The sequence below is a fragment of the Ensifer sp. YR511 genome (assembly GCF_900103045.1).
Taxonomy (GTDB): Bacteria; Pseudomonadota; Alphaproteobacteria; order Rhizobiales; family Rhizobiaceae; genus Ensifer; species Ensifer adhaerens.
Window position 1 is genome coordinate 1 of the sequence record NZ_FNGR01000010.1, and the last position, 57,671, is coordinate 57,671.

Genomic DNA, 57,671 nt, shown 5'->3' on the forward strand with positions numbered 1-57,671 from the left:
CCGGTCTGTTGGGCGCCGGCGGTGCGGGCCGACGGGAAGAGAGCGGGCAGCGCCAGCGACGAGGCGGCACCGAGGAACGAGCGTCTTGTCGGCATCGTCAGGCCCTTTCGTCGGTGCCGGCAGCATCCTTCGCCGTGCCGGTTGCGATCTGCCCGCCGGGCAGATGGCCGAACACGTGCGGCATGCACTGCCGATTGAACCAGGAGAGGTTGACCGGCTCACCCGACAGGGCGCGCTTGACCAGGGGGACGGATTGCTCCCCGATGAGAATGCCAAGCAGACCGATCAGCGCGATGACCGGCGGCGCCGGCGAGCGGACGTTGAGCAGCGCATAGATGACGCCGACGACCAGCCCGGCTCCAAGCGAGAGAAGGTACATCTTCATCGCCAACTCCTTTACGGGATAAAGGTGGCGCTCCGGCCGCAGCGAGGCGGCCAGAGCGTTAATCTAGAGCGCGGAAGCGTTCTGTCAGTGGCCTTCGGACGCGCCGAACATCGACTTGGCGTAGATGATGCCGAGGCCATACGAACCGCCGAACTTCTTGGCGATACCGGTGGTCATGTCGTAGGTCTCGGTGCGCGCCCAGTCGCGCTGCAGCTCGAGCATGTATTGCAGCGAGGTCATCGGCCGGACGCCGGCCTGCACCATGCGGTCCATCGCCCGCTCATGCGCCTCATCCGAAACGTCGCCGCAGGCGTCGGCGATGACATAGACCTCGAATCCCTGATCGAGCGCCGAGAGGGTCGGGCCGACGATGCAGACCGAGGTCCACAGCCCGCACATGACAAGGCGCTTCTTGCCGATGCGGTTGACCTCTTCGATCACCGCGGCGTCTTCCCAGGTGTTCATCGAGGTGCGGTCCAGCAGTTTCTGGCCGGGGAAGGCATCGGTGATCTCGGAGAACATCGGGCCGGAGAACGTCTTTTCGGCAACGGTCGTGAGGATGGTCGAAACGCCGAAACCTGCCGCCGCATTGGCGACAAGTGCTGCGTTGTTGCGCAGGAGCACCGCGTCGATCGACTTGGTCGCAAAGGACATCTGCGACTGGAAGTCGATCATGATCAGGGTGTGGTCTTTGGGCGAGACGAGGAGTTTACCGGGGGTCGCTGTCGCAGACATGGTCGTGACCTCTTACTGTTGAAACTGAACTCCGATTGGAGAGGCCCAACTATGCCGCCGACCGGCGACCCGTTCTTGTCGCCAAAGGTGGATTTTTGAAAGTTTCGCTCGCCTTCAGCCGGCAGGGCGCGTGTACTTTCAGAGGGTTACGACTGTCGGCTGCGCCGCCACTGGCGCGGCGTGGCACCTGCGGCCTGCGCAAAGGCCCGGGTAAAATGGCTCTGATCCGAAAAGCCGCAGACGACGGCAATTTCACTTAGGGACGTGGGCGAGAACTGCAACAGATCCTTGGCCTTTTCGATCCTCTGCTGCAGCAGCCAGCGGTAGGGCGTGCTGCCCATGGTCTCGCGAAAGGCACGCAAAAAAGCCGCCTGCGACAGATTGCAGGTCGCAGCCATGTCCTCGACGGTGAGCTCGCCATCCAGACGGGCTTGCACCAGATCGCGGATCTTTGCCTGGCAGCGCTGCGAAAGCCTGCGTCCTCCGGCAAGGCTCTCGCCACGGCCGTTACCGTACTGCCGGACCATATGCACGCCGATTGCCACCGAGAGCTGGTCGACAAACAGCGCGCTTCGATCCGTGTATCCGTCCACCGACGCAAACAAAGCGCCGAGCATGCCGCCGAGAACAGGGTCGGGCGAGCCGGAAACGGGCCGCAGCTCGCTCACGCCAGAAGCATTTGCCGCGTCTGCGATGCGTTCGAGCGCACCGTGGCCGATTTCAAGCAAGGTGAAATCGAAGGATCCTTTGAGATCGGCTTTATAATCGTCGGCAAAGTTCCTGACGTAGATCGAGTTTTGGCCGAATTCCTGGGTCGCAGAGTGGTGCGCTCCGAAAACCCGGCGGCGATGACCGCCCACAAGCGATAGGCCGATCAGATAGCCTCGCCCGTTGCCAGGTGTCGTGACCTGGCCCGGCGGTCCCGCTGTCGACCGCTTGCGGTGGAAGACCATGTCGCGGCCTTCGATCGTCCTGTCGTCATCCAGCTGGTCGAGCGAGCATCCGAGACTGTCGCGCGGTCGCGCTCCGGCCGAGGCAGCGGAAACATTCGTCATCGTCTTCGCTCCTATGTGTCGAGACTGCCCGCCAAACCCACCTGCCGTGACGACGAAAACGAAAGACGTAAGTCGCCGTGCGCAGGGTAAACGTGCGCGCAACTCATTCTCGGTTTCACCAAATCATTTGCAGGAGCGGCCCTATGATTGCCCCGGTCGCCGCATCATTCTTGCACGTTTTTCACCTGTTTTGAAAATTTTGCACGAGGGCGCGCCCTCTTTCCACCCTATTGCGGAGGTCGATCCACAGCGACGACGACCGACCGGTTCTTTTTCCGGAAGCGTGCCGGCGTTTCCCCCGTCAGGCTGGTGAATACCCGGGTCATGTGGCTCTGGTCGGCAAAGCCGCAGTGGATAGCAATTTCAGCAAGGGGTGTGTCCTGAAGCAGACACTCCTTAACCCGCGCGATCCGATATTCGGACAGCCACCTGGACGGTGTGCGCCCGAAGCTTTCCTTGAAAGCCTTGTTAAAATAGCTGCGCGAGAGCGCGCACTGGGCCGCAAGATCGCCGATCGAGAACGGCGTGTTGAAATGGGCGACCAGAAACTCCGTCGCCAGCCTCTCCTGCCATGGCGCTAGCGTCCCCTTCTTGTCGACGGGGAAATGCAGACCGCCATAGGCCTGGCTGAGATGGGCCAATGCGGCAAGGTTGATCTGTTCGACGAAGAGCAGATTGGCCCGGTCCGGCTCATCGAGCGAGGGCAGCAGGGCCTGGGCAAGGCCGAACATGACCGGATCCACGCGTCCCTGCACGGGAGACAGCGACACATACTCGCCGCGCCCGGCCCTTTCGGTAAAGCTCCGCATAGAGGCAAAGGGAATGTGGAAGCGGACATTGTCGAAGGGCGACAGATGGTGGCACTGCCATTGGTCGCGAAGATCGGTGATCGCGAGCGAGGCCTTGGGATGCCCTCCCTCATACACGAGTTCGCCACGCCGCCACAGGCGATGCGCCTCGAAGTCATGCATCTGGACGATGACGTTGAAGGCATCGGCGACCGGAATCAGCGGCCCGACTTCCAGATCGAAGCGATCCGAGAAGGTTCTCGTGACGGTGATGTCACCGACGCTGATCCGCTTGGCGATCGGGCGCGGTGTGCGTTCGTCTGCGCTCAGTCCTTCTTGCAAGGCCATCGGTCAGGGTCTCCCGATTTCCAGCTCAGCCGCCCGCTTCAGCGGCCGGGCGGATGCTACAACGGTTGGCTGTCGCAATATAGAGGCAAATCCAGCGATGCATCGCCGAGCGTCAAAGGTCAGCATGGTACCCTCACTGCAGCCAGCGCGCGCGCCAGACGGCGGGTGTCACGCCCGTCACCTCACGAAAGGCCTCGACGAACTGGGCCTCGTCGGCATAGCCGCAACTGGCGGCGGTTTTGCTCAGCGACCATCCCTCTTCGATCAGATTGCGCTTGGCGCGACCGATCCGGTACCGCATCAACCACTCTTGCGGCGTCTGGCCGGTCACGGATGCAAAAGCCGCGGCAAAACCCTCTTCCGAAAGATTTGCGGCCGCTGCTGCTGCCGCAAACGAAAAGTCCTTGGCCCAATGGTCGATCATGAAGTCCTTGGCCGCCTTCTCCTGCCACACAGACAGATCGGGGCCGCCGGATGCGACGGCGCGATCCGGGTAGGAATGCAGAAGATGCGCGCAGATGGCGACGGCGATGTGCTGCAGCACCGCACCCGGTTCACCCTCGCTCTCGTCAAGAAGCGGCGACAGCGCCAAGGCGAGATTGTGCATGACGTCGTCGACCTCGCCGCGACGGCATCTAAGACTGGTGGCGGCGGGAGCATGCGAAAACTCGCAGACTTCATGAAACAAGGCCCGTGGCAGATGGAAAGCGAGTGAATCGAGATCGCTGACGAGCCGGATACTGGCGCCCTCAGCGAGATCGACGAGACAGATCGACCCCTGCCGGTAGCGGCGAATTTCACTTTCGCTTTCGCCCGGCACCAGGTCGCAGTGCATGACATCCTTGAAGTAGAACATCAGGAAATAGGCGTCGTCGGCCGGCAGCGATACGATGCGGCTCAGTTCTCCGTTCAGCCGGCACCGCAGGCGCGTCACCGAAAACCGGGCGTCCCGCACGGGCCGCACCATGAGAAACGGCGCCTTCGGCTCGCCAAAATACGCTCCAATACCGCTTGGCTCTGTCATCATCCGTCCAGCCCCGCCCCCTGGCGATGGAGTTCACTCCTCGCGTGCAATCCGATTCGATGCGCGAAAGATCCGACGCAAGGGGGCATCTCGCTATTGCCGCTCATATCCGAGAAAACATGGGGGGTGCTGCCAGTAATTTCTTGTATCCTTTGCTCACATTTAGCCGCAAACGGCTCTGTATTGACTTCATGCCGCATGATCCCGCCGCTTCAAAGCGGCCGCGTCTCGGTGACGTAGCTCTCGAAGAAATCGGAGAACTTGGCAACCCTGAGCGGCAGCCGTTGACGGGCTGTGCGATATCCGGGCATTCGCGGCCTCCGTGGAAGACCTGGCGAACACCATCGGCGACAGGCGGCGTGTGTACCCGGGCCAAGCCGTCTATGGCATCGGCTACGCCACAGGCGCGACGCTGCTCGCCGCACTCCTGGTCAAATATCCTGGTCTGTTCGAGCGAGCGGTCCTGCTGCATCCCCTTGTGTCGTGGGTGCCACCCGGCAACGCCGGACTTCAGGGCAAACCGATCCTGGCCACCGGCGGCCAAGACGATCCTACCGGTCCATTGGCGCTCGCCGAACAACTGGTCGGTTATCTTGCGGGGCAGAAAGCTGATGTCCGGGCCCTCTACAATCGGGGCGCACACGAGATCGGGCAGGATGAATTGATAGCGCTTCGGGATTTCCTTCAGGCGGCCATCGACTGAAGCAATGCGGGCCGCATCTGATGACGCGGCCCGCGATAGATTTTACTGCGCCTTGGCTTCGATATCGACTTGCTCGAGCAGAAGCGCCGGGTTTTCGGCAGCTCCCATCAGTTCGAGCGCGCCGACACCGGCTTCATCCTTGGCCTTGACCTTCAGCGTGAAGGTGCCGGGCTTACTGATGAACTGGGTAAACGCCGTCGCCGCGTCCTGCAGTTTCGGCTGCGTGGCGGCAAAATGCTGCACACCGGCGCTCGTCATCAACACGAGCAGGCCGCGAACGCTGTCCTCGGTCATGTGGTTATCTTCGGCATAGAGCTTGATGCCCTTGGCCATGATGCCCTTGTCCTCGAGCTTGAGCGTGACTTCCCTCGCCGTAAGACCGAACATCGCGATCTGCGCGGCATTGAGGTCGCCAGAGAAGAAGTCCTCCGAAGCGCCGCCCATGACGCCGGAGAAGGAGAGGCTGCCCATGTCCTTGCCATCCAGCGAAATCTGCTTGATGACGAAGTTCTCGTTGGGCTCATCCCACGACAGTTCGACGTTGGACGAGAAGACCAGCTTGTCGAGGCCGATCTTGCGCAGCGTCTTGAAGCCCTCTTCCTGCGTGTCCGCAGGGATCGGAACGCTGAGGTCGCGGTAGCTGACGCGGACATCCGTCGGAATGCCGTTGCGCGGCTTCGTCAGCGCGATTTCATAGGTATCGAGCGTGAAACGAACGCGTTCCGGAACGGACGGCACGGCCGACTGCTCTACGGGCGCCTCGGCCATCGGGTCTTCCGGCACTTCACCGGCGATCTCCGCGCCGCTGGCGGCTTCGCCGTCGGTCGCTTCATCCGCCGACTGCTCTGCAGGCGCCTCGGCCATCGGCTCTTCTGCTGCATCGCCGGGGACCGCCGCGTCGCTGGCGGCTTCGCCGTTTGTCGTTTCGTCCGGCACCTGCTCGGCTTCCGGCGCCTGTTCGGCACTGATCGACGGATCGACCTCGGTTTCGGTCGCGCTCTCGTCCTCGACGGTTTCACTGTCCGTCACGGCTGCCGGGTCGCCGCCGGGCATGTCCACGTCGAGCCCGGCGATCCGGATCGTGCCGAATTCCGGCATCAGCGTGGTGTAGGGGAAGGTCTCGAATTCCTCCTCCTTCAGGCCCGCAAGCTTCGTCAGTGCCTCCATGGTCGGAGCCCATGAGAAACCGTTGATGCTGGCTTCGGCAAACTTGAAGTAGTCGGTCCCCTCGCCCGCCGTGACACCGTTCATCGTGCCATCGAAACTGCGACCGTTGAGCTGGAACGCCATCTTGTCGACGGCGAGCTTCACGAGCTTGCCCTCGGCGTTTTCCTGCTCCGGCACTTCCATCTTCAGGCCGAGCAGTTCCATGTCGCCCTTTGCCAGCATGTCGACCAGCGAAAGAATGCGTTTGAAGAATGCCTGGCGCTCCGCCGGTGGCAGGGCTTGCGGATCGCTGACCCCCTGGAGTTGCTCGAGCGTTTCGAGAAGCGGCTCGGTCGGCATGCGGACGCTGAGGCCGCTGCTGCGCACTTCGTCGTAGCCGAAACGCGACTTGCTGTCGGAGAAGGCAAGGTTCTTTACGGAGATCGGGCCGTAGAGCAGCTTCGGTTCCTTGTCCTCAGGACCGGCTTTTTGCGTGTAGATGCGGGCCATGTAGGCCACATCGAAGCTCTCTCCGGTGACGGCGCCCATGGTGCCGTCCATTTTTTCCCGCTTCGTTGCCCCTTCGCCGTCAGGAATATCCATGGCAAAGGCGAACGTGGCGCCGCTCGCCGAATAGCGCGCAACGCGGCCGCTGGCGATATCCTCGAGCCGGACATCCTTGTAGACCGTCTTCTGCTCGGAGCTTGCAACGTTCTGGACGATGGCCACTTCCGGCGCGGAGACCTGCTTTGCCGCGAAACGCTCGATGCGCTTCAAAAGGTCAGCCTTTTCCCCGCTTGCCGTCAGGCCGGCTGCGAAAAAGTCGGGATCTTCCAGCGTTGCCGCAGGCACGGAAAGCTTGGCGGCCTTCAGGTCGAGCTCCAGGCCCTTCACGTCGAGCTTGCCGCTCAGCGAAAAGATCTTCGGACGTCCGTCGATTGCCGCGATGCGCGCGCTGACGCCATCGGCGAAAGGCAGCGTGACGTCGCGCAGATGAATGCGGCCGAAGAAGTCCGCCTCAACCAAGCCGGCCTTCCCGCCGCGCTCGGCGATGAAGGTCCCGACCGCCTTTTCGAGCATGAACTTGCCGCCGACGACACCCGCGGCTGCGATCGCGATGACCGCGACAGCAGCCCAAAGTGCTTTGCGACGGCCCTTGCCGGCACCAATTTCTGTCTCAGCCACGATTTCTGTCCTTTCGTCACACGAAAAATGGAAAGCTCTTGAGTCGTTGCGGTGTGACTAACCATTGGCGCTACCTTCCGCAAGTTTGGCGGGAGTGCAGTGCAACAATTTTCTTGTATCGGCTGCAATCGGCAAACGCTCCAACGTCATCAAAAATGCATGGAGGGCTGCAAGCATGTGCCCATGGGACCCATGTCCATTAGCGATAGGATTCGCTTATCGCCACCATCAGGAAATCCAACTTAAATTAATGGAACCACTTTGATAGAGTCTACGGCACAATGAGGGAGACGCAGCCAGTGGCGACACCGCTTCGCGGAACGACAACCACCGACGGCACCAGACATGCCGGGCCGCGGGCTCGGCTGGGCGCCTGTCAGCGCCTGGCGCTTTTCCTCTGACCCATCCAAAATTCACGTCATCTTGAAGGGAGATAAAAATGGACGCGAAAGCCGACAAAACGGGCAAATGTCCCGTCATGCACGGAGCCCAGACGAGCGCACAGTCGCCCGGCACCTCGAACCGCGACTGGTGGCCGAACCAGCTCAACCTGAAGATCCTGCACCAGAACTCTTCGCTGTCCGATCCGATGGGCGAAGCCTTCGACTACGCCGAGGAATTCAAGAAACTCGACCTGCCGGCGGTGAAGAGGGACCTCTTCGCGCTGATGACCGATTCGCAGGATTGGTGGCCGGCCGACTTCGGTCACTATGGCCCGCTCTTCATCCGCATGGCCTGGCACAGCGCCGGCACCTACCGTACCGGTGACGGCCGCGGCGGCGCGGGCGCCGGACAGCAGCGCTTTGCGCCACTAAACAGCTGGCCGGACAATGCCAATCTCGACAAGGCACGCCGGCTGCTGTGGCCGATCAAGCAGAAATACGGCAACAGCATCTCCTGGGCCGACCTGATGATCCTCGCCGGCAACTGTGCGCTCGAGTCTATGGGCTTCAAGACCTTCGGCTTTGCCGGTGGCCGCCCCGACGTCTGGGAACCGGAGGAAGACATCTACTGGGGCACGGAAAAGACCTGGCTCGACGACAAGCGCTACTCGGGCGACCGCGACCTCGAAAACCCGCTCGCCGCCGTTCAGATGGGCCTGATCTACGTCAATCCGGAAGGCCCGAACGGCACTCCGGACCCGCTCGCCGCCGCGCGTGACATCCGCGAAACCTTCGCGCGCATGGCGATGAACGACGAGGAAACCGTGGCGCTGATCGCCGGCGGCCACACCTTCGGCAAGACCCATGGCGCCGGCGATGCGGCCAATGTCGGCCGCGAGCCGGAAGCTGCCGGTATCGAGGAACAGGGCCTCGGCTGGGCAAGCACCTACGCCAGCGGCCGTGGTGGCGACACCATCACGAGTGGCCTCGAAGTCACCTGGACGACGACGCCGACCAAATGGAGCAACAACTTCTTCTGGAACCTCTTCGGCTACGAATGGGAACTGACGAAGAGCCCGGCCGGCGCACACCAGTGGACGCCGAAGCATGGCATGGGTGCCAACACCGTGCCGGACGCGCACGACAAATCCAAGCGCCATGCGCCGTCGATGCTGACGACCGACCTCGCCCTGCGCGTCGACCCGGCCTACGAGAAGGTCGCACGGCATTTCTACGAGAACCCGGATGCCTTCGCCGACGCCTTCGCCCGCGCCTGGTACAAGCTGACGCACCGCGACATGGGTCCACGCGCCCGCTATCTCGGCCCGGAAGTGCCGGCCGAAGAGTTGATCTGGCAGGATCCGATCCCGGTCGTCGATCATCCGCTCGTCGACGCCAAGGATATCGCCGATCTCAAGGCCAGGATCCTCGCATCGGGCCTTTCGGTCTCCGAACTAGTTTCGACCGCCTGGGCGTCGGCCTCGACCTTCCGCGGCTCGGACAAGCGCGGCGGCGCCAATGGCGCGCGCATCCGCCTTTCCCCGCAGAAGGACTGGCAGGTCAACCAGCCGGCGCAGCTGGCGAAGGTTCTCGAGGTCCTCGAAGGCATCCAGCGTAGTTTCAACGACGCCCAGTCCGGCGGCAAGAAGGTGTCGCTCGCCGACCTGATCGTGCTCGGCGGCGCCGCAGCGGTCGAGAAGGCAGCCAAAGCCGCCGGCCACGACATCGAGGTCGCCTTTGCGCCTGGCCGCATGGATGCGACGCAAGAGCAGACCGATGTCGAGTCCTTCGCGGTTCTCGAACCGATCGCCGACGGCTTCCGCAACTACCAGCGGGCCCAGTACGCGGTTTCGCCGGAAGAGCTGCTGATCGACAGGGCGCAGTTGCTGACGCTGACCGCGCCGGAGATGACCGTGCTCGTCGGGGGCTTGCGCGTTCTCGGCGCGAACCACGGGCAGACCGCCCACGGCGTCTTCACCGATCGTCCGGAAACGCTCAGCAACGACTTCTTCGTCAACCTGCTCGACATGGGCACGGCCTGGACGGCGACATCCGACGCGAAGGATGTCTTCGAAGGGCGTGACCGCAGAACCGGCGACGTCAAGCGGACGGCCACCCGCATCGATCTCGTCTTCGGTTCGAACTCGCAGCTGCGGGCCATCGCCGAAGTCTACGGCCAGGCGGATGCAAAGGCGAAGTTCGTACGCGATTTCGTCGCGGCCTGGAACAAGGTGATGAACGCCGACCGTTTCGACCTCGTCTGACGGCTGGATCCGGCAACAGTACTAAGCATGGTCCCGGCATCGCGCCGGGACCTGTCTGCCCAGCGGCTTCGCGAAACTGTCACCGGAGGTTGCAGACCGGTCTCGTCAATTGTGACGATGTGGCACACGTAAAACGTTCGCCTCCACGCATCTCCCTCAACCGAAATCCGACAAAATCAGCCTGTCGCCTCCCTCTGCCGTGAACGGACGATGGTCTGGCAAATCATTGCTTTTGTGACAAGTTCTCTCTGAACCCGCCTTTCGCGGGTATTTGCATCATCTTTGCAAGCCTCCACTTAAATCAACCCATGATTGCGTGACTTGGCGCGGAGAACATGTTCTGATTTCAATGCACTGCCAAGGACTGATCTTATCTCCAGCTGTTTCGTTCAGGGGGAACGTTGCATGCGTCGTTCGAGAATTCCTGCCCTTTCACTATCATCAGCACTGCTTGTCGCGATCGGGTTTTCCGCGCAAACGGCATTGGCGCAGCAGGCGCCAGCCGTGGTCGTGGCGCCGGCCACCATCATGGACCTGCGCGAGAGCGTGGATCTGACGGGCAAGGTTACGGCGATCCAGAAAGTCGATATTCGCGCCCGCGTTTCGGGTTTCCTCGAGGCGGTCAACTTCACCGAAGGGCAGAAGGTGACGGCGGGCACGGAGCTCTACCGGGTGGAAGACGGCGCCTACCGCGCCGCCGTGCAGGAGATCGAAGGGCAGATCGAGGCAGCCGAAGCCGCCAAGGAATTCGCGATCCTCGAGCGCGACCGCGCCGAGCAGCTCCTCACCAGCAAGACGATCAGCCAAGCCAAGGTCGACGAAGCGCACGCGCAAGTCAGGAAAGCCGAAGGCGACCTGATCCGGCTCAAGGGCAGCAAGGACAACGCCGACCTCAACCTCTCCTATACGAAGATCACGGCGCCTTTCGACGGCATCGTCGGCCTGACGGCGGCCGATGTCGGCGCCCTCGTCGGCCCGGACAGCGGCCCGCTCGTGACGCTGACCCGGCTCGACCCGATCTATGTCCAGTTTCCGGTGGCGACCGCACTTTACCTCACCTATCGCGAACGGGTGCTGAAGGGCGAGATCAGCGGCGGCGCCAATGTCGGGCTCGGCCTTCCGAACGGCACCGAGTACAAGCAAAAAGGCACGATCAACTTTATCGCCAGCAACGTCTCGCAAGGGACGGACACCGTGACCGTGCGCGCCGAGTTCCCCAATCCGGACAGCATCCTGCTCGACGGTGCGCTGGTGCGGGTGATGCTCGAACAATCCGACAAGCAGAACGTGCTTGCCGTGCCGCAGCAGGCGGTCCAGCGTGACCAGCAGGGCGCCTTCGTTCTGGTGGTCGACGCCAGCTCCAAGGTCGAGCTTCGCCGCATCGACGTGTCACGCAACGCCCGCGGCCAGGCGGTCATCAGCAAGGGCCTCAAGGAAGGCGAGAACGTCATCACAGAGGGCGCCGGCAAGGTGCGGCCCGGCATCACCGTCGATGCAGCCACGGCAGCAGGTGGCTAAGCGATGATTTCAGAGATCTTTATCGATCGCCCGCGCTTCGCCACGGTCATTTCCATCGTGCTGACGCTGGCGGGTCTGCTTGCGCTCACCCGTCTGCCGATCGCCCAGTTCCCCGATATCGTGCCGCCGCAGGTGAGCGTCACCGCCAGTTATCCCGGCGCCGGCGCCGACGTGGTCGAAACCACCGTCGCCCAGCCGATCGAAAGCAAAGTCGTCGGCGTCGACGACATGCTCTACATGAAGTCGACGAGCGGCGCCGACGGCTCTTATACGCTGACCGTCACCTTCGCCGTCGGCACCGACCCCGACATCGCCACCGTCAACGTGCAGAACCGCGTGTCGCTCGCCGAGGCCGGCCTGCCCTCCGAGGTCAAGCAGAGCGGCGTCAGCGTGCGCAAGAAGTCCTCCGCGCTGATGCAGGTCGTCACGATCTTTGCAGCGGACGAGAAGCAGAACTTCGACAGCCTGTTCCTGTCCAACTACGCCACGATCAACGTGCTCGACACGGTCAAGCGCGTGCCCGGCGTCGGCGATGCCCAGCTCTTCGGCGCCCAGGACTACTCGATGCGCGTCGTGCTCGACATCGACCGCATGACCAGCCTCGACCTAACGCCGACCGATGTGATCAATGCGCTGAAGGCCCAGAACGTCCAGGCCGCGATCGGCCGCATCGGCGCCCAGCCGATGACCGACGACCCGCTGTTCCAGCTCAATCTCCAGACGCAAGGGCGCCTCACCGATCCCAAACAGTTTGAGGACGTGGTTCTGAGGGCACGGCCCGACGGCTCCTATGTGCGCATCCGCGACGTCGCGCGCGTCGAGCTCGGCGCCGCCAGCTCCGATTCCAACGCCCGGATCAACGGCAAGCCGGTCGCCATGATCGGCACCTACCAGGCGCCGGGCGCCAACGCGCTTGCCGCCGCCAGGGGCGTGCAGGAGGCGATGGAACGGCTGTCGAAATCCTTCCCGCCGGGCCTCACCTATTCGGTCTCCTACGACACAGCCCAGTTCGTCGAAGCCAGCGTCGACAACGTCGAGGAGACGCTGTTTGAGGCCTTCATCCTCGTCATCATCATCGTCTTCCTGTTCCTCGGAAACTGGCGGGCGACCCTGATCCCACTCGTTGCCGTTCCCGTCGCACTCATCGGCACCTTCGCCGTGCTGCTCGCCATGGGTTTCTCGCTCAATACCGTGTCGCTGCTTGCCATGGTGCTGGCGATCGGCATCGTCGTTGACGACGCGATCGTGGTCGTCGAAAACGTCGAGCGGGTGATGGAGGAAAATCCAGGCCTGTCGGCTGCGGAAGCGGCAAGGCGTGCGATGGGCGAAATCACCGGCGCCATCGTCGCCATCACGCTCGTGCTGCTCTCCGTCTTCGTGCCCGTCGCCTTCATTCCTGGCCTCAGCGGCCAGCTGTTCCAGCAGTTTGCCGTCGCCGTTTCAGTGTCGATGGTGATCTCGGCGATCAACGCGCTGACGCTCAGCCCGGCGCTCTGCGCGGTGCTCTTGAAACCCCATCATGGGCCGAAGCGCGGCATCCTCGGTTACATCTCGCGGACCATCGACAAGGGGCGTGACGGCTATGCCTTCGTCGCCGGACACATCGCCCGGCGCGCCATCATCGGCCTGGCACTGCTCGCGGTCGCCTTCGTCGCCACGGGCTTCCTCTTCAAGGTCGTGCCGACCGGCTTCCTGCCGGCGGAAGACCAGGGCGCGTTCTTCACGGAAATCCGTCTGCCGGAAGGCGCCTCCTACAACCGCACCGACGAAGTCGTGAAACAGGTCGAGACGATGCTCGGCGGCATCGAGGGCGTTGCCAACGTCATCACCGTCACCGGCTACTCCTTCCTCGACGGTTTGTCGAAGTCCAACTCGGCCTTCGCGATCGTCACGATGAAACCCTTTGCGGAACGCCTGAGCGAAGCGGCCGGCGTCGAGGCGGCGATCCGCACGACCATGGTCAAGGGCCAAGCGATCCGCGGCGCGCAGATCTTCGCCTTCAACCTGCCGCCAATCATGGGCCTCGGCACCGGCTCGGGCTTTGAGTACCAGTTGCTCGATCTGCAGGGCCGTTCCGTCGCCGATCTTTCGGCAACGGCGGGCGGCTTGATTATCGCCGCCAACCAGAACCCGGCGCTCGGGCCGACCTTCACCACCTATTCGGCAAGCTCGCCGCAGCTCTATCTCGATATCGACCGCGACCGCCTGCAGGCCCTCGGCGTTTCGGTGAGCGACCTCTTCACCACGCTGCAGGGCACGCTCGGCAGCTATTACGTCAACGACTTCAACCTCTTCGGCCGCACCTGGAAGGTGACGATGCAGGCGGCGCAAGCCGACCGCAACGCCGTCGACGACATCCAGCGCCTACACGTGCGCAATACGAGCGGCGACATGGTGCCGGTCGCCTCGGTCGCCAAGGTCGACTATATCGTCGGTCCCCAGTCGATCGTGCGCTACAACAATTATCGCTCGATCACGCTGAACGGCCAGCCGTCCGCCGGCCACTCCTCGGGCGAGGCGCTTGCCGCCATGGAAGCGTTGTCGGCCTCGACCCTGCCGCCCGGCTACAGCTACGAATGGACCGGAACGGCGTTGCAGGAGCTGGAGGCGGCGGGCAAGACCACCGCCATCCTGGCAATGGCCGTGCTGTTCGCCTACCTCTTCCTCGTCGCGCTCTACGAAAGCTGGACGATCCCCGTGCCGGTGCTCCTGTCGGTTGCCTTCGGCGTCTCAGGCGCGCTCTTGTCCGTGCTCGTCGCGGGTCTGTCCTTCGACATCTACGCCCAGATCGGCCTCGTCGTGCTGATCGCGCTCGCCTCGAAGAACGCGATCCTGATCGTCGAGTTTGCCAAGGCGCACCGCGAGGCTGGAGCAAGCATCGTCGATGCGGCGATCGAAGGCGCCCGCGCCCGCTTCCGCGCCGTGATGATGACGAGCTTCGCCTTCATCGTTGGCCTGGTGCCGCTGGTGGTCGCCAAGGGCGCCGGCGAACTCAGTCGGCGCGCGGTCGGCACCGGTGTCGCTGGCGGCATGCTTGCCGCAGCGCTCGTCGGCATCTTCGTCATTCCGGCGCTCTACGTCGCTTTCCAGTGGCTGCGTGAGCGCGGCCACAAGCTCGTGGGCATTTCCCGGCATCCGGCCGTTGAAGGCGAAGCAGCGGAACGCAAGGCCGAGACGCCGGCCGGGCACTGACCGCCGGTCGAGTTCAAGCCGACAAGGGATCGTATCTCTCGTCTCAGCTTGACGCTCCTTGCGACCAAGCATCGGCGGCGCACCGCGCCGCCGTCTCGAGAAATCTCAAGCCGGCGCCGACAGGCGGATCCCCTGGTCGGCGAAGTAGGCTTCGAGGGCTTCCGGCATCGCTCGGTCCGCAACCACCGCCACATAGCTGTCCGGACGCAACAGATAGGCAGCATCCCGCACCAGGCCGCCGGCAGCCTGTTGCTCGCCCCATGGGAAGACGTGAAGCGGCATGTGCTTGGCCGCGCACCAAGCTCTTATGTCGTTTTGCGCCTCGCCATAGACATGCACCTGCCAGGCGATGGCCGCCAGCGAAGCGTAATTGTCGAGGCCATTGATGCCTAGCCAGGGCAGCCGATCGCCACCCTGCACCCGGCCGCGCGCACTCCGGCTCAAGGGGCCGCCGCGATAGTTGAGCTGCGTCTGCGACAGGATGCGAAACAGGAATTCTCTGACACCGCCGACGCGGTAGGCGACACCAGCCAAGGCTGGGGCGACGTGGATGCGCAGGAAATCCGCGACGCTGCCTTCGGCCGTCACGAAGGTGAACAGCCGGTCGGTCGTTTCGACGAGCTGGCGGGCAAATGCGATCCGTTCGCCTTCATAGCTGGCGAGCAGGCGGTCCGGCGCCTGTCCCTTCAGCACCGCTGCAAGCTTCCAGGCCAGATTGATGGCGTCGCCGATGCCGGTGTTCATGCCCTGGCCGCCGACCGGACTATGCACATGCGCAGCGTCGCCGAGCAGAAACACGCGCCCGCGCCCGAAGCGATCGGCGACACGATGATGCACACGGTAGGTGGAGAACCAGTTGACCTTGTCGACGGTGAGGCGAAGGCTTTCGATGGCGCGATGGCTCACATCGGCGAAGGTGAGTGCGTCTGCATCCTCCCGCTTCTCCCGCACCAGACCGATGAGGCGGCCCCGCCCCTCGGCATAGGCGAGCAAGGCGACGAAATCACCGGTTTCGAGCGATATATGGGCTTCTCCATTCGCAGTCGCCCCACTCACTTCAACGTCAGCGACGTAAAAGGTCTGGTCGTAGGTTCCGCCGGCGAAATCGACCTCCAGTCCGTGCCGGACCGGCGAGCGCGCGCCGTCGCACCCGGCAAGATACTGCGCCGTGCAAACGTCCGAGCCACCATCGGGCAACTGCAAGCGAGCGCTCACCCCGGCGGCGTCATGCTCGAACTCGACAAGCTCGGTCTGCCGCTCGACCTTGACGCCCAAGGCCGCCAGTCGGGCCTCCAGCAGCCGCTCGTGATGATCCTGCGGATAGACAAGAACGAAGGGATAGGGCGTCATTTTCCCGCCGGTCGGACTGAAGGATATCCGCGCCTTGACCTTGCCCTTCGCCCAGAGGTTGACCGAAGGGTTGCGGTGACCCGCCTCGAGCACGGCATCGGCCAGATCGAGCTGCCGGTAAAGCTCAAGTGTTCGCGCATGCACGACCATCGCCCGCGATGTCGGGCCGGGACCAACGTTCTTGTCGATGATGCGGACCTTGACACCCTGGGCGGTCAGCCAGAGAGCCAGCACCAGGCCGGTCGGTCCCGCGCCGGCGATCAGCACATCCTGTTTCACCCTGCTCTCCCCGCTCGCTCTGTCGGCGGCCCGGTCGCATCGGGATTTGGGTTTCTCCGCCCACAACGGCAGCCTACGCGCAGGTGCCGGCAAATGCCAAGCAGCGCGGCGAATTCCGCCTTGTGTCTTGCCGACGGACACGGCTGCGGATCAGCCGCGTGCCCTCAAATTGGCGATCAACTGCTGCTGGCCGACGCGGATCACCTGCTCCATCGCAACCCGTGCACCTTCCTCGTTGCGCAGGCGGATCTGCTCGACGATGCGGATATGCGCGACCGCGACGCGGTCGATCTCGGCACCATCGGCGGCCGTGTTGCTCAATTGAAAGACACCCATCAGCGCCGCCTCGATCAGGCTGCCGACGGTCTGCATGAACGGATTGAGCGACGCTTCAAGCAGACGGAGATGGAATTCGAGATCGGCGCGCGCCAGCGTCTGCGCGCTATGGCCGGCATCGCCCATGGCAACGGCCAGCCGCATCATCTGGGAAATATCCGCGTCCGTGGCGCGGCGTGCCGCCAGTCCGGCCGCATAGGGCTCGAGCGCCAGACGGACCTCGCTGACATGGCGGAGAAACGCCTCATCGACGCCGGCCCGGAAATGCCAGGAAAGCACGTCGCCATCGAACAGGTTCCAGTTTGCCTGCGGCATCACGCGCGTGCCGATGCGGGCGCGGGCGACAATCAGCCCCTTGGCGGCAAGTGTCTTCATCGCCTCGCGCAGGACCGTGCGCGAAACGTTGAAGCGTGCCGCCAGCTCCACATCACCCGGCAGGATATCCCCGACAGCGAATTCCCCTCCGACCACCGCCTGGCCGAGTTCCTCGACGACGAGCCGGTGGCTCGTGCGTTTGCGCGGCTGATGGGGGGACGGCCACATCGCGCGACCCTTGCCTCACGCCCGCTGCTGGCGCTGGCGCGAAACGAAGATGATACCCTTCTGCAGCAGGATAAAAGCAAAGAGCAGAAGGCCGATCAGGATCTTCGTCCACCAGCTCGACAGCGATCCGTCAAAGGTGATGTAGGTCTGGATCAACCCTTGAATGAGGATGCCCACCAGCGTGCCGGCAACAAAGCCCGAACCACCGGTCAAAAGCGTGCCCCCGATGACGACCGCGGTGATGGCGTCGAGCTCGACGCCGACGGCGGCAAGGGAATAGCCGGCCGAGGTGTAGAGCGAAAAGACGATGCCGGACAATCCCGCAAGCAGGCCCGAGAGCGCATAGATGCGGATCGTCGTCGCCGCAACCGGCACGCCCATCAGTCGCGCCGTCGCCGTGCCGCCGCCGAGCGCATAGACATTGGTGCCGAAGCGTGTGCGGTGCGCGATCAGGATACCGATCGCGAAGACGAGCAACATCAGGCCGCCAATCAGGGTGATGCGCCCGCCGCCCGGCAGCTTGAAGTAGAGCGCCTTCAAGGTCGCGTAGAAGGGATGCTTGATCGGAATGCTGTCGATCGACAACACGAAGGCCATGCCCCGCGCCAAGAACATGCCCGCCAGCGTGACGATGAAGGGCGGCATTTCCAGATAGTGGATGATCGCCCCCATCGCGGCGCCGAAGAGCGTCGCGATCGCCAGAACCATCGCGAAGGCAATGAGCGGGTGGATGCTCGTGTGTTCCAGCACGACGGCGAGAAACACGCCGGTAAAGGCGATCACCGAGCCGATCGAAAGATCGATGCCGCCGGAGATGATGACGAAGGTCATGCCGACAGCGGCAATGCCGAGGAAGGCGTTGTCCGTCAGAAGGTTGCCGATGACACGCGTCGACAGCATGTTCGGATATTGCGCCACGCAAAGCGCGTAGCCGAGCAGGAAGATCACGAGCGTTGCCGTGAGCGGAAGATATTTCGGCTTCATTTTGCGGCTCGCTCGCTCGGGTTTCTCGCACCGCGCGCCGGCACGAGGAAGGCAAAGGCCGTGCGGAAGCGCGGCGACTGAAGCACCAGGATGAAGACGATGATCGCGGCCTTGATGATCAGGTTGAACTCTGGCGGGAAGCCGGAGAGAAGAATGCCGGTGTTGATCGCCTGGATGATGATCGCGCCGAGCACCGATGCGGCGATGCTGAAGCGGCCGCCGAGCAGCGACGTGCCGCCGACGACGACCGCAAGGATGGCATCGAGCTCCAGCCACAGACCGGCATTGTTGGCATCCGCACCGCGGATGTCAGCGGCGGCGATAATGCCGGCGATGGCAGCGCAGAGACCGGAAAGCACATAGGCGGCGATCAACAGCACAGGCGTCAGCACCCCGGACAGCGTGCTCGCCTGGCGATTGACACCGATCGCCTCGATCAGCATGCCGAGCGCCGTCCGCCTTACGAGCAGCGCAGTCAATATGCCGAATATCAACCAGATCACCACCGGCATCGGTAGGCCGGCAAAGGAACCGCTGCCGATGAAGACGAGGCCGGGGTCGTTGAAGGTCAGGATCGCCCCCTCGGTGATGAGCTGGGCGACGCCGCGGCCGGCGACCATCAACACCAGCGTCGCGATGATCGGCTGGATGTCGAGCACCGCGACCAGCACCCCATTCCAGAGACCGCAAAGGATACCGACGCCAAGCGTGATCAGCAGCGTCGCGGCGAGCGAGTGTCCCGACGTGATCGCCGCGGCGGCCGTTGCGCCGCAGATCGCCATGACCGCGCCAACCGAGAGGTCGATGCCCTTGGTGGCGATGACGACCGTCATGCCGATTGCCAAAAGCACCACCGGCGCGCCGCGATTGAGGATATCGATGAGGCTGCCATAGAGGCGGCCATTCTGGATCTGCAGGTTGAGGAAGCCGGGAAACACCAGTGATACCGCCGCGACGATTATGCCGAGCGCAATCAGCTGCGGCAGCAACCGGTTGAAATAGAGCCTGAGGAACGACGTCACGACGTCCTCCTTTCATTGGTTGCGGCGATCGCTTCGACGATCTCACTGGCTGTGATGCGGCTGCCGTCGAGTTCGGCGACATGGGCGCGATCGCGAAGCACGATGACCCGGGTGCTGTAAGCGACCAGTTCCTCGATCTCCGAGGAGACGACGATCAGGGACAGGCCCTTCTCGCGCAGCGCCTCGATCAGCTTGACGATTTCCGCATGGGCGCCGACATCGATGCCGCGCGTCGGCTCGTCGAGGATCAGGAATTCGGGCTCGGTCGCGAGCCAGCGCGCGAGGATCGCTTTCTGCTGGTTGCCGCCGGACAGAAGCTTGATCGGCTTCTCCCGATCGGCCGTGCGGATATCGAGCGCGCGGATATAGTGGTCCGCCAGCCGGTTCTGCTCCGCCCGCGAGATCGGCCGCGTCCAGCCTCGGCGGGCCTGCAGCGCCAGCACGATGTTTTCGCGCACCGAGAGATCGCCGATAATGCCCGAAGTCTTGCGATCCTCCGGGCAGAAGCCGAAGCGATGGCGAATGGCAGCGCGCGGCGACGAGAGATCGACCGCACGACCATCGATCTCGGCCCCGCCGCTGTCAGCGCGATGGGCGCCGAAGAGAAGCTCGGCGGTCTCCGTCCGTCCGGAGCCGAGCAGGCCGGCCATGCCGACCACTTCGCCGGCTCGGACATCGAGGTCGAAGGGTCGGACGCGCCCCTTGCGGCCGTAGTTTCGGAAGCGGTAGCGCAACGGCCCTTGCTGGGCCTCGGCGCGCGGCGCGTGGATTTCCGCCGCCAGCTCGCGGCCGATCATCATCGCAATCAGCTCGCGCCGATCAAGACCGGCGGTTTCGCGCGTTCCGACGAGCTGCCCGTTCCTAAGCACGGTAATCCGGTCGGAAATCTCATAGACCTGTTCGAGGAAGTGGGTGACGAAGACGATGCCGAGCCCGCGTGCCTTGAGGCGCCGGATAATGCGGAACAGCATCGCCACCTCATGCGCATCGAGGCTCGCCGTCGGCTCGTCGAGGATCAGCACCTTGCCGGAGAGATCGACGGCGCGGGCAATGGCGACCACCTGCTGGATCGCCACCGAATAGCTGGCGAGATCGCGGGTGACGTCGATGTCGAGTTCATAATCGGCAAGCAGATCCCGTGCCCGCCGATTCATGGCACGGGCGTCGACCATGCCGAAGCGGCGCGGCTGGCGCCCGAGGAAGAGGTTCTCGGCAACCGTCAGGTTCGGCAGCAGATTGACCTCCTGATAGACCGTGCCGATGCCGAGCGCCTGGGCTTCGAAGGTGTCGCGCGGATCAACCTCGGCATCGTCGAGCAGGATGGCGCCGCCGTCGCGACGATAGGCGCCGGTCAGGCATTTGATCAGGGTCGACTTGCCGGCACCGTTTTCGCCAAGCAGCGCATGAACCTCTCCGCGCCTGAGGTGAAAATCGACCTTGTCGAGGGCTCTGGTCCCCGGAAAAGTCTTTTCGATCCGGATCGCCTGGAGAATGTGGTCATTGGTCTGCATCGATACCGTCTCCGCGATGCTGGTATCTACTGACGAGAAGCACAGCGCCTAGCTGCGGCAAGCTGTGCTCTTCAGACGGAAACTCGGGAAAGAGCGTGGCCCGCGCGAGAAGCAGCGCGGGCCACGGCCGACGTCAGTAGCCGAGGCCCTTCTTTTCCTCGTAGACCTTCAGCGGCTCGTCGGCTTGCGTATAGAGCTTCGATTCCGTCTGGATCCACTTCGGCGGCGCGGTGCCGTCCTTCTGGAAGGCGGCAAGCGCATCGAAAGCGGGACCGGCCATGTTCGGCGTCAGCTCGACCGTGGCATTGGCTTCGCCGGCTGCCATCGCCTGGAAGATGTCCGGAACGGCATCGATCGACACGACAAGGATGTCCTTGCCCGGCTTCAGGCCGGCTTCCTTGATCGCCTGGATGGCGCCGACGGCCATGTCGTCGTTGTGGGCATAGAGCGCGCAGATGTTCTTGCCGCCGTCCTCAGCCTTGAGGAAGCTTTCCATGACTTCCTTGCCCTTGGTGCGGGTAAAGTCGCCGGTCTGGCTGCGGATGATCTTCAGGTTGTCGTGGCCGGATAGCGCCTGTTCAAATCCCTTCTTGCGGTCGATCGCCGGCGAGGAGCCGGTCGTGCCCTGAAGCTCGACGACGTTGCAGGGCTTGCCCGCGGTCGTGTCGACCAGCCATTTGCCGGCAACATTGCCCTCATGCACGAGGTCGGACGTGACGGCCGTCAGGTAAAGCTCATTCGACGAATCGACCGTGCGGTCGAGCAGGATGACCGGAATTTCCGCGTCCTTGGCTTCCTGCAGCACTTCGTCCCAGCCGGTTGCAACCACTGGCGCCACGAGGATGGCATTCACCCCTTGCGCGATGAAGGAGCGGATCGCCTTGATCTGGTTTTCCTGCTTCTGCTGTGCGTCAGCAAATTTGAGGTCGATGCCGCGCTGTTCGGCCTGCTGCTTGGTCAGTGTCGTCTCGGCGGCGCGCCAGCCGGACTCCGAGCCGATCTGCGAAAAGCCGACGACCAGATCGGCCGCGGATGCGCTGCCAAACGTGCAGGCAGCAAGGATCGTTGCACTCGCAAGTGCCTTGGCGATTTTCATGATTTCCTCCCAAAGAAAGCTGCCTCCACGCAGCCATCGAGAAAAAATCATATAATATTACTTTTGTAAACGGGCACATCTCGCCTGTCGTGCGCAACGCGCCTATTTTTTTGGAGAGGTTGGCGCGGCGGGCTGAAGCGCCAGCCCCCAACTGGGAGTTTCAGAAAGCCGATGGCAGGCAAAACAGCCTGGCTGCTGCGCTCTAGGCTTTCGCCAGCAAGGTTCCGGCGGCGCTCGCGAGCATGACGAGGGCCACGCCGAAGATCTGGTTGAGGGAAAGCGCCTGACCCAGCACGATGAAGCCGGCACCCGCGCCGATCGCCGGCTCGAGGCTCATCAGGATGCCGAAGGCCGATGGCTGCATGCGCCGCAGCGCCATGAATTCGAGCGCATAAGGCAGCAGCGGCACCAGGATGGCAAGCCCGGCCGTCATCAAGAGCATGTCGAAGGAGAAGCCGGACTGCACCTGAGACAGGCCGAACGGCGTCGCAAAGAGCGCGGCAAACAGCAGCGAAACGGCGAGCCCTTCCAGTCCCTTGAAACGTTGGCCAGCCTGCTTCATCAGGATGATGTAGCCGCCCCAGCCGATCGCCGCACCGAAGGCGAACAGAAGCCCGCGCGTATCTGCGACCCAGGAGGAACCGTCCCAGGAGAGGCAGAGCACACCGGCCGCAGCGATAACGGGACAAAGCAGGCGCCAGCCACGGCCGCCGAAAACGGCAGCGACCGTCAGAGGACCGAGAAACTCGATCGCCACGGCAAGGCCGAGGGGAATGCGGGCGATCGCCGCGAAGAAGCAGAGCGTCATCACCGCCATCGTCGCGCCGAGCGAAAGCGCGGAAATCCATTGCGCTCGGGTGTAGCGGAGAAAAGGCGGGCGGACGAGGATGAGCAGGAAGGCGGCCGCCCAGGATAGCCGCAGCCAGGTTGCGCCAAAGGCTCCGACGCTTTCCATGGCGGGCTTCGAAAGGGCTGCGCCAAACTGCACGCTCGACATCGAGAGAAGGCAGAAGACGATGGCAAGCGTGACGCGCCCGTTGGTGTCATCCGTCGCACCCGGTTCGCTCCACGCGCTATTCGCTGTCGTCTCTGTTTCCGCCATGTCCGTTCTCCCCTTGGGCTTGAACAGACATAACAATCCCGGCACAATAAGGAACGCTAATAATTGTGATACCTTCATAAGGGATCGTTATATGAATGATCTGGATATCGCCCTTTTGCGCGCCTTCGTCGTGACCGCCGAATGCGGCAGCGTCAGCGGCGCTGCGCAGCGGCTGGCCAGGACGCAAGCGGCCGTCAGCATGCAGTTGCGCCGGCTGGAGGACGATCTCGGCGCCAAGCTCCTGAACCGCAATGCAAGGGGCATGGACCTGACCGAAGCCGGGCATGTGCTGCTGCCCTATGCCCAGAAGATGCTGGGCCTGAGCGCCGGCGCCCGGCGGGCGCTTGCCGGGCAGGCCGTCCAGGGACCGATCCGCTTCGGCATGATCGAGGATATCGCGGTCGGCTCGCTACCAAAAGCGTTGCAACGGTTTGCCGAATGCCATCCGAATGTCGCGCTCGAACTGACGGTGACCGAAAGCACCGTGTTGTCGGAGAAGCTGTCGCAGGGCCGGCTCGATGTCGCGATCGGCGACCCGGCGCTGATCCGCGGCGAGGCGATCCTTACCTGGCGACTGCCGCTCCGATGGGTCGCGGCGCGCGGTTTCGAGGTGCCGGCGGAAGGGCCTCTGCCACTCATCACCTTCGACGGCGTCTGCACTTGGCGGCAGAAGATGATCGAGGCGCTGAAGGGCGGGGATCGCCCCTGGCGCACGGTGCTGACGAGCGCCAGCCTGTCTTCCATCCAGTCGATGATCGAGGCGGGCCTCGGCATAGCCGTTCTCCTCGATCTCAACATCCGTCCAAACACGATGCGGGTTCTCGGCGGTGAAGAGGGTCTGCCCCCTGCCCCGGTGATCGAGCTGGGGCTTTTCGCCGCCGACGATCAGGGTCTGGCGTCCCGCCCGGTCTCGGCTCTTTGGGCGTTTCTTTCCGACGAACTGCAAGCGCAGGCCTTGGCGATTGGCCGCGCCGCGTGACCACGCGCGGTTGCGCCCCGTTCCATGAACGAAATAAGACGCCCAGCGATTGAAAAAGCCCAGGCAAAATTTTACTAAATAAAAATTGCGCCGCGCCCGAAAGGAGGGCCGCGGCGGTGGGCAGGACGTTGGACATGGTAACAATCAAGGAAATCGCTTCGGCTGTCGGCGTCTCCTCGGCGACTGTTTCTCGGGTGCTGAATTACGATCCGACCCTCTCGATCTCCACCAAGAAGCGACAGGCGATCATCGAAACGGCCGAGGCGCTGAATTACGCCACCCCGCGCAACCGCGGCCGCGGCGCCGGGGCAATGCAGGGCCTGAAATTCGCGCTGGTGCATTTCCTTCAGCCCGCCCAGGAACTGATCGACCCCTATTATGTCGGCGTCCGGCTCGGCATCGAAAACCGCTGTCAGGCGCTGAAGATCGAGGTGGTCAAGGTCTTCCACAACGGCAACCTGCCGGAGGCCGCGATCCTGCAGGGCGCCAGCGGCGTCGTCGCCGTCGGCCACCATTATGGCGAAGAGGTCCATTGGCTGCGCCGGCACAGCCGCCATCTGGTCTTTGCGGACTTTGCCCCCGACGATGACGTCGACGACAGCGTGATGAGCGACGTCTCGATCGCGATGAACCGCCTGCTCGACGGCGTTTACGGCATGGGCTACCGCCGCATCGGCTTTCTCGGCTGGATCGACGCTTTCAGAGACAAGGACGACATCCATTCGGAGCGTCGCTGCCGCGCCTTCATACAATGGATGACGAAGGCCGGCCTCTACGATCCCGAACTCTGCATGGTCGAAAAGCTGACGCCCGATAGCGGCTATACGCTCGCCAAGGCGATGCTGTCGAAGCCCAATCCGCCCAAGATCCTCGTCACCTGCAACGACAATATGGCGATCGGCGCTTACCGCGCGATTCACGAAATGGGCCTGCGGATCCCGGATGATGTTGCCGTGGCGAGTTTCAACGACATTCCCGTCGCCCAGTTTCTCGGGCCGCCGCTTTCGACGGTGAAGATCCCCGCCGAAGTGATCGGCGAGACCGCCGTTGACCTCCTGGTCGAGCGGCTGACCGGGCGAGACGTGGCGAAGAAGGTGATCCTCGGAACCGAGATGGTCTGGCGCGGCAGCACGATGGCGAGAGCCGCCGCTCCCGGTGCGTAAAACGGTCGGTAAAAAACGCGTGGTAAAAATTTACTGAAATATTGCCTTCTCCAGAATTTTGCGAAATACTCCGCGCCGAGACTAGGAGGAACGTCTCGGGGAACGAATTTCGAGGGAGGAGAAACTATGGACACGCGTACCTATCTGCCGCGCTTTGCCGCCATCGCGCTTGCAGGCGCCAGCTTCTTGGCCGTCACGGCCGCCGAGGCCAAGGAAATCACCATCTGGTGCTGGGATCCGAACTTCAACGTCGCGATCATGAAGGAGGCCGGCGCGCGCTACACCAAGACGCACCCGGACGTGACCTTCAATATCGTCGATTTCGCCAAGGCCGACGTCGAGCAGAAACTGCAGACCGGCCTCTCGTCCGGCACCGCAGACGCCCTGCCGGATATCGTTCTCATCGAGGACTACGGCGCGCAGAAATATCTGCAGTCCTTCCCCGGCGCCTTCGCGCCGCTCTCCGGCACCGTCGATTACTCAGGCTTCGCTCCCTACAAGGTCGAGCTGATGACGCTGGATGGCCAGGTCTACGGCATGCCGTTCGATTCCGGCGTCACCGGCCTCTACTACCGCAAGGACTATCTGGAGCAGGCCGGTTTCAAGCCGGAGGACATGCAAGGCATCACTTGGGATCGCTTCATCGAGATCGGAAAGCAGGTCGAAGCCAAGACCGGCAAGAAGATGATGGGTCTCGACCCGACCGACGCCGGGCTCGTGCGCATCATCATGCAATCGGCCGGGCAATGGTATTTCGACAAGGAAGGCAAGACGAACATCACCGGCAACGCGGCGCTGAAGGCGTCGCTTGAAACGGTCGGCAAGATCATGGCCGCCAACATCTACAAGCCCGCCGCCGGCTGGGCCGACTGGGTCGGCACCTTCACGTCCGGCGATGTCGCCACCGTCATCACCGGCGTCTGGATCACCGGCACCGTCAAGGCGCAGCCGGACCAGTCGGGCAAATGGGGCGTGGCGCCGATCCCGGCGCTTTCGATCGACGGCGCGACGCACGCCTCGAACCTCGGCGGCTCGAGCTGGTACGTGCTTGAAAGCTCAGCCGAGAAGGCCGAAGCGATCGACTTCCTGAACGAGGTCTACGCCAAGGACGTCGACTTCTACCAGACGATCCTTACGGACCGCGGCGCCGTCGGCTCACTGCTCGCTGCCCGCGGCGGGGCCGCCTATGGCGAGGCCGATGCCTTCTTCGGTGGCGAAAAGGTCTGGCAGAACTTCTCCGACTGGCTCGCGAAGGTCCCCTCGGTCAACTACGGCGTCTTCACCAACGAGGCGGACACGGCCGTTACCGCACAGCTTCCGGCACTGCAGCAGGGAACGCCCGTCGACGACATCCTGAAGGCGATCGACGCCGAGGTCAGCGCACAGGTCCAGTAATCGCCGCGGCGATTATCTGCATTGCTCCTGGCCGCGGTAAACACGCCGCGGCCAACGGCTCCTGCTATCCACGGGGATGATGATGGCTCTCGCGCGTCGCGGCGGCATCGGCCGATATTACAACGTCAATGGCTGGCTCTTCGTCGCGCCGGCACTCGGGCTGATCGCCCTTTTCATGATCTATCCGATCGTCTGGTCGCTGTGGATGTCGTTCCAGTCCGGCCGCGGCATGATGCTGAAATTCGCCGGCTTTTCGAACATCGTCCGCCTCTGGAACGATCCGGTCTTCATCAAGGCACTGACGAACACGCTGACCTATTTCGTCGTGCAGGTGCCGATCATGATCCTGCTGGCGCTGATCCTTGCGTCGCTGCTCAACAATCCGAAACTCATCGGCCGCGGCTTCTTCCGCACCGCCATCTTCCTGCCCTGCGTCACCTCGCTGGTTGCTTATTCGGTGCTGTTCAAGGGCATGTTCGCGCTCGACGGGATCGTCAACTCGACGCTCGAGGCGATCGGCCTCATCGCCTCGCCGATCCCGTGGCTGACCCATCCCTTCTGGGCGAAGGTGCTCGTCATCCTCGCCATCACCTGGCGCTGGACCGGCTACAACATGATCTTCTATCTCGCGGCGATGCAGAACATCGACAAGTCGATCTACGAGGTCGCGCGGATAGACGGCGTGCCTGCCTGGGCGCGTTTCACCCACATCACTATCCCGCTGTTGAAGCCCGTCATTCTGTTCACGACGATCATCTCGACGATCGGCACGATCCAGCTCTTCGACGAGGTCTATAACCTCACCGAAGGCAAGGGCGGACCGTCCAACGCCACGCTGACCCTGTCGCTCTATATCTACAACCTGACCTTCCGCTTCATGCCGAATTTCGGCTACGCGGCGACGGTCTCCTATGTGATCGTGGTGCTCGTCGCCCTGCTCGCCTGCCTGCAATTCTTCGCGGCACGGGAGCGCGACCGATGAACAACGGAACCACACGTATCGTCGGCACCATCGTCACCTACGGCTTCGTCGGGCTGATGGCCTTTCTCTCGATCTTTCCCTTCGTCTGGATGCTGCTCGGCGCGACCAATTCTTCGATCGACATCATCAAGGGCAGGATGATGCCGGGCAGCGCGCTTGCCACCAACATCGCCACCTTCTTCACCCAGGTGAACGCACCGCTGGTCTTCTGGAATTCGGCCAAGATAGCCATTCTCGCGACGGTGCTGACGCTCGCCGTGTCGTCGTTGGCTGGCTACGGCTTCGAGATGTTCCGCTCGCGCCACCGCGATAGGATCTACAGCGCCCTTCTGTTGACGATGATGATCCCGTTTGCCGCGCTGATGATTCCGCTGTTCATCATGATGGGCAAGGCGGGGCTGATCAACACGCACCTCGCTGTCGTGCTGCCGACCATCGGCTCTGCCTTCGTCGTCTTCTATTTCCGCCAGACCACCAAGGCCTTCCCGTCGGAACTGCGGGACGCCGCCAAGGTCGACGGGCTCAAGGAATGGCAGATCTTCCTGTTCATCTATGTGCCGGTCATGCGCTCGACCTATGCGGCGGCCTTCATCATCGTCTTCATGACGGCGTGGAACAACTATCTCTGGCCGCTGATCGTGCTGCAGTCGAACGAGCAGAAGACGATCACGCTGGTCATCTCCTCGCTCGCTTCCGCCTACTACCCCGACTACGGCGTCGTCATGGTCGGCACCATTCTCGCGACACTTCCCACCCTCGCCGTCTTCTTCTTCATGCAACGCCAATTCGTCCAGGGAATGCTGGGCTCAGTCAAATAGGAATGATCATGCGTTCTGTTACCTCTTTCAACGATACCTGGACTTTCTCCGAAGGCTTCGATGCGGCAAGCGCTGGCCGGCTGCAGGCAGGCAAATCGGTCAGCCTGCCGCACAATGCGGTGGAATTGCCGTTCAACTATTTCGACGAGGCATCCTATCAGCGCGCCTTCACCTATCAGAAGGTGCTTACCTGGCGTCGGGAGTTCCACGGCCGCGAGGTCTCGGTCGTGTTCGACGCCGCCATGGCCGACGCCGTCGTCTATCTCAACGGCGAGGAGATCATCGCCCACAAGGACGGTTACACGCCCTTTGAAGCAAGACTGACGGATAAGCTGCGGGAAGGCGACAACCTGATCACGGTCAAGATCGACGGCAGCGAAAACCCTGAGATCCCGCCCTTCGGCGGCCGCATCGACTATCTCACCTATGCCGGCATCTATCGCGACGTCTGGTTGAAGGTCACCGATGCCGTTTCGATCGCCAATCTCAAGATCGAAACCCGCGATGCGCTCAGCGATGCCAAGTCCGTCTCGATCCGCTGCGATCTCGGCAATCCGCAAGGCGTCAACTTTGCCGGCACGGTCACGGCACTCCTCAAGGACGCGAACGGCAAGGTGCTGGCGGAAGCAGCCGGTGAAAGCCGCGGCGAGAGCGTCACCCTTGAGATCACGGGCCTGAAGGGCCTCTCGCTCTGGGATATCGACAGCCCCGTTCTCTATGAAGTGGAAGCGCAGCTGCGCAGCGATCGCGGCAGCGACCGGCTGTCGTCACGCTTCGGCTTCCGCACCGCCGAGTTCACCACGGATGGTTTCAAGCTCAACGGACGGCCGCTGAAAATCCGCGGCCTCAACCGCCATCAGGCTTTCCCCTATGTCGGCTACGCCATGGGCCGCACGGCGCAGGAGCGCGATGCCGAGATCCTGAAGAACACGCTGCATTGCAACCTCGTGCGCACCTCGCATTATCCGCAATCCAAGTGGTTCCTCGACCATTGCGACCGCATCGGCCTGCTCGTCTTCGAGGAAATCCCCGGCTGGCAGCATATCGGCGGCGAGGGCTGGAAACAGGAGGCGATCCAAAACGTCCGCCGCATGATCGAGCGCGACTGGAACCACCCGTCGATCATCATCTGGGGCGTGCGCATCAACGAATCCCAGGACTCGCATGATTTCTACGTCGAGACCAACCGGCTCGCACGCGAACTCGACCCCACGCGCCAGACCGGCGGCGTGCGCTACATTACCGACAGCGAATACCTCGAAGACGTCTACACCATGAACGACTTTATCCTCGGCAACGAGGAACTGCCGGGCGCAAACCGCCCGCGCACGGCGCTACGTCCGCAGCAGGAATGCACCGGGCTCACCCGCAAGGTGCCCTATCTCATCACCGAATTCGGCGGCCACATGTTTCCGACGAAGATCTACGACCAGGAACAACGGCAGGCAGAGCATGTGCGCCGGCACCTCGAAGTGCTGAACGCGGCCTATGGCGACCCAAGCATTTCAGGCGCCGTCGGCTGGTGCATGTTCGACTACAACACCCACAAGGACTTCGGCTCCGGCGACCGGATCTGCTATCACGGTGTCATGGACATGTTCCGCCAGCCGAAATTCGCGGCTTATGTCTATGCCAGCCAATGCGAACCGTCGGAGGGCGTGGTGATGAAGCCGGTCACCTTCTGGGCACGCGGCGAGCGCAACATCGGCGGCGTGCTGCCCTTGATCGTGCTCACCAACTGCGACGAGGTCGAGCTGAAATACGGATCGCTCGTCAAGCGCGTCGGCCCCGACCGCGAGAACTTCCCGCATCTGCCGCACCCGCCCGTCGTCATCGACCATCGCCACTTCACCAAGGACGAACTCGGCGTCTGGGGCATGAAGTGGGAAGACGCAGCCTTCACCGGCTTTATCGACGGCGAGCCCGTCGCCAACCTGCGCATGGTCGCCGATCCGGTGCCGACGGCGCTGGAAGTCGTCCCCGACAGCACGGCGCTTCGGGCCGAAGGGCGCGACAGCGTGCGGGTGATCGTGCGGGCGCTCGATCAGGCCGGCAACATCCTGCCCTTCCTCAATGACGCGGTCGACGTGACAGTCACCGGCCCTGCCCGCCTGCTCGGCCCCGATCGCCTGATCTTCCAGGGCGGTTCGACCGGCTTCTGGCTGGAAACGACGGGTGCTGCCGGCGGCATCGCCGTCGCGGTGACCTCGACGCGGCTTGGAACCGTAAGGCTGGAGCTTTCGGCGGTGTCGGACGAGGCGGCGGCTGCATGAGCGAACTCCAACTTAAGCACGTCAGAAAGTCCTATGGCAACTTCGAGGTCATCAAGGGTGTAGACCTCGACATCAAGACCGGTGAGTTCGTCGTCTTCGTCGGGCCATCCGGCTGCGGCAAGTCGACCCTGCTTCGGATGATCGCCGGACTGGAGGAGATCACGTCAGGTGATCTCACGATCGGCGGCGAGCGCATGAACGATGTCGATCCGTCGAAACGCGGCATCGCCATGGTGTTCCAGTCCTATGCGCTCTACCCGCATATGACGGTTCGGGAGAACATGGGTTTCGCGCTGCGATTTGCCGGCGTGCCGAAGGCCGAGATCGCACAACGCGTCGGCGAAGCCGCGAACATCCTGGAACTCGGGCCGCTGCTCGACCGCAAGCCAAAACAGCTTTCGGGCGGCCAGCGCCAGCGCGTGGCGATCGGCCGGGCGATCGTGCGGCACCCGAAGATCTTTCTCTTCGACGAGCCGCTCTCGAACCTCGATGCGGAACTGCGCGTGCACATGCGCATCGAGATCGCCAGGCTGCACAAGAAGCTTGCAACGACAATCATCTACGTCACCCACGATCAGGTCGAGGCGATGACGCTTGCCGACAAGATCGTCGTCATGCGCGGCGGTGTGGTCGAGCAGGTAGGCTCGCCGCTCGACCTCTACGACGATCCGGCCAATCTCTTCGTCGCCGGTTTCATCGGTTCGCCGAAGATGAACTTTTTGAAGGGGATCGTCGAAACAAACGCGGGCGGGGAGAAACATGTCCGCCTGGCGGATTTCGGCAATGCGACGCTGCCGATTGCGGTCAAGGACGTAACGCCCGGCAGCACCGTGACCATCGGCATTCGCCCCGAGCATTTCGGCGACAGCGGCTCGGCGAGCCTCGATTTGACGATCGACATGCTGGAGCATCTGGGCGGCGAGACCTTTGCCTATGCCCGGCACGGCGACGGCGAACTGATCATCATCGAAACAAAAAACGGCCGCGGCCTGAAGTCCGGCGATAGCATCGCCGCCCGTTTCGAACCCACAGCCGCTCTGGTGTTCGACGCAGACGGCAGGCGCCTGCGCTAGAAGCTATCCACCATAGGAGGGCGGCGCCATCTGCGAAGATGGCGCCGTTCGTCGTTGTCACGGGAACATGCCCTTCGGTGTCTCACCCTTCAGAAAGGGCTCGATGAAAGCCTCCAACAGTTCCGTCTGGTTGATGACGGCGGTGTGCGACGTCGCCGGCAGGATCGCGAGCCGCGAAGGCGATAGCGGCTTTCCCATGTCGCCCATGGCGCCGCCACCAAGCAGGCGGAACAGTGCCACCGTGTGCTCCAACGTCGCCACATCGGCATCGCCGGCGATGACGAGAACCGGGGTCTTCAGTGCCTTGACATCCGCCTCCCAGGCCATCGGTTCTTTTTCGAGCTGGATCAGCTTCTTGACCAGATCGGGAAACCCATCCGGATTGGCGGCGAGCTTGCGGTAGTCTTCGGCAAAGGGCATGCCGACGAACATCTCGACAGTCATCTGCGGGATGAATGCTTTGAATTCCGGCTGCCAGCCCTCGGCATCGTAGCCGACGGACGCGGCGGCTAGCTTGTTCACCTTGTCCGGATGGCGGATTGCCAGCTGCAGGCCGGCAGCCGCACCCATTGAGTAGCCGAAGACATCGGCCTTCTCCAGCTTCACCGCATCCATGAAGGCGGCGACGTCGTCGGCGAGGTTCGGATAGGTGATCGGGCGATCGATATCGGTGGTGCGGCCATGGCCCTGGAACTCGATTGCATAGACCTTGTGGGTCTCGGCCAGCTTCGGGATGATCGCGCCCATCGAGGGAATGTTCATGTAGGCGCCGTGCAGCACGACGAGCGGCTCGCCCTCGCCCGAGACCTCGTAATACATCTTCATGCCGTTGACTTCGACGGTCTCAGCCTCGGCAAAGGCAGTGCCGGACATGAGCAGGGCGCCAGCGATCAAAGCGGTACGAAACATTCTCAATCTCCTTGTTGTCAGCGCGGTTGAGCACCGCCTTCGAGATTAAGACGCATGACGTCGTCATCTCCCGACATCGACAGCCAAGAAAATTTCGCGCATTCGTTGCAGTGCCCAGCAAATGCGTCGCGCCTTGGTCCGCCGGCACTTCAGCCTGACGGGTTGAGGCTCACCCGCAGGGGCGCGAACTGCGATACGGCAAAATCCATGAGCTTTCGCACCCGCGGCAATTCACGTAATTCCGGGTGAACACCGAGCTTCAGCGGCAGAACCGGCGCGGCAACGCCGAGGTCAAGGGCCACAAGGCCATTCCGGCCGGCGGCGATAAAGTGCGGCAGCGTGGCAAGTGCCTGTCCGGTCTCAACCGCACTCAATTGCGAGCGGATCGAATTCGTGCGCAGCAGCACTCTCGCCTCCGGCAAAAGATCTTTCAGCCAGGTCGAGAGCGATACCCGCACAGGCACCTCCACCAGCTCGACAATCGTCTGGTTCCTGCCTTCGCCCGCAACATCCGGATGGCCGAAACGATCAAGGTAGGCCTCTGTTGCAAACAGGCCGTAGGCGACATCGGCAACCTTGCGCTCGACGATATCGTTTTGGTCGAAACTGCCGAAACGCAAGGCGATGTCCGCGTCCCGTCGGGACAGGTTGAAGCGCCGGCCATCGTTCAAAAGGTGAATGCTGACGCCGGGATGCATTGCTGCAAACTTGGTCAGGATCGGCGCCAGGAGGTAGTCTCCGATCCAGTCGAGGCTGGTCACGGTGATGGTGCCTTCAAGTGCGTCGTCCTGCACCGCAAGGCGCCGCTCCACCGCAAGCGCGTTCGCCTCCATGTGCTCGAGCGCAGAAAGGATGGAGAGGCACACGGCGGTCGGCACGAGGCCGCCCGGTTGCCGCTCGAACAGCGTTTTGCGCGTCTTCTGCTCAAAAGCCTCGAGGCGACGGCTGAGCGTCGGTTGCGTGGTGCCCATCGCACGGGCCGCTGCACTCAGCGAGCCGTGGCGGACCAAGTGCTGAACAAGATGGAGTTCTTCCCAGTCCACAGGCACCTCAGGGTTCAGCCGGCCGAGGCGGCTCGCCTCGACGGTAATCCATAAGCACTTTCGTGCCCGCCGTCATGCCCCCGTCGATAGGCAGCACCACGCCGGTGATGTAACTCGCCGCATCGGAACAGAGCCAGAGGACACTTGCGGCCACCTCCTCCATCCGGCCAAGCCGGCGCATCGGCGTCGAAAGTGCTGCGTGCCGCTGGATGTCCGCGCCGGCGGCCTCGAGATGGTGGGTGAGGATCGGCCCGGGCGCAACGACATTGATCCGGATGCCCTGGTCGGCATAGTCCAGCGCCGCAGCCTTGCTCAGCCCGATGATCCCGGCCTTCGCACTGACATAGGCGGAAAGCCCGGAGGTGCCGTTGATGCCGGCAACCGACGCCATGTTGACGATCGCACCGCCACCGCCCCTCGCCATCGCCTCGATCTGGTAACGCATGCCGAGAAAGGTGCCGCGAATGTTGGTGCGGATGCCGCGATCGAACCCTTCGATGTCGAGATCGGCAAGCGGGGCCGGCATGGTTCCATCCGTCGCATTGTTGAAGGCGGCGTCGAGCCGGCCATAGTGCTGCATCACACTTGCAAGCGCCTGCTTCATGGCACTCTCGTCGCCGACATCGGCAGCGATCGCCAGTGCGTCGCCGCCCGCCTGGCGGATGGAAACCGCCAACGCCTCGACCGCCGGCTGCGAGCGGGAAAGAAGGACAACGGATGCGCCGGCCTGCGCAAAGGCGCGGGCGGTGGCCGCGCCGATACCCTTGCTGGCGCCTGCGACTAAGGCGACTTTGCCTGCAAATCCCAGATTGTTTGTGTTCATCAACCCGACTCCATCTGACGTTGTCGCACCGTTTTTAGCGCCGGACGACGACGGCTGCCTCGTGCAGGCGCGTATGCCTCCCATACGGGAACAGACGATCGACTTTCGTTGCGAACGGGCTTTGCCTTTGTCCGGGAGCCCGAGTTTCGCCCTGAAGCGTCGACCGGGCCGCAGTATCGAGAAGCACAGGAGACGATCATGGATGCGACAAGACAGGGAAGATCGAAGCGCAGAACGCGGCTGAAGGCCGAACTCGACCGGGTGATCGCGGAAGCCCTGGATGAACAGCGCATCGTCGGCACAGTCGTCGAGATCCTTATCGATGGCGAGCCCGGCTACCGACATGCCGCCGGGCTTGCGGAACGCGAGGCCGACCGGCCGATGACCGAGGACAGCATCTTCCTGCTCTCCTCGGTCGCAAAGCCAATCGTCACGGTCGCTGCTCTCAACCTGGCGCAAAGCGGCACCATCGGTCTCGACGATATCGTGTCGGAATGGCTTCCCGCGTTCAGGCCGCAGCTGCCGGACGGCAGCGAGCCTCGGATAACCCTCCGCCAACTCCTGACGCACAGTGCCGGTTTGAGCTACGTGTTCATGGAGCGAGGCGACGGCCCTTATCGCCGGCACGCCATCAGCAGCGGCCTCGACGACACCGACGATGATCTCACCGCCCTCATCGGCAAGCTCACCGCCATTCCGTTATCCTATCCGCCCGGACACGGCTGGGGCTATTCGATGAGCCTCGACGTGCTTGGCGCCGTTATCGAAGAGGCGACGGGATCAAAGCTGCCGGAGGCGATTGCTACGCTCGTCACACGCCCGATGGGGATGAACGACACCGCCTTTTCCGTGACCGATAAACGCAAGCTCGTGGTCCACTATGGCGATGCCTCGCCGCGGCCACGGCGGCTCGTTGGCGACGACGCGGTCCCCTTCTTTGGCAATCCCGTACGCCTCTCGCCCGGCCGGATCTTCAATCCTCGAGCCTTTCCCTCCGGAGGAGCCGGCATGGCAGGCACGGCCGGCGACGTGATCCGCCTTCTCGAAAGCCTCAGGACCGGACACTCGCCGGTGCTCGACGCCGCCAGCACCCGCTCGATGTTCGACATTCAGGCAAGGACGGGCGGATTGGCCGCCGGCGCCGGGTGGGAGTTCGGTTTCGGCGGCGCCGTGCTTGTCGAACCCGAGATGGCGGGAACACCGCAGTCGCGCGGCACGCTGCAATGGGACGGCGCCTACGGGCACAAGTGGTTCATCGACCCGGCCCGCGGCCTGACAGTCGTTGCGCTCACCAACACCGCTTTTGAGGGCATGAACGGACGCTTCCCGGACGATCTTCGCGACGCCATCTATCGGAGCCTCTAGCCATGCGGAACGCCCCATTTCCCGTCGACCTCGGCCGCTACTTCGCCCGCATCGGTCATGTCGGGCCGCTCTCGCCCGATCTCACAACGCTTGGCAGGATCGTCGCCCGCCATGCCGCGTCGATCCCCTTCGAGGCCATCGACGTGCTTCTCGGCCGTCGGATCGACCTTTCGCCGGCGGCGGTCGACGCCAAGCTCATCGACCGCCGGCGTGGCGGCTATTGCTTCGAGCAGAACAGCCTGTTGCAGCGCGTGCTCACGTCGCTCGGCTACCGGGTGGATCCCTTGATTGCCCGCGTCCTGTGGATGCGCGCCCCGGGTGCGCCGCCGCCGGCCTGGTCGCACATGGCGCTCCGCGTCTTCGTGAACGATGTCGGCTATCTGGTCGATGTCGGCTTCGGCAGTTGCGTGCCGACCGCGCCGCTGCGTTTCGACCGGACCACGCCGCAACCGACGCCGCATGAGCCGTTCCGTCTCAGCCGAACGCTCGATGGCTACGTGCTGGAGGCATTACTTGGTCGTGACTGGGTACCGGTCTACGAGGTATCGCCGAGCATTTGTGGAGAGGACGCGTATCGGATCGCAAACATCGCGACATACACGGATCCGCATTCGCTTTTCCGACAGACCCTGCTGGTGACGTTGACCACCGAGGAGACACGTAACATCCTGCTTGGAAACCGGCTGACGATCCGTGACAGGAACGGCACCGTGACGCGCCAAGAATTCGATGCACCGGCAATCGAATCTGCCCTTATCAACGTCTTCGGATTACCCCTCGACGGCGACTGGCGCCGGGTCGCTGCGCGCGCCGGCGGCGCATTCGAGGCATCCATTCCAACGACATGACGTGAACCCGGCGCCTCGTCTATCGATGGGTGAGGATGTAGCCTTTGAGGATCTCCGCATGATTGCGGGCCTCATCCTTCACGCTGTAAAGCAAAGTCACCGGGCCCTCAGCAATGCGCTGTCGCAACAGGTCAACTGCCTCCGGATTGCCGTCGAGCTCGGCAAGGTAGCGCTCGCGAAACTCTTCCCACGTACCTTCATCCGCATGGAACCAGCGGCGCAGCTCCGTGGTCGGCGCTATGTCCTTCAGCCAGAGATCGACCGCGGCTTCCGCCTTGGTCAAACCGCGCGGCCAGAGGCGATCGACGAGGACGCGCATCCCGTCGCCATCGGCCTTCGGCTCATAGACACGTTTCGTCTTCAGCTGCATGAACGCCCCTCATTGGTCTTGATTTGAGGACCATAGCTGCCGCCGATTGGCGATCCAAGCGCGAAGGCGCTTGCCGGCAAGCGGTAAAGGGGCGCCTGCCGCCTACACCCCGCGCCTGTTGCCCCAGAGCAGGACGTGCAGCTGCGGCAGGACGCGGGCCTCGAACCAACGATCTTCCGTCACCTTGCCGACAAGCCAGAGCATGCGATCGATGATGCCGTCGATGTCGACTTTGGCGTCGTCGTCGTCAGGGGGTGGAGGCGTATGGTTGCCAGGCTGCAGGTAGAGCGGCAGATGGGGGTACCGGGCCGCCGTATCCCGGGCATAGGCATAGTCGCGCTCGTCGAAAACGACGATCTTCAGCGCCACCTGCGGCCCATCCGCTGCCATTCGAAGACAGTCGTCGAAGGTATGCCACTCCGTTTCCATGCCGCTCGACGGCGGCTTCGGGCTCAGCGTCAGCACGTCGAGATCCGCAAACCAGTCCTTGGCGATGCTGCCCTGCGTTTCCAGCGCGAAGCGATAGCCATCGGCTTTCCCGCGGGCGATCAGGAGCGCCAGCGGCTGGATCGCCGGATTGCCGCCGGAAAGCGAGACCGTCAGCGGCTTGCCACCGGAGAGCGTGACGACCTCGCTCCAGATCTCTTCGACGCCCATCGGCAGCCATTGGTCGCGATATTCGCTGTCGACCGCGTGCAGCGTGTCGCACCAACTGCAGCGATAGTCGCAGCCGCCGGTTCGCACGAACACGGTCGGAAGCCCGATCAGGATGCCCTCGCCCTGGATCGTCGGCCCGAAGATTTCGCTGACACGGATGCGCGTTTCGCCGGGCCCGCTCATGGCCGGTATTCCGCCCAGGTCTTCGGCGTCTCGCTGACACGCACGGCGGAGGTTTCCGGCAGCCTCGCCTTGCACCAGTCGTAAAAGTGCTTCGCCAGACATTCGGCCGTCACCCGGTCGTGGCCGAGAACGTCGTTCAGATGGCGGTGATCGAAACTCTCGTCGATGTAGCGCTTCAGTGGCGAAAGCTCGTGATAGTCGCGCACGAAGCCGTGCTCGTTGAGCTCCGCGCCGGCAAGCTCGACTTCGACGATGTAGTTGTGGCCGTGCAGCCGCGCACATTGATGGTCTGCCGGCAGGCTCTTCAACTGATGCGAGGCGGAGAAATGGAATTCCTTGGTGATCCGGAACATCACTTCACCTCCTCGGCCGCAAAGGCCGACGTCGCCGCCACCCAGAAATCCGGATCTTCGTAGTCGGTCGGATCCGCAACGCCGGCCAGATGGAAGGCCTCGCGCCGCTCGACGCAGGTGCCGCAGCGCCCGCAATGGCGCGCGCCGCCCTTGTAGCAGGACCAGGTCGCTTCGAAGGGCGTCTGGTGGCTCGCGCCGTCGGTGACGATATCCGCCTTCGAAATCGTCACATAGGGCGCGTAGAGCGTGACGTCGGCGTAGCCGTCGAGCGCGTGGTTCTGCATCGCCTGAAACGCGTCGATGAAGCCGGGACGGCAGTCGGGATAGATGAAATGGTCGCCGCCATGCACGGCGACGGCCACCGCATCCGCCTTCTGCGCTGCTGCCAACCCGAAGGCGATGGCGAGCATGATGGCGTTGCGGTTCGGAACCACCGTCGCTTTCATCGTTTCCTCGGCGTAGTGGCCGTCGGGCACGTCGACATCGTCCGTCAATGCCGATCCGGTGAGATGGGCGCCGATCGCGCTGATGTCGATGACCTGATGCGGAACGCCCAGCCGCTTGGCACAGGCGGCGGCAAAGTCCAGCTCCTTGCGGTGTCGCTGGCCGTAATCGAAGGAGAGCAGGCCAATGAGTTCGTGTTCGGCTGCGACCTTGTGGGCAAGCGATACCGAGTCCAATCCGCCGGAGCAGATGACGATTGTCTTCATGATAGGTGTCCTTGTTTTGACCGGGTAGGCTGCGACCGGATTACGGCGCGCCTTCTAGGGCAAAGCAGGACGGATGGGAAGCATTATGTTGAAGTGCGGGAGTACGCAGCCTCTTCCTGCGTGCCATACACGCGACCGGCGCATTCTCAAACTGAGCCAGAAACGCACGCGTCCCACCCTTAAGTGCAAGGGTGGGACGCGCAAGCATCAGGCGCTTTCGGGGATGTTCCGATGACTACTGCTGCAGCCCCGGATAGGCCCATACGCCCGAAACACGCATCAGATCACGGTAAATGACCAACCGCTCGTCCGCCCCGATCTTTGCCGCTTCATCCTGGGTTGGCGCGTCCAGTGCATTCAGCGGCACCACTGCCGATGGCAGGTCGCGCTGCTTCAAGGCATCCTCCATGACCGTGCGCGCGCGGCGCATGTGGCTCGAACTGGTCACCAGGATTACCGTGTCGGCCTGATGCCGCACCAGGAGATTGGCGGCATTGATCACATTGCCGATCGTATCTTTCGACTTGTCCTCAATCATGATGCGATCGCGACTGATACCCTTGTCGACCAGCCACTTGGACATGACGTCACCTTCCGTAACGCCATTTTTCGGCACGCCGCCACTCACCATGACGAGCGCTGTCGGGTTGGCCTCGGCGACCTTCAACGTCACCTCGAGACGATCGAGCAAGGTTTGCTGCGCCTTGCCGTCATCGGCGAGCGCGTAGCCCAGCGCGACGATCACGACTTTGCCTGGCACAGTCGGGACATCGAAGTTCGGCTTTTCAGCCATGATCTGTTCTGCGCGAACAAACCGCTTGCGATACTCTTCCGCTCGCTCGCGATCGAGACCGGCCAGAGCCTGGTGGGCAAGCGCCGCGCCGGTCTCATCGCCACGGATGCGGGCAATTGCCTCAAGCCAGCTTTGCGCATCAAAAGCGGTCGGGTCCTTGCTGAGGATGCTCTGGAAGGTCGCCTGCGCGTCGTCGAGCTTCTTCTGGATGATCTGGGTCGCAGCAACGGCATATTGGAAATCCAACCGCTCAGGCGCGAGCGTCGACGCTTCCTTGAAGGCTTCCTCCACGACATCATATTTGCCATGCAGCGTAATGCCCTTGAAGACTTCGGCTTCCGCCTTTTTGACGTCGCCGCCCGACCAGTAATACTGCATGCCGGTGTCGACCAGCTGTTTGATACGGGCAGCGTTTGCCTGGTCGAAGGCGCCGGCTGGAACCGCTGAAATGAGACACGCTGTCGCTGTCAACAGTCCAAGGAGGCGGCGCCGTGCGCTACCCGCCTTTACCGAACGCGGGGTGCCCGATGCTGTCACGGTCGACCCCAACGGGGCAAAAATGGAACTCGGCTTCATTTAAATCTCCCAGTTTTCCGGTTGCCCGCCGGCTTGCTCGCCCTCGGGCCAATAGCGTTCCGTATTCACTTCCGATTTGGCCCATCTCCTTGCGGCCAGTATTAGAAATACCAAAACATTACCACCTGTCCAGATCGCGGCGGCGCAACTATCCGTAATGGTGACTGAAGCCGGGATAATTCGTGTTACATTTCTTACAGATAGCGCATACAAGTTGCGTTCACGTTCCGAAACAGTCGCTGATTGGCGTTATATTGGTATTATCCAATTGCACGCCATCACCCGCGCAGCGGGCGTGCGCAATCGCTGAATGCCAGGATGTCATGAACATTGGCTTGCCGGCAGTGATTTCCATGGTTCGGCAAGAGCAAAGCCTGCTTCAACGATCTCGCTGCCGATGGGTAGCCGAAAACCTACTCCGGAGCTCGGGAGTTCGTGGCGGTCGTTGCGCGCCGTGCTGTCGAAGACACCGTAAGGTGAATCGATGCGCTGGCCCGTTTGGATTGTTCGAAGGGATCTGACCTTTGAACTCACGCAAATCCGAAGAGGACGGTTCCGCACGGTTTTTCTGATTTCGCTCTCGATCCGGCCAGCCGCAAACGCAAAATTGCAGCGAATGATGCAAACTGATTGCGGCCCGGCGCTGCGGCGCCGGGCCGCAATCTTCTCTACTCATCGTCATGCATGTGCATGCGGATGCTGCCGTTCGTCCCAGACGGCCCAGATCGCGAGCGCGGTCACCAACACCCCAAGGACGACATGCGTCCACATGGGGTTGGGACTGGTCGAGAAACCGAGCAGCCAGGGTGAAGCGATCAGCCAGAGCCCGACGATGAGGCTTGCCCATTCTTCCCATTCCGCAAACATGGCAAGCGTCGCGATAGCCAGAACGCCGAGCACGACGCCGGCGCCCCAGGCGTTCCAGGCCGGAACGCTTTCGACAACGAAACCCATGATCCAGGGGGAGACGAACAGGCAGACGGCAAGAACCAGATTGATCCAGTCCTGTGCTTTCTTTCCTTCCATCAGTGCCATGACAACCTCCACGAATGAAGCTTGGCCAAAGCGTACGATCGCGTGCGGTCGCACGCTCTGAAAACATAATAAATTCAACCGGAACCGCTTTCAATTCTTTTTCGCGTGAGCACGCGGTGGTCGCATGCGCGAAATCAGGCGGCGAACTGACGATCCGCCGCTCTGAATGGGTGTCGAGGGCGCAGCTTTGCGCCGATTCGCGTGCGTCTAGTAACCGCGCGCAGCACCCGCGCCGATGCGGCTGTCGACTGCGCCATTGTAGCGGGCGCCGCCGCCGGCCTCGATGTCCGAAAGGCTCTCGCCGCCGACGAGGATGCCGGTCGCCTGTCCCCAGATCGTCCAGCTTTCATCGATCTGGACATTGTGGCCCATGGCCGACAGCAGCTTGCGGGTATCTGGCGAGAGCGCATAGGGCTCCATGAACACCTTGTCCGGCAGCCACTGGTGATGGACGCGCGGCGCGTCGACCGCTTCCTGGATGTTCATGCCGTGGTCGATGACGTTGAGTATCGCTTCGAGCGTGATGGTGATGATGCGTGCACCGCCGGGGCTGCCGATCACCATGAAGGGCTTGCCGTCCTTGGAGATGATCGTCGGGCTCATCGATGACAGCGGCGTCTTTCCGGGCGCGATCGCATTGGCCTCGCCCTGCACCAGACCGTAGAGATTGGGCACGCCTGGCTTGGCGGTGAAATCATCCATCTCGTTGTTGAGCAGGATGCCGGTTCCGGGCGCCACGACGCCGGCGCCGAAGGAGCCGTTCAGCGTATAGGTGACGGCAACCGCATTGCCCTCGTCGTCGATGATCGAATAGTGCGTCGTCTCCTTGCTTTCGCCGAAACCCTTGGGGATCAGCGTGGCGGAAACGCCGGCGCGGAACGGATCGATCGTGTCGCGGATGTCCTTGGCATAGGCCTTGTCGGTAAGCTTGGCGACGGGGTTCTCGACGAAATCAGGATCGCCGAGCGACGTGTTGCGGTCGACATAGGCGTGGCGCATGGCCTCGATCATCACATGCACGGTGTCGGCGGCGCCATAGCCCATGTAGGAAATGGGGTAGCCTTCGAGAACGTTGAGGATTTCGCAGATGATCACGCCACCGGAGGATGGCGGCGGCGAGGAGACGATGTCATAGCCGCGGTAGTTGCACTTGACCGGCTCCAGTTCGCGCACGGCGTAGCGCTCGAAATCTGCCTTGACGAGCACGCCGCCTTTCTCCGCGCTCGCCTTGACGATCTGGTCGGCGATCGCGCCCTTGTAGAAGGCGTCGGTGCCCTTCTCGGCGATGCTCGAAAGCGATGCGGCAAGATCGGCCTGGATCAGCTTCTCGCCGGCGACGAACGGCTTGCCGTCCTTCAGGAAGATCGCGGCCGCGGCCGGGTCCTTGGCGAGCCTGTCCGTTTCGCCCTCGAAGGAATCGATATCGCCCTGCTCCAGCACGAAGCCGTCTTTGGCAAGCGCGATCGCCGGAGCGATCAATTCGGCAAGCGGCTTGGTGCCATAGCGGCTGCGCGCCATTTCGAAGCCCAGGACCGGACCGGGAACGCCGACGGCGAGATAGCCCTCGGTACTCAGGCCGTCGACGACATTGCCCTTGGCGTCGAGATACATGGTCTTGGTCGCGGCTTGAGGCGCCCGCTCGCGGAAATCGAGGAACGTCGTCTTGCCGTCCTTGAAGCGGATGGTCATGAAACCGCCGCCGCCGATATTGCCGGCGGTCGGATAGGTGACGGCAAGCGCATAGCCGACGGCAACGGCTGCATCCACGGCATTGCCACCGCTTTTCAGCACGGCAACACCGATATCGGATGCCAGGTGCTGGGCGGTGACCACCATGCCGTGCTCCGCCTTCACGGGCTCGGGTGAAGCCGCCTGCACCGCCCAGGGCGTCAGGCTCGATGCAAAGAGCAACGTAATCGACAGGGTCTTCAAGCGGAAACTCGGCATGCGTCTCTCCCTCGCAAGCTCGCGGCGCATTGCCAGATTTCAATGACCGTGGTCTCGCCGCGTCGAGCGCGGTGGCAACGATCGTTCGGTAGGGGCAAGCACCTGATATGGACGGCTATGAAGTGCGGGAAGTATAGTCACGCTCAATCGACGATGGCAAATCACGCCTGACGTTCAACGACACCCCTATGCCTGACCGGCCACTGCGTCGGGTCCCCCAGTCGACAGAAAAGCCGTGCCGCTCAGGCGGCATCGGCAAGGATCAGATCGGCACCTTTCTCCGCAACCATCATCGTCGGCGCGTTGATGTTGCCCGCGGTGATGTTGGGGAAGATCGAGGCGTCGACGACGCGGAGACCGGGCACGCCGTGAACCTTCAGGCGGCTGTCGACCACCGAACTCTCCTGCTCCGGCCCCATCGCGCAGGTGCCGCAAAGATGGTAGATCGAGCCGGAGTTTTCGCGGAAATAGTCCATCAGCGCTTCGTCGCTTTCCACGCGCGGCGCCGGCGAAATCTCTTCCGCCGTCAACGATGAGAGTGCCGAGGCCGACGCGATCCGGCGGACAAGCCGGCTTCCCTGCAGCACTTCGTCGATGTCGCGATCGGTCGTCAGGTAGTTCGGCCGGATCAGCGGTTTCACCGAGGGGTCGCCGGACGCAATCGAGATGCTGCCGCGGCTCGTCGGCCGGCAGGAATTGAAGCAGATCAGGTAGCCGGGATAGGGCTCCGGCTTCAGCCCGGCCTTCGGATCCGTCGGGATGCGGTAGGAGAGCGGGTTGAAATAGAGCTGGATGTTCGGCCGTTCTTCGTCGGGCCGGCCGCGGAAGAAACCACCCGCCTGGTTGACGCTCATCGAGAACGGTCCTTTGCCGGTCAAGAGATACTGCAGACCGAGACGCATCTGGCCGAACAGACTGCCGAACTCGTCGTTGAGCGTCGGGATCGTCGCGCGATAATAGAAGCTGGCGCAGAGATGATCCTGCAGGTTCAGGCCGACCGACGGCAGATGCCGGCGCGTTTCGACCCCCAGCAACGACAGCTGCTTGCCGTCGCCAATGCCCGAGACCTGCAGCAGCTGCGGGCTACCGACCGCACCGGCGGCCAGGATGACCTCGCGCCCCGCCGTGAAGCGACGCCGCGTCCCATTCTGGATGACATCGACACCGGTCACGCGTCCGTCTTCGCCGAAGACCAGCTTTTCTGCCTGCGCGTAGCGTTCGATCGTGAGATTGGGACGCTTGAGGGCGGGCCTCAGATACTCCGCGCTCGAATGCGAGCGGCGGCCGTTGTTGGTGTTGACGTCGTAGACGCCGGCGCCCTCGATCGAGGCGCCGTTGAAATCCTCGTTCAGCGGCAGCTGCAACGATCCGCAGCTTTCGAGGAAAGCGTCGGTGATCGGGTGCGTCATGCCGCGCATCGGGGTGATGTGGATCGGGCCTTCGCCGCCGTGCCATTCGGACGATCCGCGCGCATGGGTTTCGAGCCGGCGGAAATAGGGCAGGACATCGTCATAGCCCCAGCCCGTATTGCCGGCGTTTTTCCAGTCGTCGAAGTCGTCGCGCGCGCCGCGCACATAGATCATCGCATTGATCGAGCCGGATCCGCCCTGGACCTTGCCACGCGGCACGTAAATGCTGCGATCCTGAAGCTCGGCCTCCGGCTCGCTCGAATACATCCAGTTGACCTGGGGATTGTAGTAGCTGCGGGCGTAGCCGACCGGGATCTTGAACCAGAAGGAATTGTCGTTGCCGCCAGCCTCGATCAAAAGCACCCTGTGGCGCCCATTTTCGCTGAGCCGGCTCGCAAGAATGCAGCCGGCCGACCCGGCGCCGACGATGATGTAGTCGTAGATCATCTGCATGTCCTATCGTCGGAGTTATCCGCGTGCCGGCGCGAAGGCCTTCACGTCCGCCGGCCGGCTGTCCATCTGCAGGTGCAGGCGCTCGCCGGTGTACGGCGTGTGCTTTTCGACGACGTCCATGTTGAGCTCGATGCCAAGGCCAGGCTCGCGCGACGGGATGATGTAGCCATCCTCGACGGCGAGCTTGGTCTTCAGCACATCCGCATGAAATCCGCTGAAATCGAGGATCGCCTCATGGATGAGGAAGTTCGGCGACGCAGCTGACAGCTGGATACTGGCCGCAGCCCCGACCGGGCCGTTATAGAGATGCGGGGCGATCTGGGCGTAATAGGCTTCTGCCATGCCGGCGATCTTCTTCGCCTCGAGAAGCCCGCCGACGCGTGCGACGTTCATCTGCAGGATCGAGGCAGCCTCCAGTTCGAGGACGCGCTGGAACTCGTACTTGGTCGTCAGGCGCTCGCCGGTCGAAATCGGGATCGAGGTCGCGCGCGCCACCTCCGCCATCGCCGCTTCCTGTCCGGGAGGAACCGGTTCTTCGAACCAGAGCGGGTCGTATTTTTCGAGACGCCGCGCCAGCCGGATCGCCGAGGACGGCACCATCTGGCCGTGCGTGCCGAAGAGCAGATCGGCGCTGCTTCCAACGGCGTCGCGGATCTTGCGGCAGAATTCCTCCGAGCGGTCCATCACGCCGAGCGAAAGCTGGTGGCCGGAATAGTTGGTGTAGGGACCGGCCGGGTCGAACTTGACGGCGGTGAAGCCCATTTCGACCATTTCGACGGCGCATCCGGCGGCGAGATCCGGATCGTTGAAGTCGAACTCTCCAGCCGCGTTCTTCGGGTAGAGATAGGTGTAGGCGCGGAGCTTCTCGTGCACGGTGCCGCCGAGCAGGTCCGCGACGGGCCGGCCGGCGGCCTTGCCGATGATATCCCAGCAGGCGATTTCGAGACCCGAGACGATACCCATCATCGTCGGGTCGGGGCGCTGGGTGAAGCCGCTCGAATAGGCCGAGCGCCAGAAGCGCTCGATCTGGTGCGGATCATGGCCGAGCAGATGCCGCTCGAAGACGTCTTCGATCAGCGGCGTCAGCGCCTTTGGATGGAACGAGGTCGCGTAGATCTCGCCGATGCCCTCGATGCCGCAGGCGGTCGTGAGGCGCACGAAGATCCAGTACATTCCGCCCACATGCGGCGGCGGGACGGCGACGGCATAGGTCTTGAGAGACGCGATCTTCATTTGTGTCATCCCTTTTTCTTGAGGCGGGCCATCAGCACCAGGGTGGCGATGGCGCCGAGGACGCAGATGGCGGCGATGTAGCCGAAATAGAACTGGTAGCCGGCGATGCCCGGATAACGGTCTGAGAGGTATCCGTTGACGAGCGGCAGGTAGGTGTCGGGCGCGTAGCCGACGAGCGAGATGATGCCGATCGCAAGGCCGGTGATGTTGGCCGGCACGTGGCAATCGTCGAGGATCGCCCAGTAGAGGCCGCGGATCGTATAGGTGATGAGGCCGACGAGCAGCACCAGCCCGACGAAGAGGACCGTCGAGCCGATGCCCGGCAGGGCGATCATCGCCACAAGGCTGGCGGCTGCGACGAGGAAGCTCAGGAGCAGGATGCCCGTCTTGCCGTAGCGGTCACCGAGCAGGCCGCCGCCGATGCCCCCGACCGGGCGCAGCCAGAGCTTGATCGTGACGATCAGGCCGGCCATGGCGGCGGAAATGCCGAAGCCGCCTTCCTGCAGATAGGCCGAGAAGCTGTAGGTCGCGAGGAACACGTGATAGCCGCAGAAGATGATGGCGGCGACGAGCCAGACCTCGGGGATACGGAGCAGCGTCTTGATGTCGGCAAGCAGGTTGCCTTCGCGCTTGCGCGCGCCTTTCTCGACAGCGATGGGCCGCGACACGGCGAAATAGGCGATGCCGACGACGATGCAGAAAACGGCATAGAGCAGCACGACATCACGGAAACCCATGGCAAGCCCGGCACCGCGCGTTTCCGTCGTGAAGACGAAGAGCGCGATGGCGACGCTGGCAAGCAGCGCCTCGACCAGGCCACGGCCGCCGTCGAGAATGCCGAAGAAGCGTCCCTGCTCATTGGCGCCGGCGATCAGATTGACCTGCTTCAGCGTGGCGGCCCAGAACGTCAGGCCCGTCGTGACGCCGAAGCCGCAATAGATGACGAGAAGCGATGAGTAGCCGGGCAGCGTCGCGTACCAGAGGCCGAGCAGTCCCGTGCCGACCATGGAAACGAGGATCAGGATGCGCGGCTGGACGCGGTCGGCGAGCCAGCCGCTCGGCAGGTAACCGACCAGGAAGCTGGTGCCGAGAATGGAATAGAGAACGCCAAGCTCGGTGTTGGTGAGCTTAAGTACCTCCAGCATCGTCGTCTGGTAGGACTGGCGCAGGTAGAGGATCGGATAGATCGCGCCCGCGGCGATCACGATCAGCGCCAGTTGCAGGTAACGGCTGCGGGCCGAAACGGACGGCGCAGCGATTTCTGTATCGGAAATTGAGCTCAAGGGTAGTCTCCTCCCCGACCGATGGCGGGAGCATGCCATCGGCCCGGTCTTGATGTTGATGTCCGAACAATTCCGGTTCCCGTCCGGAATTGCGTCATTTCAAATGATCAGTGTTTCAGGACGACGAGGCGCGTCTGGGTGAATTCCAGCATGCCGTGCTTGCCGTCGTCGCCGCCGAGGCCCGAGCGTTTCCAACCGGCGTGGAAGCCCTGATAGGGGTCCGCCGGGAAACGGTTGACGTAGAGTTCGCCGGCCTCGATGGCGTCGCTGGCCCGCATGACGGTGCGATAGTTCTCGGTGAAGAGTACCGAGCTCAGGCCGAACTGATGGTCGCTCGCCAGCGCCAGCGCTTCCTCGAAGGTCGAGTAGCGGATCACCGCGAGAACAGGCCCGAAGACCTCCTCGCGCACGATCTCCATCTCCTGGCGGCAGCCGGAAATCAGCGTCGGCGGATAGAAGTAGCCCGGTCCTTCCGGCAGGTAACCGCCGGTCTCGACCGTTCCGCCTTCCGCCCGCGCCTGCTCGACCATTTCATGCACGCGTTTCTGCGCGGCGGCGTTGGCGAGCGGGCCCATGCGGGTCGCATCCTCGGCGCGGTCGCCGAAGGCGCGGGCAGCGAAACCTTCGCGCAGCTTGGCGAGCAGCGTGTCATGCACGCTTTCGTGTACATAGAGCCGCTCGGCACTGGTGCAGACCTGGCCGCAATGGGCGGTCTTGGAGGCGATGATCGCCTGTGCCACAGCATCGAGATCCGCATCCGGCTCGACGATGACGGGGGTCTTGCCGCCGAGTTCGAGAGAGGGCTTGGCGATGTTTTCCTTGCAGTAGTCGAGCACGATGCGGCCGGCCGAAACGCTGCCGGTCAGCGTGATCATGCCGACGCCGGGATGGGTGCAGAGCGTTTTCGCGACGTCATGCGACATCGTGAGGATGTTGACGAGACCTTCCGGCAGGCCGGCCTCGACGATCGCTTCGGCAAAAACGAAGGCGGATGTCGGCGTATTGTTGCTCGGCCGTACGACAACGGCGTTTCCTGCAATCAGCGCCGGGGCGATTTTGCGCACCAGTGTGTAGATCGGATAGTTGAACGGGATCAGCCCGGCAACGACGCCGATCGGAACACGCTTCAAGAGCAGGGTTTCACCGGGATTGTCGCTCTCGATCACTTCGCCCTCGATGCGGCGCGCCCATTCGGCGTGGTAGCGCATCAGTTCGGCGCCGTAGATGACTTCCGCGGTCGCGTCGGCAAGGCTCTTGCCCGACTCTTTCGCCAGGGCAGCGCCGATGGTCTCAGCCCGGCTTTCCAGCACCGTCGCCAGTCGACGCAGCGCATCGCCACGCTGGATGGCCGGCAGTGCCGCCCAGGCGCGATGCGCCTTCATGGCTGCCTCGACCGCTGCTGTTGCCTCCTCATCCGTTGCTGCCGGCACCGATGTGAAGACCTGGCCTGTCGCCGGATTACGGACGTCGATCGTCACCGCAGACGTGCTTTCGATGAAACGACCGCCGGAAAAATTGCGATAGGGGCTCATGGCATCTCGGATGTGTTGGCCGCAGCTCCCGGCGCCAAAGGCGCGCAGGACAAGCGGACTGCGCGGGAGAGAGCACAACGAGCGACGGCCCGTCTCTCTCCCCGACCGAGACCGTCACGAAACTGTTGCGACGATAGGGCCGAAGGCACAAGCGAGTAATTTTCAGCGAGAGCATTCCAAAATGGAATGCTTGGCTCAGGCAGCCCGGTCGGCCGAAACTTCCGTAAGCAGCCAGGCACGGAACGCGTCGACCTTGCGGTCGTTTCCGGCCTGGGGCCGCGTGACGAACCAGTAGGATTCATGCCCCTCGACCTCGACGTCGAAAAGCTGCACGAGCTGCCCGGTCTCAAGCTGATTGCGAACCATCGAACGATCGGCGACGGTGACGCCGAGGCCCGCACAGGCCGCTTCGATCGCCAGATCGAGCAGGTCGAACTCTAGCCCGCCGCGGGTATCGACATCCTGGAACCCGGCTGCATCCAGCCAATGGCGCCAGGTCAGATAACGCCGGTCGGGTGAAGCGAGCACGTGCAGGAAGGTAAAGCGCTGCAGGTCCGTCGGACCCTCGACTTTCACCCCTTCGAGCAGTGATGGCGCACAGACGACCACATGCCGCTCCGTCATCAGGATGCTGGCATCCAGCATCGGCCACTCGCCATCGCCGAAGCGGATGGCGCAGTCGAGAAGACCGCGCTCGGCAAGCGTGTCCGTGGCTTCGGTGCTGAGGCTGATATCGACGTCGGGCAGGGCCACGCGCAGCCGCGGCAGACGCGGCAGCAGCCAGCGCTTGGCAAAGGTCGGCGGAACGTTGATCCGCAAGCGGTTCTGGTTGCTCTTCTCGGTGATGCTGCGCAGCGAAACCTCGATGCTATGGAACGCTTCCTGGATCGTCGCCAGCAGTTCGGCACCGGCCGGCGTCAGCTCGAGATGGTGGTGGCGACGGATGAGCAGGTCTTCGCCAAGCTCATCCTCGAGGTTGCGAACCTGGCGGCTGACCGCACTTTGCGTGAGGTTGAGGCGCTCGGCCGCCCGCGTGAAGCTGCGGGTCTGCCCGACCACTTCGAAGACCTTCATCGCCGACAATCCAGGAAGTCTTCGCATCGATAACTTGGCCTCAGGAAACGCTGCATCCCGCGGGTCGTCGCGGGATCGATGCGCACCTTTGCGTGTCACGCTCCGGCGCACAAGCACGAAAATCCAAATCGTATCCAGCAAAGCGGAAGCGCACGCCTGGCTAGCTCCGAACGACGAACGGCGGCTCTCGCCGCCGTTTGCCTATCCAATCTATCGCCTGGCCAAGCCCAGACGAAAACTGGAAACTTAACCGCGCCTACTCCGCAGCATAAAAGCCGTAGAGCACCGGCATCAGCCCGACCAGCGCCTCGAAGCGCTTGAAGGACTTACGTTCGGGTCGCGTCCATCCGGTTTCGGCGAGCGCCGAAAGCCGCGGGAAGACGAGCCGGTCGAAGACGGCGCGGTCGGTCATCGGTTCGGACCAGATGCAGCATTGCACGCCGAGCAGGTGCTTTTTCTGTGCGTCGGTCCAGCCTTCGACCGGGTCAAAGGTGTAGAGCTTTTCCGGGTCTGACCAGCCGGCCCAGCTGCCGCCGGGCTCCGACCAGGCCGGGCTGTTGGCCATGTCGAGATAGTAGACTTGGCCCGGGCAGACGACGATGTCGTAACCTTCCTCGGCAAGCGCGGCCGACGCCTCGACCGTGCGCCAACCGAAGAGCAACGACTTCGCCTTGTCGATGACGTTGCCGTGGGCCGCCTCCTGCCAACCGCCGGTAACGCAATTTCGGCTCGCCAGGAACGCCTGGACACGCGCCAGGAACTCGCCCTGCAGCACCGCCGCACCCGAACCGTCGATCTCGTCGGCGCCATGGGTGTTGGTGACGACGTTCAGGCGCTTGGCGTGGGTTTCGGCCACCTCGTCACCGGCAAGTGCACGAAGCCGCGTGAGCGCTTCCGGCGAGCCGGACCAGGCACCAAGCGGCACCTCGTCGGCGCCGACATGAATCGCCCGCATCGGGAAGAGTTCGATCAACTCGTCGAAGATGACTTCCAGCACGCGATAGGTCTCTTCGCGCGCCGGGTTCAGGCAGTTGTCCGGGAAGCCCTGGACCGAATGATAGCTTCCCTTTTCCTCGGGATCGCGCAGTTCCGGGATTGCCTGCAGCATCGCATAGGAATGGCCGGGGATGTCGATTTCCGGCATCACCTCGATGCCGAGGCTGGCGGCAAGCGCTACGATCTGACGAACCGCCGCCTTGGTGTAGTAGCCGCCGGTCGGTTCAGGACCCGAGCCGAGCAGCGGCGGGATCTTGCGGCCATGGCCGCGCCAGGCGCCGATTTCGGTGAGCGCCGGATAGGCGTCAATCTCCACGCGCCAGGCCTCGTCGTCGGTCAGGTGCCAGTGGAAACGGTTGAGTTTGTTCCAGGCCATCAGTTGCAGGAAGCGCTCGACCTCCGCGGTGCTATAGAACTGCCGGGCGACGTCGAGATGGGTGCCGCGCCAGGCGAGCGCCGGCTCGTCCTTGATCTCCCCGCCCGTCGGAAACACGAAGGTGCCCGGATGCGACCGCGCCCCGCGCAGGACCTGGCCGAGCGTGATCAGGCCGTAGAGAATACCCGTCTGGCTACCGCCCGAAATGGCGACGCCGGCAGGCGAGAAACGGATCGTGTAGGCCTCCGGACCAAGGTGCGACGCCTTTGACAATTCGACCGGGAAACCGCCCTCCGCCGCCGGCCGGACAAGGCCCTCGACCGGAAACAGGCTGGCCGTGAGATTGGCAAACGCCTTCGCCGCGGCGGACGCTTCACTGCCTTCGGCCTTCAGATCGAGGCCCGGAGGTGCCAATAGCTGACCGGAGACCGCAACCGCTTGCGGCCACGGCACGATCGAGACTGGCACCGGGGCCACTTTCGGCACTGGATAGACGGCGGCGCCACGCTTCAGCTCGGCATTGTCGCCATGCGCCCGCGAGGCAAGCACGGCAACCGGCGCATTCGTGCCATCGGACAGGACGAGGAAGGCGGCGTTGGCGCCATCGGTCCAGTGGCGCGGCTCGAAGCTCATGCCGTGAGCCTTGAGCGTCCAGGTCGCGCCGGGCTTCAGCTCAAAACCTTCCGGCGGCGCGAATTCCGCATAGTTGGAGAGCCGGACCAGAAGCTGCCCGCCCTCGACCTCAGCGGCAGGATCGATGCGCGCCGGGCCCGAGACGCCGAGGCGAAAGCCGATGATCGGCCGGTCCGAATTGTTGGTGAGCGTCAGCGCATAGACCGACCTGTCGGCGGTGCCGACGGGCACCCAGAGCGTTTCCAGAAGATAGTCAGATTTGGCGGCAAACGTCATCAAATGGCTCCATGAGTGATTGGTCTCTACGGCCGCCCGGGCGGCCAGCGCGTTTCTTGGGGAATGCAGGTCCTCGGTTCACATAGCTCACGCCGGCGTTTGGCCAAGGGCACGGACGAAGTGATTCACGGTAACTTCTTCCACGTTGTCGGAGGCCGGACGGCTCTTTCGCCGCACGTCGTCGGCATGGGCAAGGAAGCGGGCGCTTTGCCCTGGCACAAAGGGGCGATCGGGGTCGGGGACCGCGGAAAGAAGCAGTTGCGTATAGGGATGGCGGGGATTGCAGATGACGGCGCTGGTCTCGCCCCACTCGACCATCTGCCCGGCAAACATCACCACGACCTCCTCGGCGATGTGGGCGGCCGTGGCTATATCGTGGGTGATGTAGAGCATGGCGAGGTTCCGCTCGCGCTTGATGCGCGCGAGCAGTTCCAGGATGTCGAGGCGGATCGACACGTCGAGCATCGATGTCGGCTCGTCGGCAACGAGCACATCCGGCCCGACGGCAAGCGCCCGAGCAATGTTGACGCGCTGGCGCTGGCCACCGGACAGTTCGTGCGGAAACTTTCGTGCCGTCACATCGGCGTCCAGACCGACATCGGCGAGCAGACGCGCGACGGCAGCTTTCGCCTCGCCCCCGTTCTTGGCGTGACCATGCAAAAGCAGTGGCCGCGCGAGGTGATGGTAGACGGAGAACACCGGGTTGAGTGAGGCGAAGGGATCCTGAAACACCATCTGGATCGCCCGCCGACGCATCTTTTCGTCGGCCCTTCCTCCGGCCTGGGTAACGTCGGCGCCGCGAAACGCCATCGTCCCCGATGTCGGCGCATCGAGCCGCGCGACGATGCGGGCGCAGGTGGTCTTGCCGCAACCGGATTCGCCGACGAGCGCCAGCGCCCGGCCGGGCTTTAAGGCAAGCGAAATGCCGCGCAAAGCCTCGACGGTACCGAAGCTGCGCCTGATGTCCTTGAGGCGCACGATCGCATCGTCTTCGTCAGACATGGTCGTCGTTAGCGGCATCACGTTCATTCGACGACCCCCAGGCTGCGGACGGATGAGGGCAGTTGCGGGATCGCGCCCCAGAGTTTCCGCGTGTAGTCGTGTTCCGGCGCACGGCTGATCTGCTGCGTGTCGCCGACCTCGACCAGTTGCCCTTTGAGCATAACACCGATGCGATGGCAGAGCTGCGCCATCAGGTGCAGGTCGTGGGTGATGAACAGCACCGAAAAACCGAGGTTGCGCTGCAGGTCGACGAGTTGCTCCAGGATTTCCCGCTGCACGACGACGTCGAGCGCCGTCGTCGGCTCGTCCATGATGATCAGTTCCGGCTTCAGCGCCAGGCAGATTGCGATAACGATGCGCTGGCGCATGCCGCCGCTGAACTGGTGCGGATAGTCGTCGAGGCGGTTGATCGGGATTCCAACGAGCCGGAACATTTCTTCGGTCCGTGCACGGGCCTGCGGCCTGGTCGCGCCGGTGTGCTTGCGCAAGACGTCGAAAAACTGCGCCTCGACCCGCATCAGCGGGTTGAGCGAGTTCATTGCGCTCTGGAACACCATGCCGATCCGCCGCCAGCGGACGTTTTGAAGCGACGCTTCCGGCATCTTCAGGAGGTTTTGACCATCGAGCAGGATCTCGCCGCCGGCGACCCAGGCCGGCGGTTTTGACAGCCGCGTGATCGCATAGGCGATCGTGCTCTTGCCGCAGCCGGATTCGCCGGCAAGGCCGAAGAGTTCGCCGCGGCGCACCTCGAAGGAGACATCGTTAACCGCGCGGAAAGCGCCGTCGTCAAGCAGGTAATCGACGTTCAGGTTGCGGATTTCCAGGAGTGCATCGCTCATCGGGCCGCCTCCAGTTCGCGACGGCGTAGCCGCGTGAGACGCAGCCAGCGGCTGAGCGCCGGACCGGAGCGAAGCTGCGGATTGGCGATCTCGTCAAAGGTGAAGTTGATGAGCGCGAGACCAAGACCGACGAGCGCGATGCCCGCGGCCGGAACGGCGATGTCCCACCAGGCGCCGACGATGATCGCCGAGGAGTTTTGCGCATTGTAGAGCATGGTGCCCCAGGTCACCCGGAGCGGATCGCCGAAGCCGAGATATTCGAGCGTCGTCTGCGCGACGATCGCATAGATGATGCTGCCGACCACGTTGATGCCGATCAGCGGCACCAGATTGGGCAGGATCTCGACGAAGATCACCCGCCAATGCGGCTCGCCGACCATGCGCGCCGCCACCACGAATTCACGCTGCCGGAGCGCCATGGTCTGCGACCGCGTCATGCGCGCGCCCCAGGGCCACGAGGTGAGCGCGATGATCGCCATGATCGCCATCGGCCCGACCGTGCCGGCAAAAGACGCAAGCAGGATCAGCAGCGGAATATTCGGTATGACAAGGACGGCATTGGTGGCGAGATCAAGCGTCGCATCCGTGCGGCCGCCGAAGTAACCGGCGACGAGGCCGACGATGGTGCCGAGCGCGGTAATCGCAAGGCCGGTGGCAAAGCCGACGGCAAGCGACGGCCTGGCACCCCAGACGAATTGCGAGAAGACGTCGCGGCCCATCTTCGTGGTGCCGAAGACATGCTCGACGGTTGGTGGCTGATGCGAACGACCGACACGCTCGCTCGGATCACCCGGTGCGAGAACCGGCGCGAACAGCGCCATCAGGCAGAGCGTGAGAATGATGACAAGGCCGGCGACGGCTTTCTTCTGCCGCCAGAACAAGGAGACGCCCGCATTCATGCCCTGCCCTCCCTTATGCGCGGATCGACCACGCCATAGATGATGTCGACCAGAAGATTGGCGCCGAGCGTGGCGATCGTCATCAGCAGCAACTGCCCCTGGATCACGGGATAGTCGCGGGCAACGCTTGCCGTATAGAGCGTCAGTCCGAGACCCGGATAGTTGAAGACGATCTCGGTCACGATCGAGCCGCCAAAGACCGCCCCCAGCATCAGCGCCAGGTTGGTGAGCACCGGCAGCATGGCGTTGCGCGCCGCGTAGCCGAACATGACGGCTGCTTCCGAGAGGCCCTTGGCTCGCCCCATGGTGACGTAGTCCTCACCGAGCACCGAGATCATGCTGGAGCGCATCGTCGTCTGAAACTCGCCAATCAGATAGGGCGAGAGCGTCAGCACCGGCATGATCGCATGCAGGAAGACGCTGCCGAAGAAGGTGAAGTTGAGCCCCGGGTCGAGGCTCGGATCATAGGCGTAGCCGACCGGCAGCAGCCGGAGCGTCACGCCGAAAGTGAAAAGCGTCGCAAGCGCGATGATGACGGGCGGAACGGCAATCAGCATCACCGAGAACGGCGAGACGAAACTGTCGAAACGCCCGCCACGGCGCCAGGCGGCGACGGCGCCGAGCAGCACACCGATGCAAAGAGAGAAGGTTATGGCGGTGACCACGAGAAACGCCGTCCACCCGGCCGAGCGGCCGAGAACTTCAAGCACCGTCTGCGGATAATACTTGACCGAGACGCCGAGATCGAAATGGGCGAGCCCGACGACATAGTCGACGAACTGCTGCCAGATCGGTTGCTCGATCGCACCGAAACGCGCCTTGATCGCCTCGATGGCCGCGGGCGTTGCCCGCGGTCCGAGTTGGGCGATCATGCTGTCGACGGGGGACCCCGGCATCAGCCGGGGAACCGCGAAGTTCATGACGATCGCGAAGAGGAACGCCACGCAGTAGACGGTAAGCCGTCGACGGGAAAGTCGCATCGCTGGAACCCGCTGCCGCTTATTGTACGGGCTTCAGGCGGAGCAGATGCACCAGCCGCATCCGGTTGTTGTCGTGATCCTCGGGGTTCATGACAGGCTCGTCCTTCGTCACCCAGCCGGTAAAGCGCTTGGTCGAGAACTGATACCAGGTCGGACCGTTGAAGACGGGAACGACGGGCAGGTTGTCGGCGACGATCACTTGCACCTGATCGAACAGCTTCTTGCGGTCGTCGTCCGTCGCCGCCCGGCGGTAATCATCGAAGACCTTGTCGAGTTCGGGGTTGGAATAGCGTGACGGCGCGCTGGTGATACGCCCACCGAAGCCGGTCGACAGCGACTGGAAGTAGCCGCGGAAAGGCGTCGGGCCGTCGGCACGCGAATTCATCACCGCCTCGAAGCTGCCGTCGAGGATCTGTTTCTGCCACTGCTCGTATTCGGGCGTTGCGACAGAGGCGTTGATGCCAATCTTGCGCAAGCCTTCGGCCGCGATCTGCACCGCGTCGATCCAGTCGGTCCAGCCGTTCGGCACGATGATCGGAAAGGCGATCGGTTTGCCGCTCGGCGTGGTGCGGAAGCCCTCGCCGTCCTTCTTGTAGCCGGCATCGTCAAGCAGCTTGTTGGCCTTGTCGATGTCATAGGCGAGCCACTCGTCCTGAGCACCCTCGGCGGCCTTGTTGCGCCAGCTGTCGAAGCGCGGCGGCAGACCGCTCGCATGGGTGTTGACGACGGGATAGCCGAAACCGGCGATATCGACCATCGCGGTGCGATCCATGGAAAGGCTGAAGGCGCGCCGGAACGTCATATCGTTGAAGGCCTCGGCGTTGCCCGGATTCGACGACTTGAAGTTCATCTGGAACGAAACGGTTTCGGCCGGAGGCTGCCAGTAGCCATTATGGTCAGGGTCGAGGCCGACATAGGTCTTGTCGATCTGCGGCAGGAACGAGCCGAACCAGTCGATCGAGCCCTCCGGCAGGAGCGCCAGCATCTGGTCGTTGCCGGAAATCTGCGGCAGCTTCAGGCAATCGACCTTCAGCGTCGCCGCGTCCCAATAGTTGGGGTTGCGGCACTGCTCGTAGACCTGGGGCGTGAAGCGGCGGATCTCGGTCATCGGGCCGGAGCCGACGGGCGTCTCGTTCTTGAAGGCCAGCGGATCCTTCACGTCCTTCCAGATGTGCTCGGGCACCACCGGGAAATCGGCAAGCGACTCCGGAAAATGCGTGTCGACATCCTTGAGGTTGATCTTCACCTCGGTCGGCGACGGTGCCTCCACCGAAGCGACGGTTTCGCCAACGCCGACGGTATCGACCGCCGGGTTCTTCAGCATCAGCTCGAGCGTGAATTTCATATCTGCCGAGGTCAGCGGCTTGCCGTCCGACCATTTCACGCCGTCGCGCAATGTATAGGTGATCGACTTCAGGTCGTCGGCAAATTTGTAGGCAGTC

Annotated in this window: 47 protein-coding genes (1 of these 47 running past the window's edge); 13 read left to right on the plus strand and 34 right to left on the minus strand. The window is 63.1% G+C overall.

The features are described from left to right. Nucleotides 1-97 precede the first annotated feature (97 nt). The 5 genes from BLU15_RS18150 to BLU15_RS18170 all read right to left on the minus strand — a co-directional run bounded on the left by BLU15_RS18150 (nucleotide 98) and on the right by BLU15_RS18170 (nucleotide 4,335). Complete coding sequence (locus tag BLU15_RS18150; protein ID WP_034789552.1) at nucleotides 98-385, minus strand: XapX domain-containing protein; 288 nt, start codon at nucleotides 383-385, stop codon at nucleotides 98-100. Nucleotides 386-469: 84 nt separating this feature from the next. Then, nucleotides 470-1,120 (minus strand): hydrolase, encoded by a 651-nt coding sequence (locus BLU15_RS18155; RefSeq protein WP_043623178.1) that lies wholly within the window; start codon nucleotides 1,118-1,120, stop codon nucleotides 470-472. Between the two features lie 146 nt (nucleotides 1,121-1,266). After that, nucleotides 1,267-2,175, minus strand: a complete 909-nt coding sequence (locus BLU15_RS18160) for a helix-turn-helix domain-containing protein (protein ID WP_060585703.1) — start codon at nucleotides 2,173-2,175, stop codon at nucleotides 1,267-1,269. A 227-nt stretch (nucleotides 2,176-2,402) separates the two neighbouring features. Further along, nucleotides 2,403-3,311, minus strand: coding sequence for a helix-turn-helix domain-containing protein (locus BLU15_RS18165; RefSeq protein ID WP_034789564.1), 909 nt, complete (start codon nucleotides 3,309-3,311; stop codon nucleotides 2,403-2,405). Between the two features lie 133 nt (nucleotides 3,312-3,444). Next, nucleotides 3,445-4,335: a helix-turn-helix domain-containing protein gene (locus tag BLU15_RS18170; protein WP_244546768.1), complete on the minus strand. Its 891-nt coding sequence runs from the start codon at nucleotides 4,333-4,335 to the stop codon at nucleotides 3,445-3,447. Between the two features lie 322 nt (nucleotides 4,336-4,657). Between BLU15_RS18170 and BLU15_RS18175 the strand changes: the two genes are divergently transcribed. Continuing rightward, nucleotides 4,658-5,038: an alpha/beta hydrolase gene (locus tag BLU15_RS18175; RefSeq protein WP_064817024.1), complete on the plus strand. Its 381-nt coding sequence runs from the start codon at nucleotides 4,658-4,660 to the stop codon at nucleotides 5,036-5,038. A 42-nt stretch (nucleotides 5,039-5,080) separates the two neighbouring features. On the opposite strand, the gene BLU15_RS18180 is transcribed toward BLU15_RS18175, so the two are convergent. Next, on the minus strand, nucleotides 5,081-7,369 hold the full coding sequence (locus tag BLU15_RS18180; RefSeq protein ID WP_090297010.1) for a prolipoprotein diacylglyceryl transferase: 2,289 nt from the start codon (nucleotides 7,367-7,369) through the stop codon (nucleotides 5,081-5,083). Between the two features lie 439 nt (nucleotides 7,370-7,808). Here BLU15_RS18180 and katG point away from each other — a divergent pair, with 439 nt between their 5' ends. From katG to BLU15_RS18195, 3 genes are all read left to right on the plus strand, one after another. Next, nucleotides 7,809-10,016 (plus strand): catalase/peroxidase HPI, encoded by a 2,208-nt coding sequence (katG, locus tag BLU15_RS18185; RefSeq protein ID WP_090297014.1) that lies wholly within the window; start codon nucleotides 7,809-7,811, stop codon nucleotides 10,014-10,016. A 405-nt stretch (nucleotides 10,017-10,421) separates the two neighbouring features. Further along, nucleotides 10,422-11,534: an efflux RND transporter periplasmic adaptor subunit gene (locus BLU15_RS18190; RefSeq protein WP_034789574.1), complete on the plus strand. Its 1,113-nt coding sequence runs from the start codon at nucleotides 10,422-10,424 to the stop codon at nucleotides 11,532-11,534. Nucleotides 11,535-11,537: 3 nt separating this feature from the next. Beyond that, entirely contained in the window at nucleotides 11,538-14,726 is a 3,189-nt protein-coding gene (locus BLU15_RS18195) for an efflux RND transporter permease subunit (RefSeq protein WP_090297017.1), read from the plus strand. 105 nt (nucleotides 14,727-14,831) lie between these two features. Here BLU15_RS18195 and BLU15_RS18200 read toward each other — a convergent pair whose 3' ends face one another. The 7 genes from BLU15_RS18200 to BLU15_RS18230 all read right to left on the minus strand — a co-directional run bounded on the left by BLU15_RS18200 (nucleotide 14,832) and on the right by BLU15_RS18230 (nucleotide 22,949). Beyond that, nucleotides 14,832-16,355 (minus strand): FAD-dependent monooxygenase, encoded by a 1,524-nt coding sequence (locus BLU15_RS18200; protein ID WP_060528941.1) that lies wholly within the window; start codon nucleotides 16,353-16,355, stop codon nucleotides 14,832-14,834. A gap of 150 nt (nucleotides 16,356-16,505) precedes the next feature. Further along, on the minus strand, nucleotides 16,506-17,234 hold the full coding sequence (locus BLU15_RS18205; protein WP_060528942.1) for a FadR/GntR family transcriptional regulator: 729 nt from the start codon (nucleotides 17,232-17,234) through the stop codon (nucleotides 16,506-16,508). A gap of 15 nt (nucleotides 17,235-17,249) precedes the next feature. After that, nucleotides 17,250-18,218, minus strand: coding sequence for a galactofuranose ABC transporter, permease protein YjfF (gene yjfF, locus BLU15_RS18210; RefSeq protein WP_034789588.1), 969 nt, complete (start codon nucleotides 18,216-18,218; stop codon nucleotides 17,250-17,252). Then, nucleotides 18,215-19,240, minus strand: coding sequence for an ABC transporter permease (locus BLU15_RS18215; RefSeq protein WP_060519347.1), 1,026 nt, complete (start codon nucleotides 19,238-19,240; stop codon nucleotides 18,215-18,217). The genes yjfF and BLU15_RS18215 overlap by 4 nt, the downstream gene beginning before the upstream one ends. Continuing rightward, entirely contained in the window at nucleotides 19,237-20,751 is a 1,515-nt protein-coding gene (gene ytfR, locus BLU15_RS18220) for a galactofuranose ABC transporter, ATP-binding protein YtfR (protein ID WP_090297020.1), read from the minus strand. The genes BLU15_RS18215 and ytfR overlap by 4 nt, the downstream gene beginning before the upstream one ends. 133 nt (nucleotides 20,752-20,884) lie before the next feature. Then, nucleotides 20,885-21,847: a galactofuranose ABC transporter, galactofuranose-binding protein YtfQ gene (gene ytfQ / locus BLU15_RS18225; RefSeq protein ID WP_034789595.1), complete on the minus strand. Its 963-nt coding sequence runs from the start codon at nucleotides 21,845-21,847 to the stop codon at nucleotides 20,885-20,887. Nucleotides 21,848-22,049: 202 nt separating this feature from the next. Then, nucleotides 22,050-22,949, minus strand: a complete 900-nt coding sequence (locus BLU15_RS18230) for an EamA family transporter (protein ID WP_060585691.1) — start codon at nucleotides 22,947-22,949, stop codon at nucleotides 22,050-22,052. 91 nt (nucleotides 22,950-23,040) lie between these two features. On the opposite strand from BLU15_RS18230, the gene BLU15_RS18240 reads away from it, so the two are divergent. The 7 genes from BLU15_RS18240 to BLU15_RS18270 all read left to right on the plus strand — a co-directional run bounded on the left by BLU15_RS18240 (nucleotide 23,041) and on the right by BLU15_RS18270 (nucleotide 31,632). Then, nucleotides 23,041-23,928: a LysR family transcriptional regulator gene (locus BLU15_RS18240; RefSeq protein WP_060585689.1), complete on the plus strand. Its 888-nt coding sequence runs from the start codon at nucleotides 23,041-23,043 to the stop codon at nucleotides 23,926-23,928. A 134-nt stretch (nucleotides 23,929-24,062) separates the two neighbouring features. Continuing rightward, on the plus strand, nucleotides 24,063-25,091 hold the full coding sequence (locus BLU15_RS18245) for a LacI family DNA-binding transcriptional regulator (protein ID WP_034789603.1): 1,029 nt from the start codon (nucleotides 24,063-24,065) through the stop codon (nucleotides 25,089-25,091). A gap of 126 nt (nucleotides 25,092-25,217) precedes the next feature. Then, entirely contained in the window at nucleotides 25,218-26,486 is a 1,269-nt protein-coding gene (locus BLU15_RS18250; RefSeq protein WP_060585687.1) for an ABC transporter substrate-binding protein, read from the plus strand. A gap of 82 nt (nucleotides 26,487-26,568) precedes the next feature. After that, on the plus strand, nucleotides 26,569-27,468 hold the full coding sequence (locus BLU15_RS18255) for a carbohydrate ABC transporter permease (protein WP_090297145.1): 900 nt from the start codon (nucleotides 26,569-26,571) through the stop codon (nucleotides 27,466-27,468). Further along, the gene (locus tag BLU15_RS18260; RefSeq protein ID WP_051659165.1) at nucleotides 27,465-28,286 is read left to right on the plus strand and encodes a carbohydrate ABC transporter permease; all 822 of its coding nucleotides are present in this window, start codon (nucleotides 27,465-27,467) and stop codon (nucleotides 28,284-28,286) included. Before BLU15_RS18255 ends, BLU15_RS18260 begins: the two co-directional genes overlap by 4 nt. Before the next feature lie 8 nt (nucleotides 28,287-28,294). Continuing rightward, nucleotides 28,295-30,559 carry a glycoside hydrolase family 2 protein gene (locus BLU15_RS18265; protein ID WP_090297148.1) on the plus strand — a complete coding sequence of 755 codons (2,265 nt, stop codon included), beginning with the start codon at nucleotides 28,295-28,297 and terminating at the stop codon, nucleotides 30,557-30,559. Beyond that, nucleotides 30,556-31,632 (plus strand): ABC transporter ATP-binding protein, encoded by a 1,077-nt coding sequence (locus BLU15_RS18270; RefSeq protein WP_034789608.1) that lies wholly within the window; start codon nucleotides 30,556-30,558, stop codon nucleotides 31,630-31,632. The genes BLU15_RS18265 and BLU15_RS18270 overlap by 4 nt, the downstream gene beginning before the upstream one ends. Nucleotides 31,633-31,689: 57 nt before the next feature. Here BLU15_RS18270 and BLU15_RS18275 read toward each other — a convergent pair whose 3' ends face one another. The 3 genes from BLU15_RS18275 to BLU15_RS18285 all read right to left on the minus strand — a co-directional run bounded on the left by BLU15_RS18275 (nucleotide 31,690) and on the right by BLU15_RS18285 (nucleotide 34,407). Further along, complete coding sequence (locus BLU15_RS18275; RefSeq protein WP_034789610.1) at nucleotides 31,690-32,541, minus strand: alpha/beta fold hydrolase; 852 nt, start codon at nucleotides 32,539-32,541, stop codon at nucleotides 31,690-31,692. A gap of 149 nt (nucleotides 32,542-32,690) precedes the next feature. Next, nucleotides 32,691-33,590: a LysR family transcriptional regulator gene (locus BLU15_RS18280; RefSeq protein WP_082584559.1), complete on the minus strand. Its 900-nt coding sequence runs from the start codon at nucleotides 33,588-33,590 to the stop codon at nucleotides 32,691-32,693. Between the two features lies 1 nt (nucleotide 33,591). After that, nucleotides 33,592-34,407, minus strand: coding sequence for an SDR family NAD(P)-dependent oxidoreductase (locus BLU15_RS18285; protein WP_090297024.1), 816 nt, complete (start codon nucleotides 34,405-34,407; stop codon nucleotides 33,592-33,594). A gap of 198 nt (nucleotides 34,408-34,605) precedes the next feature. On the opposite strand from BLU15_RS18285, the gene BLU15_RS18290 reads away from it, so the two are divergent. After that, complete coding sequence (locus tag BLU15_RS18290) at nucleotides 34,606-35,772, plus strand: serine hydrolase domain-containing protein (protein WP_090297026.1); 1,167 nt, start codon at nucleotides 34,606-34,608, stop codon at nucleotides 35,770-35,772. 2 nt (nucleotides 35,773-35,774) lie between these two features. Then, the gene (locus tag BLU15_RS18295; protein ID WP_090297029.1) at nucleotides 35,775-36,620 is read left to right on the plus strand and encodes an arylamine N-acetyltransferase family protein; all 846 of its coding nucleotides are present in this window, start codon (nucleotides 35,775-35,777) and stop codon (nucleotides 36,618-36,620) included. 19 nt (nucleotides 36,621-36,639) lie between these two features. Here the strand turns inward: BLU15_RS18295 and BLU15_RS18300 are convergent, their stop codons facing one another. The 18 genes from BLU15_RS18300 to BLU15_RS18385 all read right to left on the minus strand — a co-directional run. Next, nucleotides 36,640-36,990: a DUF488 domain-containing protein gene (locus BLU15_RS18300; protein ID WP_060585677.1), complete on the minus strand. Its 351-nt coding sequence runs from the start codon at nucleotides 36,988-36,990 to the stop codon at nucleotides 36,640-36,642. A 102-nt stretch (nucleotides 36,991-37,092) separates the two neighbouring features. Beyond that, complete coding sequence (gene queE / locus BLU15_RS18305) at nucleotides 37,093-37,830, minus strand: 7-carboxy-7-deazaguanine synthase QueE (RefSeq protein WP_060585676.1); 738 nt, start codon at nucleotides 37,828-37,830, stop codon at nucleotides 37,093-37,095. Beyond that, nucleotides 37,827-38,183, minus strand: coding sequence for a 6-carboxytetrahydropterin synthase QueD (queD, locus tag BLU15_RS18310; RefSeq protein WP_060519321.1), 357 nt, complete (start codon nucleotides 38,181-38,183; stop codon nucleotides 37,827-37,829). The genes queE and queD overlap by 4 nt, the downstream gene beginning before the upstream one ends. Next, nucleotides 38,183-38,893 (minus strand): 7-cyano-7-deazaguanine synthase QueC, encoded by a 711-nt coding sequence (queC, locus tag BLU15_RS18315; RefSeq protein ID WP_034789627.1) that lies wholly within the window; start codon nucleotides 38,891-38,893, stop codon nucleotides 38,183-38,185. The genes queD and queC overlap by 1 nt, the downstream gene beginning before the upstream one ends. A 235-nt stretch (nucleotides 38,894-39,128) precedes the next feature. Then, nucleotides 39,129-40,262: a YdcF family protein gene (locus tag BLU15_RS18320; protein WP_090297032.1), complete on the minus strand. Its 1,134-nt coding sequence runs from the start codon at nucleotides 40,260-40,262 to the stop codon at nucleotides 39,129-39,131. Between the two features lie 678 nt (nucleotides 40,263-40,940). Next, nucleotides 40,941-41,297 (minus strand): SPW repeat protein, encoded by a 357-nt coding sequence (locus tag BLU15_RS18325; RefSeq protein ID WP_034789629.1) that lies wholly within the window; start codon nucleotides 41,295-41,297, stop codon nucleotides 40,941-40,943. A 207-nt stretch (nucleotides 41,298-41,504) separates the two neighbouring features. Further along, on the minus strand, nucleotides 41,505-43,244 hold the full coding sequence (gene ggt / locus BLU15_RS18330) for a gamma-glutamyltransferase (RefSeq protein ID WP_090297034.1): 1,740 nt from the start codon (nucleotides 43,242-43,244) through the stop codon (nucleotides 41,505-41,507). 242 nt (nucleotides 43,245-43,486) lie between these two features. Next, nucleotides 43,487-45,100 (minus strand): GMC family oxidoreductase, encoded by a 1,614-nt coding sequence (locus tag BLU15_RS18335; protein ID WP_060519375.1) that lies wholly within the window; start codon nucleotides 45,098-45,100, stop codon nucleotides 43,487-43,489. A gap of 21 nt (nucleotides 45,101-45,121) precedes the next feature. After that, nucleotides 45,122-46,339 carry a mandelate racemase/muconate lactonizing enzyme family protein gene (locus BLU15_RS18340; RefSeq protein ID WP_090297035.1) on the minus strand — a complete coding sequence of 406 codons (1,218 nt, stop codon included), beginning with the start codon at nucleotides 46,337-46,339 and terminating at the stop codon, nucleotides 45,122-45,124. Between the two features lie 5 nt (nucleotides 46,340-46,344). Further along, entirely contained in the window at nucleotides 46,345-47,622 is a 1,278-nt protein-coding gene (locus BLU15_RS18345; protein WP_210187450.1) for an MFS transporter, read from the minus strand. A gap of 107 nt (nucleotides 47,623-47,729) precedes the next feature. After that, complete coding sequence (gene aldA, locus BLU15_RS18350; RefSeq protein ID WP_090297040.1) at nucleotides 47,730-49,154, minus strand: aldehyde dehydrogenase; 1,425 nt, start codon at nucleotides 49,152-49,154, stop codon at nucleotides 47,730-47,732. Between the two features lie 195 nt (nucleotides 49,155-49,349). Further along, the gene (locus tag BLU15_RS18355) at nucleotides 49,350-50,228 is read right to left on the minus strand and encodes a LysR substrate-binding domain-containing protein (protein ID WP_090297042.1); all 879 of its coding nucleotides are present in this window, start codon (nucleotides 50,226-50,228) and stop codon (nucleotides 49,350-49,352) included. A 256-nt stretch (nucleotides 50,229-50,484) separates the two neighbouring features. Next, complete coding sequence (locus tag BLU15_RS18360; RefSeq protein ID WP_090297045.1) at nucleotides 50,485-52,509, minus strand: beta-N-acetylhexosaminidase; 2,025 nt, start codon at nucleotides 52,507-52,509, stop codon at nucleotides 50,485-50,487. Nucleotides 52,510-52,596: 87 nt separating this feature from the next. Beyond that, on the minus strand, nucleotides 52,597-53,538 hold the full coding sequence (locus tag BLU15_RS18365; protein WP_090297046.1) for an ABC transporter ATP-binding protein: 942 nt from the start codon (nucleotides 53,536-53,538) through the stop codon (nucleotides 52,597-52,599). Beyond that, nucleotides 53,535-54,350 (minus strand): ABC transporter ATP-binding protein, encoded by an 816-nt coding sequence (locus BLU15_RS18370; protein WP_090297049.1) that lies wholly within the window; start codon nucleotides 54,348-54,350, stop codon nucleotides 53,535-53,537. Before BLU15_RS18370 ends, BLU15_RS18365 begins: the two co-directional genes overlap by 4 nt. Continuing rightward, nucleotides 54,347-55,249, minus strand: a complete 903-nt coding sequence (locus tag BLU15_RS18375; RefSeq protein WP_034789645.1) for an ABC transporter permease — start codon at nucleotides 55,247-55,249, stop codon at nucleotides 54,347-54,349. The genes BLU15_RS18370 and BLU15_RS18375 overlap by 4 nt, the downstream gene beginning before the upstream one ends. Continuing rightward, nucleotides 55,246-56,229, minus strand: coding sequence for an ABC transporter permease (locus BLU15_RS18380; protein WP_090297051.1), 984 nt, complete (start codon nucleotides 56,227-56,229; stop codon nucleotides 55,246-55,248). The genes BLU15_RS18375 and BLU15_RS18380 overlap by 4 nt, the downstream gene beginning before the upstream one ends. A gap of 19 nt (nucleotides 56,230-56,248) precedes the next feature. Then, nucleotides 56,249-57,671, minus strand: partial view of an ABC transporter substrate-binding protein gene (locus tag BLU15_RS18385; protein WP_244496833.1) — the 3' portion only. The gene runs 191 nt beyond the window's last position; 1,423 of the gene's 1,614 nt are visible here — the last part of the coding sequence; the start codon falls outside the window, past its right edge — the gene reads right to left on this strand; it ends in the stop codon at nucleotides 56,249-56,251.

What these genes read in the sequence shown, in the direction of transcription:
- BLU15_RS18150 (WP_034789552.1), bottom strand. Translation starts at nt 385, where the DNA reads ATGAAGATGTACCTTCTCTCGCTTGGAGCCGGGCTGGTCGTCGGCGTC.
- BLU15_RS18155 (WP_043623178.1), bottom strand. Translation starts at nt 1,120, where the DNA reads ATGTCTGCGACAGCGACCCCCGGTAAACTCCTCGTCTCGCCCAAAGAC.
- BLU15_RS18160 (WP_060585703.1), bottom strand. Translation starts at nt 2,175, where the DNA reads ATGACGAATGTTTCCGCTGCCTCGGCCGGAGCGCGACCGCGCGACAGT.
- BLU15_RS18165 (WP_034789564.1), bottom strand. Translation starts at nt 3,311, where the DNA reads ATGGCCTTGCAAGAAGGACTGAGCGCAGACGAACGCACACCGCGCCCG.
- BLU15_RS18170 (WP_244546768.1), bottom strand. Translation starts at nt 4,335, where the DNA reads ATGACAGAGCCAAGCGGTATTGGAGCGTATTTTGGCGAGCCGAAGGCG.
- katG (WP_090297014.1), top strand. Translation starts at nt 7,809, where the DNA reads ATGGACGCGAAAGCCGACAAAACGGGCAAATGTCCCGTCATGCACGGA.
- BLU15_RS18190 (WP_034789574.1), top strand. Translation starts at nt 10,422, where the DNA reads ATGCGTCGTTCGAGAATTCCTGCCCTTTCACTATCATCAGCACTGCTT.
- BLU15_RS18195 (WP_090297017.1), top strand. Translation starts at nt 11,538, where the DNA reads ATGATTTCAGAGATCTTTATCGATCGCCCGCGCTTCGCCACGGTCATT.
- BLU15_RS18205 (WP_060528942.1), bottom strand. Translation starts at nt 17,234, where the DNA reads ATGTGGCCGTCCCCCCATCAGCCGCGCAAACGCACGAGCCACCGGCTC.
- yjfF (WP_034789588.1), bottom strand. Translation starts at nt 18,218, where the DNA reads ATGAAGCCGAAATATCTTCCGCTCACGGCAACGCTCGTGATCTTCCTG.
- ytfR (WP_090297020.1), bottom strand. Translation starts at nt 20,751, where the DNA reads ATGCAGACCAATGACCACATTCTCCAGGCGATCCGGATCGAAAAGACT.
- ytfQ (WP_034789595.1), bottom strand. Translation starts at nt 21,847, where the DNA reads ATGAAAATCGCCAAGGCACTTGCGAGTGCAACGATCCTTGCTGCCTGC.
- BLU15_RS18230 (WP_060585691.1), bottom strand. Translation starts at nt 22,949, where the DNA reads ATGGCGGAAACAGAGACGACAGCGAATAGCGCGTGGAGCGAACCGGGT.
- BLU15_RS18240 (WP_060585689.1), top strand. Translation starts at nt 23,041, where the DNA reads ATGAATGATCTGGATATCGCCCTTTTGCGCGCCTTCGTCGTGACCGCC.
- BLU15_RS18245 (WP_034789603.1), top strand. Translation starts at nt 24,063, where the DNA reads ATGGTAACAATCAAGGAAATCGCTTCGGCTGTCGGCGTCTCCTCGGCG.
- BLU15_RS18250 (WP_060585687.1), top strand. Translation starts at nt 25,218, where the DNA reads ATGGACACGCGTACCTATCTGCCGCGCTTTGCCGCCATCGCGCTTGCA.
- BLU15_RS18255 (WP_090297145.1), top strand. Translation starts at nt 26,569, where the DNA reads ATGGCTCTCGCGCGTCGCGGCGGCATCGGCCGATATTACAACGTCAAT.
- BLU15_RS18260 (WP_051659165.1), top strand. Translation starts at nt 27,465, where the DNA reads ATGAACAACGGAACCACACGTATCGTCGGCACCATCGTCACCTACGGC.
- BLU15_RS18265 (WP_090297148.1), top strand. Translation starts at nt 28,295, where the DNA reads ATGCGTTCTGTTACCTCTTTCAACGATACCTGGACTTTCTCCGAAGGC.
- BLU15_RS18270 (WP_034789608.1), top strand. Translation starts at nt 30,556, where the DNA reads ATGAGCGAACTCCAACTTAAGCACGTCAGAAAGTCCTATGGCAACTTC.
- BLU15_RS18275 (WP_034789610.1), bottom strand. Translation starts at nt 32,541, where the DNA reads ATGTTTCGTACCGCTTTGATCGCTGGCGCCCTGCTCATGTCCGGCACT.
- BLU15_RS18285 (WP_090297024.1), bottom strand. Translation starts at nt 34,407, where the DNA reads ATGAACACAAACAATCTGGGATTTGCAGGCAAAGTCGCCTTAGTCGCA.
- BLU15_RS18290 (WP_090297026.1), top strand. Translation starts at nt 34,606, where the DNA reads ATGGATGCGACAAGACAGGGAAGATCGAAGCGCAGAACGCGGCTGAAG.
- BLU15_RS18295 (WP_090297029.1), top strand. Translation starts at nt 35,775, where the DNA reads ATGCGGAACGCCCCATTTCCCGTCGACCTCGGCCGCTACTTCGCCCGC.
- BLU15_RS18300 (WP_060585677.1), bottom strand. Translation starts at nt 36,990, where the DNA reads ATGCAGCTGAAGACGAAACGTGTCTATGAGCCGAAGGCCGATGGCGAC.
- queE (WP_060585676.1), bottom strand. Translation starts at nt 37,830, where the DNA reads ATGAGCGGGCCCGGCGAAACGCGCATCCGTGTCAGCGAAATCTTCGGG.
- queD (WP_060519321.1), bottom strand. Translation starts at nt 38,183, where the DNA reads ATGTTCCGGATCACCAAGGAATTCCATTTCTCCGCCTCGCATCAGTTG.
- queC (WP_034789627.1), bottom strand. Translation starts at nt 38,893, where the DNA reads ATGAAGACAATCGTCATCTGCTCCGGCGGATTGGACTCGGTATCGCTT.
- BLU15_RS18320 (WP_090297032.1), bottom strand. Translation starts at nt 40,262, where the DNA reads ATGAAGCCGAGTTCCATTTTTGCCCCGTTGGGGTCGACCGTGACAGCA.
- BLU15_RS18325 (WP_034789629.1), bottom strand. Translation starts at nt 41,297, where the DNA reads ATGGCACTGATGGAAGGAAAGAAAGCACAGGACTGGATCAATCTGGTT.
- ggt (WP_090297034.1), bottom strand. Translation starts at nt 43,244, where the DNA reads ATGCCGAGTTTCCGCTTGAAGACCCTGTCGATTACGTTGCTCTTTGCA.
- BLU15_RS18335 (WP_060519375.1), bottom strand. Translation starts at nt 45,100, where the DNA reads ATGATCTACGACTACATCATCGTCGGCGCCGGGTCGGCCGGCTGCATT.
- BLU15_RS18340 (WP_090297035.1), bottom strand. Translation starts at nt 46,339, where the DNA reads ATGAAGATCGCGTCTCTCAAGACCTATGCCGTCGCCGTCCCGCCGCCG.
- aldA (WP_090297040.1), bottom strand. Translation starts at nt 49,154, where the DNA reads ATGAGCCCCTATCGCAATTTTTCCGGCGGTCGTTTCATCGAAAGCACG.
- BLU15_RS18355 (WP_090297042.1), bottom strand. Translation starts at nt 50,228, where the DNA reads ATGAAGGTCTTCGAAGTGGTCGGGCAGACCCGCAGCTTCACGCGGGCG.
- BLU15_RS18360 (WP_090297045.1), bottom strand. Translation starts at nt 52,509, where the DNA reads ATGACGTTTGCCGCCAAATCTGACTATCTTCTGGAAACGCTCTGGGTG.
- BLU15_RS18365 (WP_090297046.1), bottom strand. Translation starts at nt 53,538, where the DNA reads ATGAACGTGATGCCGCTAACGACGACCATGTCTGACGAAGACGATGCG.
- BLU15_RS18370 (WP_090297049.1), bottom strand. Translation starts at nt 54,350, where the DNA reads ATGAGCGATGCACTCCTGGAAATCCGCAACCTGAACGTCGATTACCTG.
- BLU15_RS18375 (WP_034789645.1), bottom strand. Translation starts at nt 55,249, where the DNA reads ATGAATGCGGGCGTCTCCTTGTTCTGGCGGCAGAAGAAAGCCGTCGCC.
- BLU15_RS18380 (WP_090297051.1), bottom strand. Translation starts at nt 56,229, where the DNA reads ATGCGACTTTCCCGTCGACGGCTTACCGTCTACTGCGTGGCGTTCCTC.